The following is a 54,158-nucleotide window of genomic DNA, read 5'->3' on the forward strand; positions in this document are numbered from 1 at the left end:
CGGACCCGGCGATGTCGCCTGCGCCGGTGCCGGACGACGCGCCTGCACCGACGCCAGCCGGCCCGGGCGCGGCCGAGGCGGTCGCCGTCGTCAAGGCCTACTACGACTCGATCAGCGCCGGGAGCTACGGCAGCGCCTACACCCTGTGGTCGGGCAACGGTAGCGCCAGCGGTCAGTCGCCGCAGCAGTTCGCCAACAGTTTTGCCGGGGTTTCGGGCATGTCGGTCGAGATCCTGACGCCGGGGCGGATCGATGCCGCCGCCGGGTCGCGCTACATCGAGGTGCCGGTGGCGGTGCGCACCACCGGCGCCGACGGCAGCGTGCACCGCTACGCCGGCGCGTACACCCTGCGCCGGGCGGTGGTCGATGGCGCCAGCGCAGAGCAGCAGGCTTGGCGGATCGCGTCCGCGGACATCCGCGAGGTGCAGCCGTAAGCGCTGGCACGACGGTGGTTGCCGGCAACCTCAATGCGCCTCGGATCGTGCTCGATACCAACGTCTGGCTGGACCTGCTGGTGTTTGGCGATCCGCGCGTGACCGTCCTGCGCACGGCGCTCGAGGCCGGCGCCGTTGCGGCGATGGTCGATGCCGAGGGACGCGACGAGTGGCTGCGGGTGCTGCGCTACCCGGTACTGCAGCTTGGGACACCGCAGGTCGAGGCGCACGTGGCCGCGTTCGATGCGATCGCTTGCCCGTGGCCCGTGCGCGAGGTGGCGCAGGCATTGCCGCGCTGCGCCGACCCCGACGACCAGAAGTTCCTGCGCCTGGCCTGCGACACCGGCGCCGGCTGGCTGCTCAGCCGCGACCGTGCCGTGCTTGCCCTGGCGAAGCGCTGCCGGCGCGACGGCCTGTTTGAGATCCTGTTGCCCGAGGCGTGGTCGCCGGAGCGGCCCGCCACCTGACCGTCACAGCTCGAACCGGTACGACAGCTTGACCAGCAGCTGCTCGCTGTCGCGCAGCGAGAAGCTGTCGACCAGTTGCTCCCGCGGACCCACCGAGAACTCGTCGAACACGTAGCCGCCGCGCCCGTACACCACGTAGAGGTCCGACAGTGGCGCGAGGATGTAGCGGTAGCGCACCTGGAACCCGAGGTTGCGCAGGCTGAAGTCGCTGACCGGGTCGGCCACCACCACGGCACGGCCATCGGGCTGCACTTCGATCGCTTCGGCCAGTTGCGCGTCCAGCCCGATCGCCTGCAGCTTGACCCGCAGCTCCTGCCGCTGGCCGATGCTCCAGTCCACCCCGGCATTGAATTCGAGCGACTGCTCCTCGAACCGGCCGACCAGGTTGTCGTGCTGCCACACCAGCCAGTCAGGCGTGTATTCGTACTCGACGCCCGCGAAGGCGCTCAAGGCGTCGCTGAAGTAGTAGGTGGGCTCGAACGCCGCGCCATAACCCACCTTGTCGTTGCCGGCCAGGCCGCCACTCTGGGCGAAGGCGTCGAACTCCCAGGCCCACGCGCCCTTGCGCGGCCGCATGCGTTCGAACGACAGGCTGAAGTTGCCGGGGCGATACAACGGGTTGCGCCCGCGCGTCAGCATGTCGTCGTAGGACGGCGCGTTGACGTTGAGCTGCAGGTACTCGCTGCCGCCGTCGCGACGGTCGCTCTGGCGGATCAGGCGCAACTGCCGCTGCAGCCGCAGCCCGTGGTCGTTGTCCATGCCGATGAGGCGGCCGCGGTAGTCGTGCGATGAGTAGGCAGACTCCGCCGGGAGCCCGGTCAGGCGCCGGCTGAGCTGCCAATGCCCATAGTTGAGGTTGTTGCGCCCCAGGTAGCCGAAGTCGTTGACCTCCAGGTCGTCGCCAAAGTGCATCGCCAGCCACTGCTGGCGCCAGCCGTTGCCCATCTCGTAGTCGACCACGGTGGTCGCGCCGCTGCCGCGGGTGGTGGTGCCGGCCTCGTCGATGTGGCTGCCGACCACGTTGCTGGTGATGGTCAGTGCGTCGTTGGGCTGCCAGCGGTGATCGATGCCCAGCACCCGCGCCTCGCGGTCCAGCCAGGGCCGCAACACCTGGGTCGCGAGCACGCCGACGTTCTGCCGCTCGAAGTCGTGGTTCAGCCGCAATGCGCGGAACGACCTGCCCGCCTCGCCGTCCTCCTCGGCCACGAGTACGCCGTAGTTGAGCCCGGCCAGGCTGCCGTTGAGCTTGACCGCCGCCTCGATGTCGCTCGCGCCGCTGCCATCGTCGGCCGCGCCGCCGACCCGGCGCGTGTAGACCAGCTGGCTGTTGTCGATCAACAGGCCGAAATTGAAGATGCCCTGGTTCTCGGTGAAGAACGGTCGCTTGTCGCTGAAGAAGGTTTCCTCGGCGCCGAAGTTGACCACCAGGTCGTCGCTCTCGACCTGGCCGAAGTCGGGGTTGATGGTCGCCGTCAGCTGGGTCTGGCCGTTGGGCTTCCAGAAGATGTCTGCGCCGGCGTCGAACTCGCTCTTGCCCAGGATGTTGTCGTGCACGCCGACGACGTACGGGGTCACTGCCAGCAGCGACTGGCTGTAGGCCGGCAGCTCGACCTTCTCGAAGTCCGACAGGAACCGCGGGCGCAACCAGCTGGCGGTCGGCCACGCGACGCGCTCGCCGGTGGAGCCGACCACGCGGTCCAGGTACAGCCCCACCGTGCGGGTGCCGCCGTCGGCCTTGCCCATCGGCGCGATGTACCACGGGATCAGGAACTCGGCATTCCAGCCCTCCTCGGTCTCCAGCGAGGCGTGCTTCCAGTTGCCGTCCCAGTCGTTGTTGAACTGGCCCTCGTTGGTGACGACCTCGTCGGCGATGCCGCCGGCCAGGGTGATCATGAAGTCGTAGCCGGTGCGGCCGTCGCCGTCGAAGTCGACGACCACGTTGACCCGGTCCAGCTGGCCGCCCTCGTCGCGGCGGGTGCGCGTGCGGGTGCGCGGCACGCCGGCCGGCTGGACGTTGCGGAAGGCCACCGCCAGGCCGTCGGGGGTCGACTTCACCCAGGCCTCGGTCGGGTACGGCGACGCCTCCAGCGACAGCGGCTGGGTCAGGCGGAAGTCCGTGATGTGGCGGGCGCCGGCCCATTCCTCCGGGTCGATGCGGCCGTCGACCTCGATCCGGGGCCCGCCAGACGGACGCGCGGCGGCATCATCGGCGTGGGCCGGGAGCGCGACCGGAAGCAGCAGGGCGAGCGGGAGCAGGGACGGGGCGGGCAGCAGGCGCATGGGGATCCGGCGGTTCGGGGAGTGCGCAGGCTAGGCGCAACCACCGCCCGCGCCGACTGGCACAAGTCATGGCAACCAATCCGCCGGTTGGCGCATCGGCCTACTGCATGTGCCACCCATGGCTGACGATGATGCTCTGCCCGGTGAGCGCCGCGCTGGGGAACTCGCAAAGGAACCGCACTGTCCGGGCGACGTCCTCGACCGTGGTGAAGATGCCGTCGACCGTCTGGCCGAGCATGACGTTCCGGACCACCTCCTCCTCGCTGATCCCCAGCTCCTTCGACTGCTCGGGGATCTGCCGGTCGACCAGTGGGGTACGCACGAAGCCGGGGCAGACCACATGGCTGCGCACCCCGCGGTCGCCACCTTCCTTGGCCAGCGTGCGAGACAGACCCAGCAGGCCGTGCTTGGCGGTCACGTAGGCGGACTTGAGCTTGCTGGCCTGGTGCGAGTGCACCGAGCCCATGTAGATGACCGTACCGCCGCGGGACCGGCCGTCGTCGCCCGGCGCGTACATGCCCGGCAGCACCGCCCGGGTGGTCAGGAAGGCGCCGTCGAGGTGGATCGCCAGCATCTTCTTCCACGCGGCGTAGTCGTAGCTCTCGATCGGGTTGACGATCTGGATGCCGGCGTTGGATATCAGGATGTCGACCGGACCCAGTTCGGCGACCACCTGCGCGGTGCCCGCCTCGACCGCCGCTTCGTCGGTGACGTCCATCGCCACCCCCATGGCCCGGCCGCCGGCCTGCGCGATTTCACCGGCGACGCGGTTGGCGCCTTTCAGGTTGATGTCGGCGACGGCCACCAGCGCGCCCGCGCGTGACAGTTCGAAGGCGATCTCCCGGCCGATGCCGCTGGCCGCGCCAGTGACGACGGCGACCTTTCCGTTGATCGGGGACATGCCGGGGCTCCTTCGGGTGGGATGGAGGCCCATGGTAGCGGCGGCACCCGCGCACACCCCGGCGTCGGCGGTGGGCATTTCGTCCAATGGCCACGCAACAGGACCTGTTGTAGGAGCGACGTAAGTCGCGACCCGCCGAACACCGGACACATGCCGGGATCGCGACTTACGTCGCTCCTACGGGAGCCGGCCGCGCATGACGGCGGCCGGCCCGGTTCCTCAGCCCTTCGGCTTGCGCTTGGGCTGCAGCATCGTGCCGGTGCAATCCCTGGCGCCGCAGCGGCAGGCCCAGATCTTTTTCATCCGTGGCGTGTGCGCCTCGTCGAGGGTGATGCCGTAGTTGTAGGCCAACTCCTCGCCCGGCTTGATGCTGCGGATCGCCTCGATGAACACGCGATCCTTGCGGCGGTCGTCGCCGTCGTGCTCTTCCAGCACCGCCTCGCAGTTGGGCGCGCAACTGTGGTTGATCCAGCGCGCGACGCCGCCTTCGTAGTTGGCGTCGATCACGTACTCGTCGTTGAGGGTGAACAGGAACGTGTGTCCCGAGTCGGCATCGCCGGTGTCGCCGGCATCGACCTGGGCGTGGGTCCGGCGGCGCCCCTTGTACTCGATGATCCGTTCACCCTTGCGGATGGGCTCGACGGCGAACACGCCATTGCCGTGGATGGCGGAGCGACGGGCGACGATCTTGCGCGGCATGCGGGTCTTCCAGCAGACGAAACCCCGATTGTGCCGCAACCGCCGCGCTGGGCCGCACGGTCGGGCCGGTGTGGGGCGCTTGGCCTGCGGCCGGACAATCCGTACAATTCCGGTACGAATTGAGGCCAGGGCCATGCTGCGCGTCACCAAACTCACCGATTACGCCACCGTCGTGCTGACCGCGCTTGCCGCCGATCCGCGGGCGGTGCTGAGCGCGTCGGAGCTGGCCGAGCGTGCCGGGCTGGAGCCGCCGACCGTCAGCAAACTGCTCAAGCCGCTGGCCCAGGCGGGCCTGGTCGAAGGGTTCCGCGGCGCCAACGGCGGCTACCGGCTGGCCCGACCCGCGGTCTCCATCAGCCTCATCGAGGTGGTCGAGGCCATGGAAGGGCCGCTCGGCATGACCGAATGCAGCATCCACACCGGCAACTGCACGATCGAGGACCAATGCGGCGTGCGCGCCAACTGGCGCCGGATCAACGACGTGGTGGTCGACGCACTGCGCAAGGTCACCCTGGCCCAGATGATCGACGGCGTGCCACCACCGGACGCCTCCCCCGAAATCCCCTCTCCCTCCCGGCGCATCGACGTGCGCCTGGCCAACGCCTGATCCGTTCAGGCTCACCGGACAGTAGGCAGCCCCCATGGCCACCGACATCACCGATACCCCCGCGCCGACCCTCTCACCCGGGGCCGGGCCGCGCACCGCGCCCGACCAGAACCGCGAGATCCACGCCCAGCTTGGCCGCAAGTACGACGCGGGCTTCGTCACCGACATCGAGTCCGACAGCCTGCCGGCGGGACTGGACGAGGACACCATCCGCGCGCTCTCGGCCAAGAAGGAAGAGCCCGAGTGGATGACCCAGTGGCGGCTGGAGGCCTACCGCCACTGGCTGACCATGCCAGTGCCGCATTGGGCGAAACTCTCCATCGCACCGATCGACTTCCAGGCCATCAGCTACTACTCCGCGCCCAAGGGGCCGAAGTACAAGTCGCTCGACGAGGTCCCGCAGGAACTGCTGGACACCTACGACAAGCTCGGCGTGCCGCTGCACGAGCGGGCGAAGCTGGCCGGCGTCGCGGTCGACGCGGTGTTCGACTCGGTCTCGGTCGGTACCACGTTCCGCAAGGAGCTGGCCGACAAGGGGATCATCTTCTGCTCCATGTCGGAGGCGATCAAGGACCACCCCGAACTGGTGAAGAAGTACCTGGGTTCGGTGGTGCCGGTCGGTGACAACTACTTCGCCGCGCTCAATTCGGCGGTGTTCTCCGACGGCAGCTTCGTATTCATCCCCGAGGGCGTGCGCTGCCCGATGGAGCTGAGCACCTACTTCCGCATCAACGCGGGCCACACCGGCCAGTTCGAGCGCACGCTGATCATCTGCGAGGACCGCGCCCAGGTGTCCTACCTGGAAGGCTGCACCGCACCGATGCGCGACGAGAACCAGCTGCATGCGGCGGTGGTCGAGCTGGTGGCGCTGGAAGACGCGGACATCAAGTATTCGACGGTGCAGAACTGGTACCCGGGCGACGAGAACGGCGTTGGCGGCATCTACAACTTCGTGACCAAGCGTGGCGAGTGCCGCGGCGCGCGCAGCAGGATCCACTGGACCCAGGTCGAGACCGGTTCGGCGATCACCTGGAAGTACCCGTCCTGCGTGCTGCTGGGCGACGACTCCACCGGCGAGTTCCATTCGGTCGCACTGACCCACCATCGCCAGCAGGCCGACACCGGCACCAAGATGATCCACGTCGGCAAGCGCACCAAGAGCAAGATCATCAGCAAGGGCATCAGCGCCGGCCGCGGCCAGAACACCTACCGCGGGCTGGTCAAGGTGGCACCGGGTGCGGAGGGTGCGCGCAACTACACCCAGTGCGACTCGCTGCTGATCGGCAAGCAGTGCGGCGCGCACACCTTTCCCTACATCGAGGTGAAGAACCCCACCGCCACCGTCGAGCACGAAGCCACCACCTCCAAGATCAGCGACGACCAGATGTTCTATTGCCGCTCGCGCGGCATCGGCCAGGAGGACGCGGTGTCGATGATCGTCGACGGCTTTTGCAAGCAGGTTTTCCGCGAGCTTCCGATGGAGTTCGCGGTCGAGGCCAAGAAGCTGCTGGAAGTGTCGCTGGAAGGCTCCGTCGGCTGATCGCCAATGACCACGACTGTAGGAGCGACGTAAGTCGCGACCTGTCCACCGCCTCACGGGTTCGGCAGGTCGCGACTCACGTCGCTCCTACAAGGAAGAACCAACATTTCGCCCGCTTGCGGGACACGGGAACAACACCATGCTGAAGATCGAAAACCTCCACGCCAGCGTCGCCGGCAAGGAAATCCTCAAGGGCCTGTCGCTGGAGCTGCAGCCGGGCAAGGTGCACGCGATCATGGGCCCCAACGGCGCCGGCAAGTCGACGCTTGGCAACATCATCGCCGGCCGCGAGGGCTACGAGGTCACCGCCGGGTCGGTCACGTTCAACGGCCAGGACCTGCTCGCGCTGGAACCCGAGGAGCGCGCCGCCGCCGGGGTGTTCCTCGCGTTCCAGTACCCGGTCGAGATCCCGGGCGTGAACAACACCTACTTCCTGCGCACCGCACTCAACGCCCAGCGCAAGGCGCGTGGCGAAGGCGAGCTGGACTCGATGCAGTTCCTCAAGCTGGTGCGCGAGAAGCTCGCCGTGCTGCACCTCAAGGACGAACTGCTGCATCGCGGTGTCAACGAAGGGTTCAGCGGCGGCGAGAAGAAGCGCAACGAGATCTTCCAGCTGGCGCTGCTGGAACCACAGCTGGCGATCCTGGACGAAACCGACTCGGGCCTGGACATCGACGCGCTCAAGACCGTCGCCGAGGGCGTCAACGCACTGCGCTCGCCCGAACGCATGTTCCTGGTGATCACCCACTACCAGCGCCTGCTCGACTACATCAAACCGGACGTGGTGCACGTGCTGGCCGACGGCCGCATCGTCGAGAGCGGCGGACCCGAACTGGCACTGCAGCTTGAAGAGCACGGCTACGAGTGGGTGCGCGACCGCATCGCGCCGGAGGCCGCCGCCTGATGAGCGCACTGCTCGACTCGCTGGCTTCCTCGCTCGACGTGATGGCGGTACGCGACGCCGCCGGCCTCGGCCCGGTGCGTCGTGCCGCCCTCGACGACGCGCTGCGCGACGGCCTGCCCCATTCCCGGGTGGAAGCCTGGAAGTACACCCCGTTGCGTGCGCTGGAGCGGCGCAGCTTCCTGCCCGTCGACGCGGTTCCCGCACTCGCCGACACCACGTTCGATGACACCGTGCTCGCGGGCATTCCCGCGCCGCGCGCGGTGTTCGTCAATGGCCGCTTCGACGCCGGCCGCTCCGACCTGTCCGGGTTGCCGGACGGCGTCAGCCTGCGGCCGCTGTCGGAGGTGCTGCGCGGCGACGACACCCGCGCGTCCAACTTCCTCGCCCGCCGGTTCGAGCGTCCCGACGAGGTGTTTGCCAAGGTCAACGCGGCGCTCGCCGACGAGGGCGTGGTGCTGGGCGCGGAAGCGGGGGTACGCGGCGAGACCGCGATCCACCTGGTCTTCGTCGGTGTCCCGGCGGAAGGCGAGCGTGCATGGCACCTGCGCCACCGGATCGAGTTGAAGGCCGGCGCGCAGCTGCGGGTGGTCGAGCACCAGTTGTCCGCGGGGGACCACCGCCATCTGTGCAATTCATTGATGCACGTGCACCTGGGCCGCGACGCGCGCCTGCTGCATGGCCGCGTGCAGGACGAGTCCACCGGCGCCACCCTGCTGCATCGCACCGATGCGGTGCTGGCGCGCGACGCGGAGTACCGCCGGCTCGACCTCGAGCTCGGTGCGGCACTGTCGCGCCACGAGCTCAACGTCACCCTGCAGGGCGACAACGCGCGGCTGCATGCCAACGGCGTGCTGCTGGCCGACGGCCGTCGCCACCTCGACACCCGCCTGGGCATCGACCACGCCGTCCGCGACAGCAGTTGCGAGCTGACCTGGCGCGGGATCGGCGCCGACCGCGGCCGGGCGGTGTTCCACGGCGGCATCCTGATCCGCGAGGGCGCCGACGGCACCAACGCCAAACTCTCCAACAAGAACCTGCTGCTCAGCGAGGGTGCCGAAATCGACACTCAGCCGGTGCTGGTGATCCATGCCGACGAGGTGCAGGCCGCGCACGGCGCGACGGTCGGCCAGCTCGACCCCACCGCCATGTTCTACCTGCGCTCGCGCGGAGTGCCGGCTGAACAGGCACGCGCGCTGCTGACCGCGGCGTTCTGCCGCGAGACGCTGTCGGTGATCGAGGATGCAGCCATGCGCGATGCGATCGGCGTGCGACTGGATGCATCACTGGCGCGGTCGGTCGCCGCGGCGATGGCCGCCGCATGAACCAGGCCGCCGCCCCCGCCGACGCGATCGACTGGGCCCGCATCCGCGAGGACTTCCCGGTCCTCAGGCGCGAGGTCCACGGCAAGCCACTGGTCTACCTGGACTCCGCCAACACCGGCCAGAAGCCGGCGCAGGTGATCGAAGCGGTCGACGACTTCTTCCGCCACCACAACGCCAACGTCAGCCGTGCCGTGCATGCGCTCGGCACCGAGGCGACCGATGCCTACGAGGGTGCGCGCCGCAAACTGGCGAAGTTTCTCAACGTCCGCGGCGACGAACTGGTGCTGTGCAGCGGGACCACGTTCGCGATCAACCTGGTCGCCTACAGCTGGGCACTGCCGCGACTGCAGCCGGGTGATGCGATCGTCGTCACCCGGATGGAGCACCACGCCAACATCGTGCCGTGGCAGCTGGTCGCCGAGCGCACCGGCGCGACGATCAAGGTCGCCGAGATCGACGAACGCGGCGACCTCGACCTCGAGCAGCTGTACGGCCTGCTGACGCCCGAGGTGAAGCTGCTGGCGGTGGCGCACGTGTCAAACGTGCTGGGCACCGTCAATCCGGTGCGCGATATCTGCCGCCAGGCCCGCAAGCGCGGCATCGTGACCGTGGTCGACGGCTCGCAGGCCGCGCCGCACCGGCCGCTGGATGTCGCCGCCATCGGCTGCGACTTCTACGCCATCACCGGCCACAAGATGGCCGGCCCGACCGGCACCGGTGCGCTGTGGGCGCGCCGAGAACACCTGGACGCGATGCCACCGTTCCTTGGCGGCGGCGAGATGATCAAGCAGGTGCGCTTCGAAGGCACCGTATTCAACGACGCGCCGCACAAGTTCGAGGCGGGAACTCCCAACATCGCCGGCTTCATCGGCCTCGGCGCGGCCTGCGACTACCTGTCGGCGATCGGCATGGACAACATCGAAGCGCGCGAGCAGGCGTTGCTGGAGTACGCCACCGGGCGGCTGGACGCGACCGAGGGCGTGCGCATCTTCGGCCGCGCCCGGGAGAAGGCGGCGGTGATCAGCTTCCTGGTCGAGGGCGCCCACGCGCACGACCTGGCCACCCTGCTCGACCTGGAAGGCGTCGCCGTGCGCTCGGGCCACCACTGCGCGCACCCGCTGATGCAACACTTCGGTGTACCGGCCACGTGCCGCGCCTCGTTCGCGTTCTACAACACCTTCGAAGAAGTCGACGCATTCATCGCGGCAATTGCGAAAGTCCGCCAGCTGCTCCTGTAGGAGCGACGCCACTCGCGACCTTCGTCGCTCTTCCCGACGCCGAGCCAACGCCATGCCGACGAACACCTTCCGCGCCGCCACCGCAACCGATGTCCCCGCACTCGTCGAACTGGTCACCTCCGCCTACCGCGGCGAGGCCAGTCGCGCCGGCTGGACCACCGAGGCCGACCTGCTGGACGGCAACCGCATCGTCCCCGAGGTCCTGCTGGCAGACATCGCCAGGACTCGCAGCCGCATCCTCCTGGCCGCCAGCGACGACCGGTTGCACGGGTGCGCCCACGTCGCCGAGGACGAAGGCGCCGGTTACTTCGGCATGTTCGCAGTACGCCCCACCCTGCAGCGCGCCGGGCTGGGCCGCGCGATCCTGGCCGAGGCCGAGCGGATTGCCGGGAAGGAGTGGCGGTTGCCGCTGATGCGCATGACGGTGATCGATCTGCGCGTCGAGCTGATCGAGTGGTACGAACGCCGCGGCTACCGGCGCACCGGGGAGACCCGTCCGTTTCCCGCCACCGACCCGCGCTTCGGCCTGCCACGCCGCAACGACCTGCGCTTTGCCGTGCTGGAGAAAGCCCTGCCATGACCGACTGGACCCGCGTTTGCGCCACCGCCGAACTGCTGCCCGGCGAGTCGACCGTGGCCTGGGACGGCGACACGCCGATCCTGGTGGTCAACTACGACGGCACCTACTACGCGATGGAGGACCGCTGCAGCCACGAGGATTTCGAGCTGTCGGCCGGCCGCTTCGATGCCGAGGAGGCGACGATCGAGTGCGTGCTGCACGGGGCCAAGTTCGACGTGCGCGACGGTCAGGCCCTTTGTGCCCCGGCGTATGAGCCGGTGGTGCGGTTCCCGGTCAAGGTCGAGGACGGCGCGGTCTGGACGCACGACGACCGCTAGCGGGGCGGCGTCAAACAATTCGCATTAGTTATTGCGAATCATTCTTACTTGCGTTTAAGATGAACGGGTTCGCTGCCTTACCGGTCCCGTCGACTCTCTCCGGCGTGGCGTCGGTCCGCGCAGCGGTTTCCCCTCCAGACGACGCCGGCCCCGCCGGACATGACAACAAGGCACATGGAAATGGCCCACATCACGAGCCGCAAGCACCCCCTGCCCCGCACCCCGGCCCACGCATCGCAACGTTCGATCACCACCGCATCGCTGCTCGCCGGCCTGGCACTCGCCGCGCCCCAGGCACTGGCCGCAGATGCCCCCGCCGCCCCTGCCGGCGCGATGCAGGCGACCACCCTCGATGGCGTGCATGTCGAAGGCCAGCGCATCAAGCGCTACTCCGGCCAGGCTGCCTCCCCCAAGTTCCCGCAGCCGCTGGTCGACACCACCCGCACCCTGAGCGTGATCGGCAGCGACCTGTTCAACGAGCAGGGCGCCACCAGCCTGGCTGAGGCACTGCGCAACAGCCCCGGCGTCAGCACCTTCTACGTCGGCGAGAACGGCAACACGACCACCGGCGACGCGGTGTACATGCGCGGGTTCGACTCGTCGGGCAGCATCTTCGTCGACGGTGTCCGCGACCTGGGCTCGGTCACGCGCGACGTGTTCAACGTCGAGCAGGTCGAAGTGGCCAAGGGTCCGGCCGGCAGCGACTACGGCCGCACCTCGCCGACGGGCGCGATCAACCTCGTCACCAAGCGGCCGTTCCTGGCCAACCGCAGCGACGCCTCGGCCGCCTACGGCACCGCCGGCCACCAGCGCGTCACCGCCGACTGGAACCGCGCCCTTGCGCCCGGCGCGGCGCTGCGCCTCAACCTGATGGCGCAGGACAGCGAAGTCGCCGGCCGCGACGTCGCCGAGAACAAGCGCTGGGGCATCGCGCCATCGCTCGGCCTCGGACTCGACGGCGCAACCCGGGTGATCGTCGACCTGCTGCACGTGCAGCACGAGAACATCCCCGACGGTGGCGTGCCGACCATCGGCCTGCCCGGCTATTCGTCGCCCGACCCTGCCCGCCCGGAACTCGGGCTGGCACCCCCGGTCGACCCGGAAAACTTCTACGGCACCCTGCTGGACCACGACGACGTCACCGCCGACATGGCCACGGTGCGCGTCGAGCACGACTTCGGGATCGACGCCCGGCTGACCAACACCACCCGCTGGGGCCGTACCCGCCAGCAGTACATGCTGACCGCCTTCATGGGCTCGGCCGACCGGCTGCTGACACCGGACCTGGCGGACCGCTCCACCTGGACGATCACGCGCAACCTGCCGACGTTCAAGGACCAGCGCAACACGATCCTGACCAACCAGACCCACCTCAACCTCGCGCTCGACGCCGGCGGCCTGCGCCATGACATCAGCACCGGCCTGGAGCTGATCCGCGAGGACCTGCAGACGCTCGGGATGGGCGCGGTGACCGGGACGGCCTGGCCGGACGCCAACCTCTACAACCCCGACCCCACCGCCACCGGCCTGCTGCGCGAGTACACCGGCGCGCGCGGCGACGGCCGCACCGACACCATCGCGGTGTACGCGTTCGACACCCTCACCTTCAACGACCGCTGGCAGGTCAACGGCGGGGTCCGCGTCGACGACTACACCGCGCGCTACAGCAGCCTGGTCCCGTGTGGCGGTCGTCGCGGCCCCGATTGCGGCGCTGCGGCGGAAGGCAGCATCGTCCCGGGCGTCGACGCGGAAGTCTCCGACACGCTGTTCAACTGGAAGCTCGGCGCGCTGTACAAGCCGACCGGGAACGGCAGCGTCTACGCCAACTACGCGATCTCCCAGCAGCCTCCCGGTGGCGCCAGCCTCGAGCTGAGCGACCGCGACAACAACGCCGACAACCCGGCGTTCGACCCTCAGAAGGCACGCACCGCCGAGGTGGGCACCAAATGGCAGTTCGCCAACGATGCACTGCTGTTGACCGCAGCGGTGTACGAGACCGAGCTGACCAACGAGATCGTCCAGGACCCGATCGACCAGCTGTACTACCAGACCGGCCGCAAGCGCGTGCGGGGCGTGGAGCTGGGCGCGGTCGGCCGCATTACCGATGACTGGATGGTGTCGGCCGGCTTCACCACGATGGACACCGAGGTGCTCGACGGCCCCACGGTCTCGGTCGACGGCTCGCGCGACCTGGCCTACACGCCCGACCGGGCGTTCACCGCCTGGACCACCTACACGTTCGGCAACGGGCTGACCCTCGGCGGCGGCGCGCGCTATTCGGGAGAGCTCAAGCGCGGCAACGACGGCGCCGTCGGCACGCCGGCGTACACCGAGGACTACTGGGTGGTCGACGCCGTCGCCAGCTACGCCTTCAACAAGCACTTCGACCTGCGGTTGAACCTCTACAACCTGCTGGACGAGGACTACGTCGCCGCGATCAACAAGAGCGGCTATCGCTACACCCCGGGTGCGCCGCGCACGGCGACGCTGACGGCGAACTTCCACTTCTGACGTGCCTGGCCGGCGGACGCCGCCGGACCAGCCCCCAGGACCAGACCCACATGCTGCTGCACATCCCCGGCGTCCTCGACAACGCGCAACTGGCACGGTTCCGGCAGGTACTGGAGGGTGCCGCCTGGGTTGACGGCCGGCAGACGGTCGGCCCGCAGGGCGCGAAGGTAAAGGACAACCTGCAGCTGCCCGAGGACTCCCCGCTGCGTGCGGAACTCGGGCGCGAGGTGCTGGCGGCATTGGCAGCGCACCCGATGTACTTCCCGGCAACGCTGCCGGCGCGCACGCTGCCGCCGCGCTTCAACCGCTACCAGGGTGGCGGCCAGTACGGGTTCCATGTCGACGGTTCGGTGATGGCGATGGCCGTGGCCGAAGGCGCGCCACCGGTAAACCTGCGTTCGGACGTGTCGTGCACGTTGTTCCTGTGCGGGCCGGACGAGTACGACGGCGGTGAACTGATCATCAGCGACACGTACGGCGAGCACGAGGTCAAGCTGCCGGCCGGCGACCTGATCGTCTATCCCTCCAGCAGCCTGCACCGGGTCGCACCGGTCACGCGCGGTGCCAGGCTCGCTGCGTTCTTCTGGGTGCAGAGCCTGGTCCGCGACGACGGCCAGCGCCGGATGCTGTTCGAACTGGACGGTGCGATCCAGGCGTTGACCGCCACCGGCGCCGATGCGGACGCGGTGCTGCGCCTGATCGGCGTGTACCACAACCTGCTGCGCCGCTGGGCCGAGACCTGAGCCCACCCCGACCTCCTTTCCGCCGCCTGCAGTGCGCCGGCGCGCTCCCGCACTCCCCACCTTGAAGTCCCCATGTCCCCCACGACCCTGCGCCGCTCCCTCCTCGCCACTGCCCTGTCCGCCGCCATCCTGCCCGCCGCCCACGCGAACGGCCCCGTCGCCCCGACCGACCTGGACGCGGTGGTGGTCACCGCCGCCGGCTTCGAGCAGGTGGTGCGCGAAGCGCCGGCCAGCATCACCGTGATCACCCGCGAGGAACTCGAGACCCGGCCGGTGCACGGCCTGTCGGACATCCTGGCCGACGTCGAGGGCGTGGATGTCGGCGTCGGCGTGGACAAGACCGGGGCGCCGCAGGTGAGCCTGCGCGGCATGCCGTCCGAGTACACGCTGCTGCTGATCGACGGCCGTCGCCAGAACACCTCGGGCAACGTGGCGCCGAACAACTTCGGCAACACCGCCAACAACTTCATCCCACCGATGTCGGCGATCGAACGCATCGAAGTGATCCGCGGGCCGATGTCGACCCTGTACGGCTCCGATGCGATGGGCGGCGTGATCAACATCATCACCCGCAAGGTCGGCACCCGCTGGGGTGGCTCGGTCGGCGTGGAAACCACCGTGCAGGAGCACGGCGCGTTCGGCGACCTGCACGGCGCCAACTTCCATCTCGACGGCCCACTGGTGGCGGACCGTCTCGGACTGGCGCTGCGTGGCGGCTGGTTCAGTCGCGACGATGCCACCATCACCTACGACGAGGTCGATGGCGACGCCAGTGCACCGCGCATGGGCGCCAACCCGGTGGCTTACGACGGCCACAGGATCGGCGCCCGGCTCTCGCTGGTCATGGGCGAGGACCACGACCTCTGGCTGGACGTCGCCAGCCACCGCCAGGACTACGACAACGGCGACGGCCAGATGGGCACGCTGGGCAGTGGCGGCTACGCGGAGGAACTGCGCTTCAACCGCGACCAGGCCACGCTCGCCTGGGACGCGCGCTTCGGTTACTCGCTGCTGCAGTCCAGCCTGCAGAAGACCACCACCGAGACCATCGGTCGCCTGTTGCCTGCGGGCACCGCGGACGCCGGCAGCCCGCGCCAGCTCGAGAACGAGAACCGCGTGTTCGACACCAAGCTGGTGACCGACATTGGCCCCAACAAGCTCAGCGTTGGTGGCCAGTACCTGGACGCGTCGCTGGTGGACGGCGCCACCCCGGCACCGTTCACGTTCGAGCAATGGGCGGTGTTCGCCGAGAACGAATGGCGCATCAACGACGCGCTGAACCTCACGCTGGGCGCGCGACACGACGACCACAGCCGGTTCGGCAGCCACCTCAGCCCGCGCGCCTACCTGGTCTGGAACGCGAGCCCCAACTGGGTGGTCAAGGGCGGCTACAGCGAGGGCTACCGCTCGCCCAACGTCGAGGACCTGACCCCGGGCATCCGCGGCTTCGGCGGCCAGGGCACGATCCCGCTGATCGGCACGCCGGGCCTGCAGCCCGAGACCAGCGCCACCACCGAGCTGGGCGTGTACTACGCGGCCGACAACGGCGTCAGCGCCAACCTCACGATGTTCAACAACGACTTCGACGACAAGATCGCCAGCGGCACGCCGGTCGCCAACTGCGCGTACGGCCTCAGCCAGGAGCAGTACGCCGCAGCCGACTTCAGCGGGGTCGACTGTTACGACGCCGGCTGGTTCCCGCGCTCGCCGACCTTCGGCCAGAGCGTCAACATCGACCAGGCGGTGACGCGTGGCGCCGAGTTCGCGGTGCGCGTGCCCGTGGCCGATGCCTGGGACGCATCGCTGAATTACACCCACACCGACAGCGAGATCCGGAGCGGCGACGACGCCGGCGAACCGCTGACGAACACCCCGCGGCATTTGCTCAACGCGAGCCTGGAATGGCGTGCCAGCAACGTGCTCGACCTGTACCTGCGCGGCGAGTACCGCAGCGCGCGCTACCGTGGCCCGGGCGCCGCGCAGGACCAGCTGGGCGACTACAAGCCGTACTCGCAGTACCACCTCGGCGGCCGCTACCGCTTCAGCGATGCGATCAGTCTCAACGCTGCCGTCCACAACCTGTTCGACAAGGACTTCGTCGACTATCTGCCGTACGACAACAACGGCGTCCTCGCCTATGCCAACAGCCGCAGCACCAGCGAAGCCGGTCGGCGCCTGTGGCTGTCGCTCAACGTCGAGTTCTGATTGATGACCACCACGTTCCGCAACGCGGTCTTCCAGGTCCACTGGTTCCTCGGCATTACCGCCGGCGTGGTACTCGCGCTGGTCGGCGTGACCGGTGGCATGCTCAGTTTCGAGGACGAGATCCTCGAGGCACTCAACCCGGGCGTGATGACGGTCGAGCCGGCGGGGCGTGCCGCGTTGTCGCCTTCTGCGCTGATGGAGCGGGTTGCCGCGGCCCGGCCCGGCGAGGCGATCGCGTCGCTGGAGCTTTCGGCGGACCCGCGCGACGCGGCGATGGTCGGCTTCGCACCCAGGGACGGCGGCCGTCGCGGCGAGCGTCGGCATGTCGACCCCTACAGCGGCGCCATCCTCCCCGAGCCCCGCTACCAGGAGTTCTTCCGCACCACGATGCGGCTGCACCGGTGGCTGGCCGTGGACGACGTCGGCAAGCAGATCGTCGGCGCTTCCACCATCATCCTGATCTTCTTCTGCGTCTCGGGGCTGTACCTGCGCTGGCCCCGCCGCTGGGGCAGCCTGCGAACATGGCTGGCGCTGGACTGGAAGCAGAAGGGCCGCAACTTCCTGTGGCACCTGCACTCGGTGGTAGGCACCTGGATGCTGGTGGCCTACCTGGTGATGTCGCTGACCGGGCTGTGGTGGTCCTACGGCTGGTACCGGGATGCGGTCAACGCGTGGGCCGAATCGGGAGCTCCGACCAGGGCGGAGATCGTCCCGACCGCCGATCGCGGCACCCCGCCGGCGCTCGACATCGACGCGGCGTGGCAGGCGTTCGCCGCGACCGCGCCCGCATGGAGCACCGCCAGTTTCAACCTGCCCAAGGACGATGGCGCGTTGTCGTTCCGCTACCTCGACGCCGACCCGGCGCACGAGCGGGCGCGCAATACGCTGAGCCTGGACCGCTGGACCCTGGCGCCCGTCGCGCACGAGCGCTACGATGACGGCAGCCTGCGGCAGAAAATCGGCGGCAGCATGTTCCCGCTGCATCGCGGCAGCTTTTTCGGCACCACCGGCGTGGTGGTGTTCATGCTGGCCAGCCTGCTGATGCCGGTGTTCGCCGTCACCGGCTGGATGCTCTACCTCGACCGGCGGCGCAGGAAGCGCGCCGTCGCCACCACGGCCGGTGCACTCGCCGCCCTGCCAGCGGCGGCGCCCACTCCGGTCGAAAAGCCGATCCTGATCGCGCATGCAAGCCAGACCGGTACCGCGGAGCAACTCGCCCTGCAGACCGCGGCAACCCTGCGCGACAGCGGCTGCGCGGTCGAGGTGAAGACGCTCGGCGCGCTCAGGCCGGCGGAGCTGGACGGACGACGGCTGCTGCTGGTCGCGTCCACCTTTGGCGAGGGCGAGGCGCCCGACAGCGCGCGGGCCTTCCTCAGGCAATTGCAGGATCGGCCGCCGAGGCTTGCCCGCCTGCGCTACGGCCTGCTCGCCCTCGGCGACCGCGGCTACCGCGACAGTTATTGCGGCTTCGGCCGTGAGCTCGACCAGCGGCTGCACCACGCCGGCGCCCAGCCGCTGTTCGACAGGGTCGAGGTGGACGACAACGACCCGGCCGCGCTGCGGCACTGGCAGCACCACCTGGGCCAGCTCAGCGGCAACACCGACGCCCCCGACTGGCGCGCGCCCGACTACCGTCGGTGGCGCCTGGTCGAGCGCCGCTTGCTCAACCCCGGCAGCGTTGGCGGCCCGGCGTTCCACCTGGCACTCCAACCCGAGGACGCGGCCGACCTGCAGTGGCAGGCGGGCGACGTCGCCGAGATCGGCCCGCGGCATTCCGCGGCGCGGGTCGATGCGTGGCTGGCCGAGGCGCGGCTCGACCCGGGCGAAATGGTCACCTTCGGCGATGTCCGCGAACCGCTGGCCGACGTGCTGGCCCGCTCGCACTTGCCGCCCGCGGTCCCCGGCACATCGGCGCAGGCAGTTGCGGATGCCCTCCGGCCGCTGCCCCACCGCGAATATTCAATAGCCTCACTGCCGGCCGACGGCAGCCTGCAGTTGCTGGTCAGGCGGATGGCCCGGCCCGATGGCCAGCCCGGCATCGGCAGTGGCTGGCTGACCGATGGCGCCCGCATCGGCGAGTCGATCGCCCTGCGCATCCGCTCGAACCCGGGGTTCCACCCACCCGCCGACGACCGTCCGCTGATGCTGGTCGGCAACGGCACCGGGCTGGCGGGTCTGCGTGCGCTGTTGAAAGCGCGGATCGCCGCCGGGCACAGCCGCAACTGGCTCGTGTTCGGCGAGCGCAACGCGGCCCACGATGGTTTCCACGCGGACGAGTTGATGGCGTGGCAGCGGGACGGCCACTTGCAGCGCCTCGACCGGGTGTTCTCCCGCGACCAACCGCAGCGCCGCTACGTCCAGCACGTCCTGGGCGAATCGGCAGAGAAAGTCCGGCACTGGATCGAGGCCGGTGGCGCGGTATACGTCTGCGGCAGCCTGGAAGGCATGGCACCGGCAGTGGACGCGGTGCTGGCGGACATCGTCGGGCGCGACGCGCTGGAGGGCCTGGCGGCCGAGGGCCGCTACCGCCGGGACGTCTACTGAAATCCGATCGCGGGATCTGGTCGGCGGCGGCGATCAGCGGGCCGAAGCGATCTTCTCGCCAATGCCGGCCCCGGCACCCGTCAGCCGGATCAACAGCGCTTCCCCACCGCCGTCGATGACATGGCGCAACCGGGCGGTACCGGCCGCGAACAGCGCGGTGTCACCGGCCGCCAGCGCCGGCAGCCCCGAGTCGTCGGCAAAGCGTGCCTGGCCGGCGAGCAGGTGCACGACCCAGGTCGAGTGCGGCTCGGCGAAGATCACCATCGGCCCGACCAGCGGCCGGTGCCACAGATCGGCCTCGACCCGGCCGCGCCGCCACATCAGGTTGAAATCGTGGGTGGGGCCGTCGACCAGCTCGCCGGTCACGCCCCGCTCCCCGGCGAACCGGTGGCGCTCGTGCGGCGGCTGCAGGTCGATGCACTCCCCATCGTCGAAGCGAAGCCGCAGGCCGTTGCCGGCCAACAGCACCAATTCCCGGTCGATGCCGGGGAAGCAAGAGAACGCCGCGTCCTGTTCGATCTCGGCGATGGACAACCGCCAGTCCCACGCGTCGCCATCGCCGTTGCGGCAGATCTCGCGCGTCCACCCCAGCTGGTTGCGCCAGCGCTCGCGGCGGTACTCGTTGGCGGGGATGACACGGGATGTGGCGGGCATTTGGCGGCGCGTGCGGTTCGGTCGGGCCAACAGTCTAGCCATCCGCCGGCGTCACCCCGGCGGTACACCACGCAGGTTGCCACCCGCCCCGGTTCCTTCCGGGGGCGGGTGGCGCACGTCCTTGTCCGGAGTCTCTCCCCCGTTTTCCTGCGGGCGTCCTGCCCGCTAAACCGTCAGACCGCAGCGGCGACTCAGCGCGCGGCCGACGCCTTGCCGCCGCTCTTGGCAGAACCGCCGACGACGATGCGATCGCGGTTCTTCTCGACCGTTGCCAAACCAATCCCCTTCACCAGCGCCAGCTGCTCGGCGCTGCGGAAGGCACCGTTGGCCTTGCGGTGGTCGACGATCGCCTGCGCCTTCGACGGCCCGACGTTGAGCAGCACCTCGTCGAGGGTCGCGGCGTCGGCGGTGTTGATGTCCACCTTTTCGGCGGCGAAGGCCGCGCCGGCGAAGAGCAGCGGCAGCAGCAGGGACATGGCGGCGAGTCGGAAGGTGGATTTCATGGCGAGCTCCTTGCTTGGTGGGTGGCCGGCCCTGTCCGCCGGTGAGAACAGTCTCCGCGGGCGGCCGGCACCCGCCCATCGTCGAAAACGCCTCGCGCCGGCCGGCCGATGCCGCCACACCGTGTAGGAAAAGCCCCACCGCGACGGGCGCTACAATTGGCCTCTTTGCAATCCGGGACTCCGCCATGGCTGCCAGCACGATCGACCACGCCCGCATCCAGCGCTTCGTAGACGCCAAGTGGGACGAGCAGATTGTTCCCCAGCTCGTCGAGTACATCCGCATCCCCAACAAGTCGCCGATGTTCGACGCCCAGTGGGTCGAGCACGGCTACATGGACCAGGCGGTCGCGCTGATGGAAGGCTGGGCGAAGTCGCAGGCCATCGAGGGCATGCAGGTCGAGGTGGTCCGACTGGAGGGACGCACCCCGCTGATCTTCCTCGACATCCCGCCGGCCAACGGCGGCAGCGCCGAGGACTGCGTGCTGCTGTACGGCCACCTCGACAAACAGCCCGAGATGACCGGCTGGGACGACGACCTCGGCCCGTGGAAGCCGGTGATCAAGGGTGACCGGCTGTACGGCCGCGGCGGCGCCGACGACGGCTACGCGATCTACGGCTCGCTGACGGCGGTGATGGCACTGCGCGAGCAGGGTTTGCCGCACGCACGTTGCGTGGTGCTGATCGAGGCCTGCGAGGAATCCGGCAGCTACGACCTGCCCGCCTACGTCGACCACCTCGCCGACCGCATCGGCAAGCCGTCGCTGGTGGTCTGCCTCGACTCGGGCTGCGGCAACTACGACCAGCTCTGGTGCACCACCTCGCTGCGCGGCCTGGCCGGCGGCAACTTCACCGTGAAGGTCCTCGACGAAGGCGTGCACTCGGGCGATGCCTCCGGCGTGGTGCCATCGAGCTTCCGACTGCTGCGCCAGTTGCTGTCGCGGCTGGAGGACGAGACCACCGGCCGGATCCTGATCGAAGGCCTGCACGTGGAAGTGCCGGCCGAGCGGCTGGAGCAGGCACGTCGCGCGGCCGAAGTGCTGGGCACTGCGGTATTCGACAAGTTCCCGCTGCTGGACGGGATGACCCCGATGGACGACACGCTTGCCGAACTGGTGCTCAACCGCACGTGGCGACCGGCCCTGTCGGTGACAGGCATCGACGGCATGCCGTCGCTGGACTCGGCCGGCAACGTGCTGCGTCCCCACACCGCGGTGAAGCTGTCGCTGCGCCTGCCGCCGACCCTGGACGGCCGCAAGGCCGGCGAGCTTCTCAAGGACGTGCTGCTGAGCAACCCGCCCAATGGCGCCCATGTCGAGCTCGAACTGGAGAAGTCGTCCAGCGGCTGGAACGCCCCGGCGCAGTCGCCGTGGCTCAACCAGGCGATCGACGACGCCAGCCAGGCGTTCTTCGGCAAGCCGGCGATGTACATGGGCGAAGGCGGCTCGATCCCCTTCATGGGCATGCTCGGCGAGAAGTTCCCGGGCGCGCAGTTCATGATCACCGGCGTGCTCGGCCCGCATTCCAACGCGCATGGGCCCAACGAGTTCCTGCACATCCCGATGGGCAAGCGGGTTACCGCCAGCGTCGCCCGCGTGATCGCCGACCACCACCAGGCCGGCCAGCGGGGCGAGACCACCGGCGTGGCGGCCGCGGCGAGCACCCAGGAGCGCGGCGAGCACGGCTGCTGCTGACGTAGCCGGGCGGGTGCGGCGCCGGTGCTACGATCGGGCGTGGTATCCACCCACTGCTGAGGAGCAACGCAATGTTCGATGGCATCCTGGGGTACATCATCGGCGGCGCCGTGATTGGCGTGCTGGCGCGTTTCCTGAAACCCGGCTCGGATCCGATGGGCTGGATCATGACGATCCTGCTCGGCATCGTCGGCGCGGTGGTCGGTGGGTATGTCGCCGACGCGATGGGCGTGGACAACCGCCTGCTGGTCTGGGCCATCGCGATCCTCGCCGCGATCGTGCTGCTCTTCATCTACCAGATGGCGACGCGTCGCAAGACGGTCCGTCCTCCGCGCTGAACCCATTGATGTTGAGCGCCCAGGCACCCCGGTTCGCCGGGGTGTCTGCATTTCAGGCGTCCGTCGGCCGTTCCCCCGGCGCAGGCGCACCAGTACCCTGTGCAGTCGCGGCCCCCGCCGCGCCGGAGCCTGCATGACCCTGCCCCCCGACGACTCCCACGACCGCGCCGCCGAGCGCCTGGCCTGGGCCCGCGCCGCCACCGGCAATGCCGGGTTGGAACTCGTGCGCGCGTCCACCGATGCCGGCTTCCGCAGCTACTGGCGCGCCGCGACGGCCCTCGACGGCCGCACCAGCGTGATCGTGATGGACTCGCCGCCGGACAAGGAGGACGTTCGCCCGTGGCTGGCGATCGGCGAACTGCTCGAGGGCGGCGGCGTGCGGGTGCCTCGGGTGCTCGCGCGCGATACCGATGCCGGCTTCCTGCTGCTGGAGGACCTGGGCGCCGACACCTACCTGCACGTCATCCACGCCGGCAATGCCGACGCGCTGTTCGACGCGGCCATCGACCAGTTGCTCAGGCTGCAGGCAATCCCCTGCCCGCCGGCGCTGCCGGCCTACGACCATGCGCTGCTGGCCCGCGAGCTTGGCCTGTTCGACACCTGGTATCTGGGCCGCCACCTGGGCGCGACGCTGGGGTGCGCCGAACTCGAGCAGCTGGAGGCGGTCTACCGGTTCCTGGTCGACGCCGCGCTGGCGCAGCCCCAGGTGCTGGTGCACCGCGACTACATGCCGCGCAACCTGATGCCGGTCGACGATGGCCCTGCGGTGCTGGATTTCCAGGACGCTGTGTGCGGTCCGATCGCCTACGACGCGCTGAGCCTGTTCAAGGACGCGTTCGTGAGCTGGCCCGAGTCCCGTGTTTCGGACTGGCTCGACCAGTACCACGCGCGCGCCGCCGCGGCCGGCCTGCCGGTGCCGTCGCTGGCGCACTTCCGGCGCGACGCCGACCTGATCGGCGTGCAGCGCCACCTCAAGGTCATCGGCATCTTCGCCCGGCTGCACCACCGCGACGGCAAGCCGAAGTACCTGGCCGACGTGCCGCGGTTCGTCGGCTACCTCGACGAAGTGGTTCCGCGTTACCCGGAGCTGGCGCCACTGGGGTCGATCATCGACCGCCACGTGCGCCCGGCGCTTGCCACCAGCAGCCCATCGCAATGAAAGCCCTGGTCCTGGCCGCCGGCCTCGGCGAGCGGATGCGCCCGCTGACCGCGCGCACGCCCAAGCCGCTGCTCGAGGCGGGCGGCAAGCCGTTGATCGGCTGGCACCTGGAGAAGCTGGCCGCAGCCGGTGTCGACGAGGTTGTCATCAACACCAGCTGGCTGGCCGACCAGTTCCCGCAGGCGCTCGGTGACGGAGCCCGCTGGGGGATGCGCATCCGCTACTCGTACGAGGGCCCCGACCCGCTGGAGACCGGCGGCGGCATGTGGCGGGCGCTGGACCTGCTGGGGCGCGACGATGCCTTCATCGCGGTCAACGGCGACATCTGGAGCGACGTCGACTATGCGCGCCTGCCGTCCGCTCCCGCGGGCGATGCGCACCTGGTGATGGTCGACAACCCCGCTCACAACCCGTCCGGTGACTTCGCGCTCGACGGTGACCGGCTTACATCCGACGGGCCGCGGCGCCTCACGTTCTCCGGCATCGGTGTCTACCGTGCGTCCCTGTTCGAGCGCTGGCGCGAGGTGATCGGCACGGCCGACGGCGCCGAGCGCGACCCGCCGCGTTTCAAGCTTGCACCGCTGCTGCGTGCGGCGATGGCGCGCAACGCCGTCAGCGGCGAACACCACCGCGGCCGCTGGACCGATGTGGGCACGCCACAGCGCCTGGCAGACCTCGACGCCGTCCTGGAAGACGAAGCACGCAACCGCTGATCAACAGGTGCCGGCGCGGTGGCCGGGCTACCAGAGCCCTCTCAGGCGCCCAGCACCTGCCGCAGGAACGGCACGGTGATCCGGCGCTGCGCCGCCAGCGAAGCGCGGTCCAGCCGGTCCAGCAACGCGGTCAGGCCCCCGAGGTCGCGCCCGACCCGTCGCAGCAACCACTCCAGCGCCGGCTCCTCCAGCGCCCAGCCGCGGCGCCGCGCGCGTTGGCGGAGCACCTCGCGGCGGCCTTCGTCGTCGAGCGGCTGGAGCACGACCCGGGTGCATTGCGATAGCCGCGAACGCAGGTCGGGTAGGGCCAACTCAAGCGCTTCCGGATTGGCGCGGGCCGAATAGACCATCCGGGTCCCGGCTGCCCGGGAGCGGTTGTGGGCATGGAACAGCGCGACCTCGTCGTCACGCGCGCCGGCGATGGCCTCCAGCCCGTCCAGCGCGATCAGGTCATGCCCTTCCAGTGCTTCCAGCGCCTCGCCCAACCGGCCCGCGGCTGCGGCAAGCGGCAGGTAGGCCGCCCGCCGGCCGGCCGCGTGCGCCTCCGCGCAGGCGCCCAGCAGCAGATGGGTCTTGCCGGTGCCCAGCGGCCCGCACAACAGCAGCCAGTCCCCACTGCCGCCACTGGCCAGCGCACGCAGTTGCTCCACCACGCCGGGCGGCGGTGCTACGAAGGTGTCCAGGCGCTGGTCGGGCGGCGCGCGCAACGCGAGCGGCAACTGCGGAACGGCCGACGCCGACTGCACCGGCGGCTCCGGCCCGGAACGCGGGGAGTTCACTCGGCCTCCGGCTCCCGCGGGTACTGGATCACCGGCGCGTCATGGGCCTCACCCAGCACGATCGCCGGGTGGTCGCCGGCGTACAGCCGGCTGTGCGTGTAGCGCTCCTGCGCGTAGCGCAGCAGCACGTTGGCCACCGCCGCCACCGGCAGCGCCAGCAGCATGCCGAGGAAACCGAACAGCTGGCCGCCCGCGAGCACCGCGAAGATGACCGCCACCGGATGGAGGCCGATCCGGTCACCCACGAGTTTCGGCGTCAGCCAGTAGCTCTCGATCACCTGGCCGATGCCGAACACCGCCAGCACCCCGGCGACGTGCTGCCAGTCGCCGTATTGCACCAGTGCCGCGATGCAGCCCAGGATGATGCCGCTGGCCGGCCCGAGGTACGGCACGAAGGTCAGCAGGCCCGCGATGATGCCGATCAGTATCCCCAGGTCGAGGCCGACCGCCCACAGTCCGACGCCGTACATCACGCCGAGGATCAGCATCACCAGGAACTGTCCGCGCAGGAAGCCACCGAGCACGTCACTGGACTCGCTGGCCAGGCGCCCGACCGTCGCGGTGTGGTCGCGCGGAACCAGCGCGGCGATCTTCGCCACAAGCAGGTCCCAGTCGCGCAGGAAGAAGAACGTGATCACCGGCAGCAGCACGATGTTGGCCACCATCGCCAGCAACGCGAAGCCCGAGCGCGACATGTAGCCCAGCAGCGTGGTCGCGAAACCGCCGGCGCGCTCCCAGTTGCTGCGCAGCAACTCGATCAGCCGGTTGAAATCGAGCCAGCCGGTGATGTCGAGCCCCGACCGGGCTTCCAGCCACGGCAGCGCGGTGCCGATGAACCACTCCCGGTAGGTCGGCATCGACGTGATCAGGGTCGCGATCTGGCTCTCGATCGTTGGCACCAGCAGCACCAGTCCGAGCAGCACCACCAGCGCCATCGCGGTAAACACCAGCGTCACCGCGACGTTGCGGCGGCGCCCGGCCCGCTCCAGGCGGTCGACCAGCGGGTCGCCGAGCCATGCCAGCAGCGCCGCCAGCACGAACGGGGTCAGGATCGGCGCCAGCAACCACAGCAGCCAGCACACGAACAGGCCGACCGCGGCCCATTGCAGCCGCCGGAGGAACCGGGCGATGTCGTCCAGCGGGTTGGGATGGTCCATCAGCGCAGCCGGTACACCGGCTCCCCGCCCTCGACCGAGGCATCCACCAGCACGTCGCCGCCGTCGACCAGGCGGTTGAACCCGGACACGCCCGAGATCAACTCGACGTCGAAGGCGACCGAGTCGGGCGATGCGGTCAGCGGCGTCAGACCACGGACCACCGCCAGCCGCTGCAGGTAACCCGACAGCCGCACGTAATCGTCAGCGCTATCGAGGCCGGTAAAGGAGATCCGGTAGGTACCGGCCGGGCCGGTTTCCGGCGCCTTGGCGTAACGCTTCATCAGGGCGTCGGCGGCGCCGTCGGCACCGGTGGCCATCACCTTCAGCGCATTACCGCCCTCTTCGGACCAGCGCGACAGCACGCGGCCATCGTCGACGAAGGTCCAGTCGGCTTTCCATCCGCCGTCGTGGCGGTAGAGCTTGCCGATCAACTGCATCGGCGGGCTGTAGCGGCGTGAAGCGCGCGCCACGGCGGCGGTGTCGCCACGCCAGATCGCGCCCACCAGCGCCTGCTCGGCGGCGCTGCCGTTGGGCAGGCCGAGGCGGAAACCGCGCTGTTCGGCGCGCTGCAGCGTGGTGCGGGCGGCGGCCGCTTTCGGCAGGCCGACCAGCTTCGGTCCGCTGCCGTCATCGATCGCCAGCCACAGCACCGGCTTGGGCCGCGGCTGCGGCCAGACGGGCAGGCCCAGCGCCGCAGCCAACGAATCGATCTGTTCACGGTCGAAGCGCACCACCAGGGTGGTCTTGAAACTCGGCGCACCGCTGGCCGACACGCCCTCGTCCTGCCGGTAGTCATACCCGCTGACGTAGCGCTCGGCCTGTCGCAGCTCCTGCCCGACGCCGGGCCGGGAGGCGGTCCCGCGGTCACCCGACAACTTGCCCAGGACCTGCGCCAGCGCGCGCGCGAACGCGGCATTGCGCTCGCCGGCGCCCTGCCCGTTGACTTCGACCTCGGCCGAGTACACGCCCTGCGCCGCGGCACGATCGCCCTCTACCCGCTGCGCTCCGGCGGTAAACGTGGCCAGCAGCAGGGCCATGCCCAGCGCCCAGGCACCGGCCGCACGCGCGAACCCGCGTCGCATCGGTCGCCGGGTCTCCGGGTGGGCTGCCGCGTCGATTGCCACGCCTGTTGTGCGCACCATCGTTGTCCTGCCGCTGGGGGAATCCCGAAATGGTGCCGCACGGGCGCCGGCACGTCCATTGGAAGGCCCGTGACGGCGCCGCACGCACGCGCCGCCACGGGCCGCTCCAACACGCGCGCTCCACCGGCGCGCTTGGCGGGCGTGCTTTGCAGGCGCGCTGGTAGAATTGCGCCTCCCTGCGCCATCGAGCCCGCCGTGACCGCTCCCAACCCGCCCCGCCCGACGCCCATGACCTACCGCGACGCGGGGGTCGACATCGACGCCGGCAACGAGCTGGTGGAGCGGATCAAGCCGCTGGTGAAGCGCAGTTTCCGTCCCGAGGTCATGGGTGGCCTGGGTGGATTCGGCGCGTTGTTCGACCTGTCCGGCAAGTACCGCGAGCCCGTCCTGGTCTCGGGTACCGACGGCGTCGGCACCAAGCTCAAGCTGGCCCAGCAGCTGGGCCGCCACGACACCATCGGCATCGACCTGGTCGGCATGTGCGTCAACGACGTGCTGGTGCAGGGCGCCGAGCCGCTGTTCTTCCTGGATTACTTCGCCACCGGCAAGCTCGACATCGAGACCACGGTGGCGGTGGTCGGCGGCATCGCCCGCGGCTGCGAGGAAGCCGGTTGCGCCCTCATCGGTGGCGAAACCGCCGAAATGCCGGACATGTACGGCCCCGGCGAGTACGACCTGGCCGGTTTTACGGTCGGCGCGGTCGAGAAGTCCCAGCTGCGCGACGGCGCGCGGGTCGAGGCCGGCGACGTCCTGATCGGCATCGCCTCTTCCGGCCCGCACTCCAATGGCTACTCGCTGATCCGTCGGATCTACGAGCGCGCCGGACGCCCCACCGACGTCGAGGTCGGCGGCGTGCCCCTCCTGGACGCGCTGATGGCCCCCACTCGCCTGTACGTGAAGCCGGTGCTGGAACTCCTGCGCGGCGAGCACGGCGGCTCGGTCCACGCGATGGCGCACATCACCGGTGGCGGCCTGTCCGAGAACATCATCCGGGTGGTGCCCGACGGCCTGGGTCTGGATATCGACGCCGCGGCCATCGTGCTGCCGCCGGTGTTCGAGTGGCTGCAGCGAGAGGGTGCGGTGGAGGACGCCGAGATGTGGCGCACCTTCAACTGCGGCATCGGGTTCGTGCTGGTGGTCCCGCCCGCCGGCGCGGCGGCCATCGAGGCCGAGCTCGACCGCATGGACCTGCCCAACCGCCGCATCGGCACGGTGGTGGCCGCCGGTGGTGGCGAGCGCGTACGGATCGCCTGACCCGCCCATAGGCCTGGCCGACGCCATGGACAGCGCGCCATTCCGCATCGCGGTGCTGGCCTCCGGCACCGGCAGCAACCTGCAGGCCGTCATCGACGCGATCGCCGCGGGGCGGGTGCCGGCACGCCTGGTCGGCGTGTTTTCCGACCGGCCCAAGGCGCCGGCGCTGGATCGCGCCCGGGATGCCGGTATCCCCGCGCTTGCGGTCCGGCCACGCGATTTTGCGACCCGGCTGGCATTCGATGAACACCTGTTCAGTCAGGTCGACGCCGTTCATCCCGATCTCATCGTCTGTGCGGGATACATGCGCCTGGTCAGCGAGTTCGCGGTGACCGCGCGGCTGGGCCGGATCGTCAACATCCATCCGTCCCTGCTGCCGGCGTTCAAGGGCCTGCACACCCACCAGCAGGCGCTCGACGCCGGGGTGGAAGAGCACGGGGCCAGCGTCCATTTCGTGTCGCCCGAGCTGGACGGCGGCCCGGTGATCGCGCAGGCCCGGGTGCCGGTACTGCCCGGCGACGACGCCGCCGGGCTTGCCGGCCGCGTGCTGGCCCGGGAGCACCCACTGCTGGTTGCGACCCTGCGACTGCTCGCCCAGCGGCGGCTGTCGACGGGAAGCGACATGCAGGTGCGCCTGGATGGCCAGCCGCTCGACCAACCGCTGCAACTGCTCGACGNTGCGACCCTGCGACTGCTCGCCCAGCGGCGGCTGTCGACGGGAAGCGACATGCAGGTGCGCCTGGATGGCCAGCCGCTCGACCAACCGCTGCAACTGCTCGACGACGACACGTTCCAGATCGACCCCATCAACCCATCGGCCTACTGACACATGCGCAACCGCCTGCTTGCCCTCGCCCTCGTCCTGGCACCGTTCGCGACCACCGCGCAACAGGCGCAGCCGGTCGCGGTGCCCGACACCGGCGCCATCCTTGAAACCCCCGCACCGGAGCTGGAACCGTTCGTGGCCAGCTACCTGGTCTACCGCGGCGGCAAGCCGTTGGGCGAGGCCACCATGCAACTGGTGCGGCAGCAGCCACCGCGCTGGCGCGTCGACCTGGTGATGCGTGGCACCCGCGGCCTGATCGGGCTGGCGGGGATCAATGCCGAGCAGAGCACCGTGTTCTACGAATCCGGCGAAACTTACCGCCCGCTGAGCCAGGCGACAGTCAACAAGACCGTGTTCACCCGCAAGCAAACCATCGGTGTCTACGATTGGTCGTCCCGTAGCGCGACCTGGAGTGGCGAAGTCAAGGAACATCGCCGCGGCCCGATCGCCCTGCAGGATGGCGACATGACCGGCCTGCTGATCAACCTCGCGGTGATCCGCGATGCGGAGCCGGGCAAGACGTTGAACTACCGTTTCGTCGATGACGGCCGCACGCGCGAACACGTGTACGTCGTCGCCGACCAGCCCGACAGCCTGAGTGTCGGGGGCCTGGGCTACAAGGCGCTGAAAGCCACCCGGGCGAAGGATGCAAACGAGGAGACCGTCATCTGGGTGGCCAAGAACGTGCCCACCCCGATCCGCATCCTCCAGCGAGAAGATGGCGAGGACACCTATGACCTGCGCCTGGTCGAATACAAGGGAGTCGAATAGATGTCGATCAACACGACCAACACGTTCCGCCCGCGTCGCTGGCTGACCGGGCTCGCCGCATCGGCCGTACTGGTCGCCGCGAGCGCCCCCGCGTTCGCCATCGAGCCGTTCACCGCCGACTACCAGGCGACCTACATGGGCATGCAGGCGAACGGCCGGATGACCCTGTCGTCCGCCGGCGCGAACCGCTGGCGCTACAGCTTGGACATCAGCAACTCGCTGGCATCGCTGAGCCAGAAGACCGTGTTCGAAGAGCACGGTGGCAAGTGGCGTCCGATCAGCAGCAGCGACTCGTCCAAGGTGCTGGTCAAGAAATCCGACAAGCAGGCCGAGTACGACTGGGCCGAGGGCGTGGCCCGCTGGAGCGGCGACGTGAAAGAGGAGCGCTCGGCGCCGATCAAGCTGCAGCCCGGCGACATGGACGCTCTGATGATCAACCTGGCACTGGTCCGCGATGTCGAAGCCGGCAAGCCGCTGAAGTACCGGATGGTGGACGACGGCCGGATCAAGCAGATGAGCTACAAGGTCGCCGGCACCGAGCAGATCAGCGTCAGCGGGCAGAAGAAGCAGGCCACCAAGCTGGTCAACACCGATGGCGACAAGCAGACGATCGCCTGGGTGGTCGACGGCATGCCGGTCCCCGCGCGGATCCTGCAGCGCAAGGACGGCAAGGATACGATCGACCTGAAGGTGACGTCGGTCGACTGACCTGCCCTGTCCGCACGCCAAATGAAAAGCCCCGCATGACGCGGGGCTTTTTTTGGCAACGTCCGCGGCGGCGTCAGTCGATCCGGCGGATCTTCGCGCCGAGCCCGGAGAGCTTCTCTTCGATGTTCTCGTAGCCGCGGTCCAGGTGGTAGATGCGGTCGATCGTGGTCTGTCCTTCCGCGACCAGTCCGGCGAGGATCAGCGACGCCGACGCGCGCAGGTCGGTGGCCATGACCGGCGCACCGCTGAGGCGCTCCACCCCGCGCACGACCGCGGTGTGGCCGTCCACCCGGATGTCCGCGCCAAGGCGCAGCAGCTCGTTGACGTGCATGAAGCGGTTTTCGAAGATCGTCTCGTTGATCACGCCGACGCCGCTGGCCACGCAGTTCATCGCCATGAACTGCGCCTGCATGTCGGTCGGGAACGCCGGGTGCGGGGCGGTGGTGATGTTGACCGCTTTCGGCCGGCGTCCCTGCATGTCGAGCGTAATGCGGTCGCCTTCGCACTCCAGCTCGGCGCCGGCCTCGGCCAGCTTGGCCAACACCGCCTTCATCGTGTCCGGCCGGGTCCGGCGTGCGGTGATGCGGCCGCCGGTCATGGCCGCAGCGACCAGGAAGGTCCCGGCCTCGATGCGGTCCGGGACCACCGAGTGCGCGCCGCCGTGCAGGCGCTCCACGCCCTCCACCACGATCCGTCCCGTGCCCGCGCCCTCGATACGCGCACCCAGCGCGATCAGGCATTCGGCCAGGTCGACGATCTCCGGCTCCATCGCTGCGTTCTCGAGGATGGTGGTGCCCTCGGCCAGCGTCGCGGCCATCAGCACGTTCTCGGTGGCGCCGACGCTGACCAGCTCGAATACGTGGCGCCCGCCGCGCAGCCGGTCGGCACGCGCCTTGATGAAGCCGTTCTCGACGGTGACCGTCGCGCCGAGTGTCTGCAGCCCCTTGATGTGCAGGTCGACCGGGCGCGAGCCGATCGCGCAGCCGCCCGGCAGGGACACTTCGGCGTGGCCGTAGCGGGCGAGCAGCGGACCGAGCACCAGCACCGAGGCACGCATTGTCCGGACCAGTTCGTACGGCGCGACCTGGCTGTGCACGGTAGTAGGATCGACGGTGATCCCGTATCGCTCGTCGATGCTGATGCCGGCACCGATCTCGGCCAGCAGCTTGGCGGTCGTGACCACGTCATGCAGGTGGGGCACGTTGCTGATCTCGACCGCTCCGTCGGCCAGCAGCGTCGCGCACAGGATCGGCAGCACCGCGTTCTTGGCGCCGGAGATCTGGACCTCGCCCGACAGGGGGATGCCACCTTCGACCACGATCTTCTGCATGGCGATCAGCCGCGGCCGGCTTCGGCGGGCGTCAGCGTCTTCAGCGCCAGCGCGTGGATCTCGCCGCCCATGCGCTCGCCGAGCGTGGCGTACACCATGCGGTGGCGCGCCAGCGGCAGCTTGCCGGCGAAAGCATCGCAGACCACGGTCGCCTCGAAATGCACCCCGTCGTCGCCCTGCACTTGCGCCGTGGCGCCTGGAAGGCCTTGCTCGATCAGGGTCTGGATGGTCTGGGGATTCACGGACGGGTCGCTCACGGGGGACGGGGCAGCGCGCGATTGCGCTTACACTAGCCAGTCAGCCTAGCGGAAAGCCCCTGCCCGGAAAATGGCACATCCCGAAACGGCACTCCCCACCCACGATTCGGCCGCCCTGGCTACCAGCGGTCGCCGCGTGTTCCAGCTCGAGGCCGAGGCACTGGCCGCGGTCGGCAACCGACTCGACGGCGACTTCAGCCAGGCTTGCCGGCTGATGCTGGCGGCGCGCGGCCGCGTGGTCTGCACGGGCATGGGCAAGTCCGGCCATGTCGCCCGCAAGATCGCCGCCACGATGGCCTCCACCGGCACCCCGGCGTTCTACGTGCACCCCGGCGAGGCCGGCCACGGGGACCTGGGCATGATCACCGATGCCGACGTCGTCCTCGCCCTTTCATACTCGGGCGAGAGCGACGAAGTGCTGATGCTGCTGCCGGTGCTGAAGCGCCAGGGCAACCCGCTGATCACGATGACCGGCCGGCCGGCGTCGAGCCTGGCGCGTGCGGCCGATGTCCACCTGGACGTGAGCGTGCCGGCCGAAGCCTGCCCGATCGACCTGGCCCCGACCTCCAGCACCACCGCCTCGCTGGCGATGGGCGATGCACTGGCGGTGGCGCTGATGGAGGCGCGCGGGTTCACCGCCGACGACTTCGCGCGGTCCCACCCCGCCGGCGCGCTCGGCCGCAAGCTGTTGCTGCACATTGCCGATGTCATGCATGGCGGCGACGACGTGCCGCGCGTGGGTGCCGACGCCACGGTCAGCGAAGCGCTGGTCGAGATGAGCCACAAGCGCCTGGGCATGACCGCGATCGTCGACGACGACGGGCGCCTGCTCGGCCTCTACACGGACGGCGACCTGCGCCGGAGCCTGGACGACGAGCACGTCGACCTGCGTACCACCCGGATCGCCGAGGTCATGACCCGTGCGCCGCGGACGATCGGCCAGGACGCGCTGGCCGTAGAGGCCGCGCAGCTGATGGAAGCGCACAAGATCAGTGGCCTGCTGGTGGTCGACGACACACAGTGCGTGGTCGGTGCGCTCAACATTCACGACCTGTTGCGCGCACGGGTGGTTTAACGGGCGGCCCGGCAACGCCACGCCTCCACACAGACAAGCGATCCAGGACGCCGTGCCCTACGACCATCACAATGACTACCCCGCCCCGGTCCGCGAGCGCGCGGCGCGCGTGCGCCTCGCGTGCTTCGACGTCGACGGCACGCTGACCGACGGCCGGCTGCTGTTCGACACCGATGGGCGCGAGCTCAAGGCGTTCCACGTGCATGACGGGCTTGGCATGGTGCTGCTGCGCCAGGCGGGCATCGAAGTCGCCTTCATCACCGCGCGCACCAGCTCGATTGCCGAGCAGCGCGCTGCCGAACTTGGCATCACCGAAGTGCACACGGCGGTGAAGGACAAGCTGGCGCGCGTCGGCGAGATCGCCGAGCGCCTGGGGATCTCTATGGACGAAGTGGCCTTCATGGGCGACGACTTGCCCGACCTGCGCGTGATGCTGCAGGTGGGCCTGTCGGCCGCGCCGGCCAGCGCGCATCCCTGGGTGCGTGAACGCGTGCGCTGGCGCACCTCGGCTTCGGCCGGGCTTGGCGCGGTGCGGGAGTTCTGTGACCTGCTGCTGGCCGCGCAGGGCCGGGTCGAGGCGCTGCTGGACGAGGTGACGCGGGTCGAGGGCATGCGCGTGGAAGGCACCGCATGAGCTGGCGGACGATCGTGTCGGCCGTCCTGCTGGTCATTGCACTGGCCAGTGGCTGGGCGCTGTGGTCGGACCGCGAGGAGCAGGTCGAGCGGACCGTCGCCGCCGGTGGCCGCTCCGACTACGTGCTTCACGACTTCGAAATGGTCGCGCTGGATGCGAACGGCAACGAGTCGTTCACCCTGCGCGCGCCCAAGCTGGAGCGCGATCCCGCGGACGAGACCATGGAGATCGTCACCCCGCTGTTTCTGATCCCGCCGCGCGAGGGTTCGGGCGATGCCTGGCAGGTTACCGCCGAGCACGGCTGGGTAAGTGCCAACGGCGACGAATTGCGGCTGCGCGACGCGGTCAAGGCCGAAAGCGATGGCAGCACCGGCGCGCCGGTGGTGGTGCGCACCGAGCAGCTGAACGTATTCCCCGAAGCCGACCGCGTGGCCTCGCCCGTGGCGGTCTCCATTGACAGGCCCGGCTCTATACTCCGCGGCGTCGGTCTCGAAGTGAGCCTGGCCAGCAAGCAGTACACGCTCCAATCCGAGGTCACCTCCCGCTATGTCCCATAACATCCCGCCGAGGGTCACCCTCACGTCGCTGCTGGTCGCCCTCGCGGTGCTGGCCAGTCCGGTGGTCGACGCACGCAAATCCGACCGGTCCAAGGCCATGGAGATCGAGTCCGGCATGCAGCAGGGCACGCTGGACGACAGCACCCCGACCGTGCTGTCGGGTGGCGTCACCATCGATCAGGGCACCCTGCACGCGGAAGCCGCGCGCGCCGAGATCAGCACGCGCAGCGGCAACATCTCGCGGGTGCTGCTGACCGGCAGCCCGGCACGGCTCCGGCAGGAGCTGGACGACGGCACGCCGATGAGCGCGGTGGCCAGCCGCATCGACTACAACGTCTCCAACGAAACCGTGGTGTTCACCGGCAACGTCGATATCCAGCAGCCCCGCGGATCGCTGGCGGGCGAGCGGGTGGTCTACAACATGTCCACCGGCCAGGTCACCAGCGGCGGCCAAGGCAACGGCCGGGTCAAGATGCGGATCCTGCCCAAGACGGGCGCCGGCGCGGAGACCCCGCCCGACGACGCCGCCGACGCCGACAACCCGGCGGAGGGTGGCTGATGCTGGTCGCGCAGGGCCTGCGCAAGACCTACCGCTCGCGCGAGGTGGTCCGTGATTTCGGGCTGACCCTGGACGCGGGCGAAGTCGTCGGCCTGCTTGGCCCCAACGGTGCCGGCAAGACCACATGCTTCTACATGATCGTCGGGCTGGTCCCGGCCGATGCCGGCCAGATCACGCTCGATGGCAAGGACATCACCGGCGACCCGATGTATGTGCGCTCCAAGTACGGCGTCGGCTACCTGCCGCAGGAACCATCGGTGTTCCGCAAGCTCAGCGTCGCCGACAACATCATGACCGTGCTGGAACTGCGCGACGACCTCGACAAGGCGGGGCGCGAGCGCGAACTGGCTTCGTTGATGGACGAACTTCAGGTCACCCACGTCGCCGACCAGCAGGGCGCGAGCCTGTCGGGTGGCGAGCGCCGCCGGGTCGAGATCGCCCGCGCGCTTGCCGGCAAACCACGCCTGATGCTGCTCGACGAACCGTTTGCCGGCGTCGACCCGATTTCTGTCGGCGAGATCCAGCGAATCGTGAGCCACCTCAAGAACCGCGGCATCGGCGTGCTGATCACAGACCACAACGTCCGCGAAACCTTGGGAATCTGCGACCGCGCGTATATCCTCAACGAGGGCAGCGTGCTTGCGCAGGGGGCTCCGGACGCACTGCTGGCCAACCCCGACGTACGTCGCGTCTATCTGGGCGAAACCTTCCGCCTGTAGCCCCAAGGGCAAGTCCGGTGCGCGCACCGGCATGATGCAGCGCAGCGGCCGTCGCCCACCCCCGCTCGCGTTTGTCCCACATCATGAAGCCCCGCCTCCAAGCCTCCCTCGGTCAACACCTCGTCATGACGCCGCAGTTGCAGCAGGCCATCCGCCTGTTGCAGTTGTCGGCCGCCGAGCTGGAAGCCGAACTGGCCACCGCGGTGGAATCCAATCCGCTGCTGGACTGGACGGAATCGGCGATCAGTGCCGGTGACACGGCCGCCTCCGCCGATGATGGTGCCGCGGACGCAAACGACACCTCGCTCGACACTCCCGCGCCACCCGAGGCTGACTGGACCGGCAGCGACGGCGACACGTGGTACCAGCGCACAGGCCCGGCCGACCCCGACGACGACGGCCTGCAGGCCGAACAGGTGGCCGAATCGGAAACCCTGCACGACCACCTGTTGTGGCAGTTGCACCTGAGCCCGCTGTCGCCGCGCGACCGGCAGATTGCAGTGGCGCTGATCGAGTCGATCGACGACGACGGCTACCTGCGCGAGTCGCTCGATTCCATCGCCAGCACCCTGGGCGAAGAACTGCACGCCAGCGACGACGAGATCAAGACCGCGCTGTGCCAGATCCAGCGCTTCGATCCCGCCGGTGTCGGTGCGCGCGACCTGGGCGAATGCCTGCGCCTGCAGCTGCGCACGCTCGACGAGGACACCCCGGGCCGGGAGCTCGCCTGCACGCTGGCCGACGGCCCGCTGGAACGGCTGCCGAAGATCGGCGCGACCGGTATCGCGAGCGAAATGAAACTCCCGTTGGAGGAGGTCGAGACGGCGGTGCAACTGCTGCGCTCGCTCGATCCGCGCCCGGGCGCGCAGATGGGCGCCATCTCGACCGATACCTACGTCACCCCGGATGTCGTGATCTGGCGCCAGCACGGCATCTGGCGGGTCGCACTGTCGGACAGCATGCGGCCGCGCGTCAGCATCCACCGTGGCTACGAGGGGATGATCCAGCACGCCAGCGCGGCCGATGCCAGCTACCTCAAGGGCCACCTGCAGGAGGCGCGCTGGCTGCTCAAGAGCCTGGAAGCCCGCGGCGAGACCCTCCTCAAGGTCACCCGCTGCCTGCTGCGGCAACAGGCCGGCTTCCTCGAGTTTGGCGAGGGCGCGCTGCGCCCACTGACGCTGCGCGAGGTCGCCGCCGACATCGGCCTGCATGAGTCCACGGTTTCACGCGCAATCGCACGCAAGTACGCGCGCACCCCACGCGGCACCATTCCGTTGCGTGCGTTCTTCGCCTCCGGCATCGGCACCGGCGGAGGCGGGGAGGCGTCCAGCACCGCGATCCAGATGATGATCCGGCGCCTGATCGAAGCCGAGAACCCGCGCAAACCGCTGTCGGACGCGCGCCTGGCCGAGACGCTCAAAGCCACCGGCGTGCCGGTGGCGCGGCGCACGGTGGCCAAGTACCGCGAGGCGATGAGCATCCCGTCTTCACAGGACCGCGTGCGCATGGCCTGAAACGGGGAACCGGCCATCCACTGCGATATGCTGAGGCCCCAGTCGCGACGTAGGAGGAGTCCCCCGATGCGTATCGAAATCCACGGCCAGGAGATCGAGGTCACCGCCGCCCTCCGCGACTACGTTGAAACCCGGCTGGCGCGCCTGCAACGCCACTTCGACCAGCCCTTCGAGGTCCGCACGCTGTTGCGCCTCGACAAGCCCGACCACCGCGCGGAAGCCACCATCATCCTGGCCGGCAAGACGCTGCACGCCGACGCCGCGGCGGTGGACATGTACGCCGCGATCGACCTGTTGGCCGACAAGCTGGACCGGTTGCTCGTCAAGCACAAGGAACGCCAGGTCGACCACCGCCGTGGCGAGGGCCTGGCCCGCAGCGGCGAGTTCGGCTGACCATGCCATTGCACGACTGGCTCAGTCCGGGGCGCGTTGCGATCGTCGACGTGCCCACGGACCGGGCTGGAGTCATCGATGCGGCCGCGCGCCTGCTGGGCGGCGTCGACCATGAGTCGGCCATCCGCGACAGCCTGCATGCGCGCGAGCGGCTTGCCAGCACGGCGATCGGCCACGGCGTGGCGTTCCCGCACGGTCGTGTGCAGGGTCTGGAGCACAGCCGAGGTGCATTCCTGCGGGTGACCCCGGCGGTGGACTTCAATGCCACGGATGGCGAGCCGATCGATCTCGTGCTGGCAATGGCCGTCCCCGAACACGCACTGCAGGAACACCTGCAGCAACTGGCTGAGCTGGCCGAACGCTTCGGCGACCCGGCGTTCCGCAAGGCGCTGCGCCAGGCGGCCGATGTCGACGCGCTGCGCGACTGCCTGCTGGCACCGGCCGAGCCTTCGCGCCGGGCCGCCAACGGGGAACGCTGAGATGCCGATGTCCAACGCCCGCATCAGCGCCGGCGAACTGTTCGAACGGCAGCGCGAGCGCCTCGACCTGCGCTGGTTCGCGGGGCTGGCCGGGGCCGACCGCTACCTCGAGGCGGTCGAGACGGTCGCCCGCCGCCCGTCCCTCGCCGGCTACCTCAACGCGATCTACCCCAACAAGGTGCAGATCCTCGGGACCGAGGAGCTTGCGTGGCTCGACTCGCTCGACTCGCGCCACCGCTGGGAAACGATCGAGAAGATCATGCAGTTCCGGCCGCTCGCGCTGGTCATCAGCAAGGGCCAGACCTGCCCGGCCGACCTGATGGAGGCGGCCGAGGAATCGCTGACACCGTTGTGGGGTTCCACCCGCCGCGGACACGAGCTGCTCAATTACCTGCAATACCACCTGGCACGGACGCTGGCACCCCGCGTGACGGTGCACGGCGTGTTCATGGAGATCTACTCGATCGGCGTGCTGATCACCGGCGACTCCGGTGCCGGCAAGAGCGAGCTCGCGCTGGAGCTGATCAGCCGCGGCCACCGGCTTGTCGCCGACGACGCGCCGGAGTTCACCCAGATCGCGCCCGACGTGCTGGATGGCACCTGTCCCGAGATGATCCAGGACCTGCTGGAGGTCCGCGGGCTGGGCGTGCTCAACATCCGCGAGATGTTCGGCGACACGGCGGTCAAGGCAAACAAGTACCTGCGCCTGATCATCCACCTGACCCGTCCGGGCCACGAGCGCACCGATGCCGCCGAGCCGACCGGGCTGGAGCGGCTGACCGGCGAGAACAGCGTCCGCCGGGTGCTCGACCTCGATGTGCCGATGACCAACCTGCCGGTCATGCCCGGCCGCAACCTGGCGGTGCTGGCCGAGGCTGCGACCCGGCTGCACAGCCTGCGGATGAAAGGCATGGACCCGGCGGCGGCGTTCATCGCGCGGCACAGCAACTTCCTCGAACGCGGCGACTTCTGACATGGCCATCGTCCCCGGTAACGCCACCCTGGTGATCGTCAGCGGCATGTCCGGCTCGGGCAAGTCGGTTGCGCTCAAGACCTTCGAGGACCTGGGCTACTACTGCGTCGACAACCTGCCGGCCGAGTTGCTGCCGCAGTTCGTGCGCAGTGCCACTGGCGATGGCGCCACGTCCGCCAAGCTCGCCGTCGGCATCGACGTGCGCAACAGCCACAGCGACCTCAGCAACCTGCCCGCGTGGCTGTCGGCAGTGGGCGAAATGGGGCTGGACCCACGCCTGATCTATTTCGAGAGCCGCGACGAAGTGCTGCTCAAGCGCTACGCCGATACCCGCCGGCGCCACCCGCTGAGCAATCTCGGCCTGGCGCTGGCCGACGCCATCGCGCTGGAGCGGCAGGTGCTCAAGCCGATGCGGCAGCTGGCCGACATCGTGCTCGATACCAGCGACCTCAATGTGCACCAGATGCGCCGCCGGGTGATCACCGAGTTCGGCCTGGGCGACGACAGCACCGTCTCGCTGTTGTTCGAATCGTTCGCCTACCGCCGCGGGGTACCCGCCGACGCAGACTTCGTCTTCGACGCCCGCTGCCTGCCCAATCCCCACTGGGACCCGGTGCTGCGCCCGTTGTCGGGCCGCGACGCCGCCGTTGCGGAACACCTGGATGCCCAGCCGGAAGCGGACGCGTACGCGACCGAGGTCACCCGTTTCCTGGATACCTGGCTGCCGCGTATGCGGGCCGACTCCACCCGCAGCTACATCACCGTCGCATTCGGATGCACCGGGGGCCGTCACCGCTCGGTCTATCTCGCCGAACGCCTGGCCGCCCACGCGCGCGAACACGGCTGGGACGAAGTGGCTGTCCACCACCGCGAACTGGACTGAGAATACGTGGCGGGCCGGGCTCCCCGCTTCCCGCCTCCGACAGCTGTCTGTTAACTTCCTGCAATGGCCATCGGCGTCCTCCTCATCACCCATCCGGGCATCGGCAGCGCGACCCTCGCGGTCGCCACCCGACTGCTGAGGTCGCTGCCGCTGCGTTGCGAGGCGCTCGAGGTGTCGTTCGACGGCGACCCCGACGCGCTGCTGCCGCAGGCCAGCGCGGCACTGCGGCGAGTGGACAGCGGCGATGGCGTGCTGGTCCTGACGGACCTGTACGGCGCGACGCCCAGCAACCTGGCGGCCAAGGTGGCCCGGCTCGGCACACCGGTCAAACGCGTTTCGGCGTTGAGCCTGCCCATGCTGCTGAGAGTCATGAACTACGCCGAGCTCACGCTCGACGAACTGCCGGCGGTTGCGGCCGCCGGCGCACGCAACGGCGTGCTGATGGACGACGCCTGACAGGGAGCGTCTTCAGCGGCGTTGACGGAACCTGATCCGCCTCCCCCGGGGTGGCAGGAAGCCAGGCCATAGCCCGAGGCCAAAGGAACAACGCCATGATCGAACGAGAACTGACCGTAACCAACCGCCTGGGGCTGCATGCCCGGGCCACCGCGAAGCTGGTGCAATTGCTGTCGCCGTACCGCTGCAACGTCACGCTGATCGCCAAGGGCCGCGAGGTCAATGCCAAGAGCATCATGGGCGTGATGCTGCTGGCCGCCGGCCAGGGCACGCCGGTAAAGCTGCGGGTCGACGGCGAGGACGAAGCGGTGGCGGCCGACGCCGTCACGGCTCTGTTCGAGCGCCGCTTCGACGAAGACCAGTAACCGCGCGTGCGGCAGGAATTCACCGGTCTGGGAGCATCGCGCGGCAGCGCTCTCGGGCGGGCGCGTGTGCGCCTGCCGCATGTGCTGGACGTGGTGGAGGAGCGCATCCCCACCGAGGCGGTCGAGCCCGAGCTGGCGCGCCTGCACGAGGCCATCGCCAAGGTCCGCGCGGAGATGCACGCGCTGCGCGAACGCCTGCACGGCGCCCTGATGCACGAGGTCGGCGAGTTCCTCGACCTGCACGCCCTGCTGCTCGACGACCCGGAACTGCTGCACGGCCTGGACGGCCTGATCCGCAACGGCCGTTACAGCGCCGACTACGCGCTACGCAAGCAACGCGACCGCATCGCCGCGGTGTTCGAGTCGATGGACGACCCCTACTTCCAGAGCCGGGTCGACGACGTCGACCAGGTCATCGGCCGCATCCACGCGGCGCTGCACCGGCGCGACAACGTCATGGCGGGCATGGCCGGCGAGATCCTGGTCACCGACAACGTCGCCCCGGCCGAACTCGCCCAACTGCAGGCGCAGGGCGTGGTGGCGATCGTCACCAGCGCCGGCAGCATGCTCTCGCACAGCGCCATCCTGGCGCGCAGCCTGCACCTGCCGCTGGTCGTCGGCGCGGCGGGGATCCTGCAGCGGGTCAACGATGGCGATGCGCTGGTGGTGGACGGAGGCACCGGCTGGGTAGTGCTCGAACCGGCCCCGGACGACCTGCGCCGGCACCGCGACCGCGAACGCGTCTACGCCCGCGAGCTGCGCGAGCTCAACCGGATGCGGCGCGAGCCCAACCAGACCCGCGACGGCACCGAAATCGACCTGTTCGCCAACGCCGAGTCGCGCGAGGACGTGGCCGAGGCGCACGCGCTGGGCGCCACCGGCATCGGCCTGTACCGCACCGAATTCCTGTTCCTGCAGCGCATGGAGCTGCCCGACGAGAACGAGCAGTTCCACGCGTACCGTGACGTGATCCTGGGCATGAGCGGGCGTCCGGTGACGATCCGGATGCTGGACCTGGGCGCCGACAAGGCCGACCGGACCGGCTTGGCGCTGCGCGACGAACCCAACCCGGCGCTGGGCCTGCGCGGCGTGCGGCTGTCGCTGGCCCGCCCCGCCCTGCTCGAAACCCAACTGCGCGCCCTGCTGCGCGCCTCCGGCTACGGGCCGCTGCGGATCCTGCTGCCGATGATCAGCGGCCGCGAGGAGGTCCGCACGATGCGCGCACACATGATGCGCATCGCCCGCGACCTGCGCAGCGAGGGTCACGAGATCGCCGACTATGTCGCGCTCGGGGCGATGATCGAAATCCCGGCCGCCGCGCTCGCACTGCCAACCTTCATCGGCGGGGTCGATTTCCTGTCGATCGGCACCAACGACCTGATCCAGTACCTGCTCGCGGCCGACCGCAACAACGACGCACTCGGCGAGCTCTACACGCCGCTGCACCCGGCGGTCATCCGGATGCTGCGCGACCTGATCCGGATGGCCAAGTCGCGCAACCGCCCGATTGCGGTGTGCGGGGAAATCGCCGGCGATGCGCGGCTGGCGCCGATGCTGCTGGCGCTCGGGCTGGAGCAGTTCAGCCTGCATCCGACCACCCTGCTGGAGGTGCGCCGGACCATCCGCAACTGCGACCTGGACCGCCTGCGCGCCAATGCCCCGGCGTTGCTGCGCGCACGCGAGCGGGTCGAGATCGAACGCTGGATCGACGCCCAGCGCGGACATTGACCCACCCCGCGCTGTGCACGGCACGCGGCAATGGCGATAATGCCGCGATGAACACCTGACGCCGGTCGCATCCGTCACCACGGCTGCGGCCCTACCGCCCGACCCGACCCGGAGTCCGCATGGCCGAGGCCGTCCGCCACGACAAGACCGCGCGCCAGCTGCGACTGCTCTCCGACGCGCTCGACAGCGGGCGGCTGGGGCCGGTAAAGCGGCTGGTCAACACCCTTTCGCCGGCCGAGATCGGCAACCTGCTGGAGTCGCTGCCCCACGGCAAGCGCGTGGTGGTGTGGGGTCTCGTGGACCCCGAGGATGACGGCGAGGTGCTGGTGCACGTCGGCGACGAGGTCCGCGAGAGCTTGCTGGCGGACATGGACCCCGACGAGATCGTCGCCGCGGTCGAAGACCTCGACATCGACGACCTCGCCGACCTGGTCGAGGACCTGCCCGACACCGTCATCGACGAAGTGCTCAAGTCGATGGACCGGGACAACCGCGAGCGGCTGGAGCAGGTGCTGTCCTACCCCGAGGACACCGCCGGGCGCCTGATGAACCCCGACGTGGTGACCGTGCGCGCCGACACCACCGTCGACGTCGTACTGCGCTACCTGCGCCTGCGCGGCGAGCTGCCCGAGCACACCGACTACCTGTATGTCGTCAGCCGCCGGCACCAGTACCTGGGCCGCATCGGCCTGGCGCAGCTGCTGACCCACGAGGCCGGCACCCCGATCAACCAGCTGGTGGACAGCGAGCAGACCGCGTTCGACGTGGACGAGTCCGCCGCGGAGGTTGCCCGGCAGTTCTCCGACCATGACTGGCTCAGCGCCCCCGTGGTGGACGACAACCACGTGCTGCTTGGCCGCATCACGGTCGACGACGTGGTCGACATCATCCGCGAGCAGGCCGAACACCAGGCCCTGAGCGCCGCCGGCCTGGACGAGGACGAGGACCTCTTCAGCCCCGCGCGCCGCGCTTTCCGGCGCCGGCTGGTGTGGCTGGGCATCAACCTGGGGACCGCCTTCATCGCGGCCGGGGTGATCGGCCGGTTCGAGGCCGCGATCGAGGAGATCGTCGCCCTGGCGATCCTGATGCCGATCGTCGCCGGCATGGGTGGCAACGCCGGCACCCAGGTGCTGGCGCTGATGATCCGTGGCCTGGCGCTCGGCCAGATCGGCGGGTCCAACGTGGAGATCCTGCTGCGCAAGGAGCTCGGCGTGGCCCTGATCAATGGCCTGGTGCTCGGCGTAGGCCTGGGCCTGATCGTGCTGCTGTGGTTCCGCGACCCGATGCTGTCGCTGGTGATCGGCACCGCGCTCACCATCAACCTGCTCACGGCCGCCGCCGGCGGCGTGCTGGTGCCGCTGACGCTCAAGCGGCTGGGCTTCGACCCCGCCCTGGCCGGCGGCGTGGTGCTGACCACCCTCACCGACGTGATGGGCTTCCTCGGCTTCCTCGGGCTGGCCACGCTGATCCTGCTGCGTTAGCCGCATCCGCGGCCCGGCGGACGCGCGCTACCGGTCGAGCGGGCTGAGCACGCCACCCGCCCCGCGTCCCAGCACGTGCGTGTAGAGCTGGGTGGTCGCCACGTCCTTGTGGCCGAGCAGCTCCTGCACCGTCCGGATGTCGTGCCCCGCCTCGAGCAGGTGGGTGGCGAAGGAGTGCCGCAGCGTGTGGCAGGTCGCCGGCTTGTGGATCCCGGCGCGCACGCGGGCAGCCTTGACCGCCCGCTGCAGGGTTGCTTCGTCGAGATGGTGGCGGCGACTGGCCCCGCTGCGCGGGTCCACCGAGTGCCGCGGTGACGGAAACACGTACTGCCACCCGAGCTCCCGCGCCGCGTTGGGATACTTGCGCGACAGCGCATGCGGCAGATACACCTCCCCGCGCCCCGCGAGCAGGTCGGCCTGGTGCTGCAACCCGACACGGTCGACCTGCTCCCGGAGCCGTTCGTGCAGACGCTGCGGCAACGGCACACGGCGATCCTTCCCGCCCTTTCCGTTCCGCACCAGGATCTCGCGGCGGCCAAAATCGACGTCCTGCACCCGCAGCCGCACGCACTCCATCAACCGGATGCCTGCGCCATAAAGCAGCGCCGCCATCAGCCAAGGCTGCCCATCGAGCATGGCCAACAACCGCGCCACCTCGTCGTGCGAAAGCACCACCGGCACCTTCTGCGGGCGCTTGGCACGCACCACCGACTCCATCCACGGCAGCTCCATACCAAGTACCTCCCGGTACAGAAACAGCAACGCCGACAGCGCCTGGTTCTGCGTGCTGGCCGCCACGTCGTCCCGCGTCGCCAGCGTGGACAAAAACGCCTCCACCTCCGCCACGCCCATGTCGCGTGGATGGCGCCGGCCGTTGGCAAGGATGAATCGGCGCGCCCAACTCACGTAGGCACGCTCGGTCCTGATGCTGTAGTGCCGCAGCCGGCACCGCGCCCGTATCTGGTCCAGCAGCCGCGGCTCCTTGCCGGAACGCTCGGTTACCGCCGCATCTTTGCCGTGATATGACATACGCCCCAACATCGTCGTGTATCCGGTAACGATGGGCGTGACCAGGCGGGGGCGAAAGCGGGCAAGACATTGATATGCCGTAGGATTTATCCGGTTGACGCTCGCGTTTGGCTCAGCGACGATCCGTTACCGCCCCATTTTTGGGGTCGACTAAGTGTTAGGTGTCACTGTGAGCCTATCGAAACTCTCAGCAGAGGAAATCGCAGAGCACCAATTGCTCGCGGCCATCAGGCTCTGGCAAGAAGGCGACTACTTATCCTCGCTTACCTTAGCGGGAGCGGCAGAGGAAATCTTGGGCAAGCGCCTACGCAAATTGGGTCGAGAGCCTTCCTTCAACCAGTTGCGTGACCTTATCGTTGCCCTCGCCCAGTCGGAAGGCGATACCGATCCAAAACTGGAAAAAACGATTGGCGAAAGGCTCAACGACACTCGTAATGAGCTCAAACACTACGGTGGGGATAAGTCGCTTACATTTGACCTTCGTTCTGACTGCCTTGAGATGCTGGAGCGCGCCATAGCCAACTATCAAGCGCTCACAGGCACACTACTGGCCGAAGCAATGTACGTGTGGGGGGACGAGAGTGACACCTAACATTGCGTTCAAGCCGAAATTGCATCGCTACTCCGCCAACATGGCAGAAAGAGCTTGCCATGTTGCCAGCTACGCGCTGCAATTCGGCTTAACTTGAGTGTTAGGTGCGCGTGGACACACTCCGTAGGCTCAAATGTTTTTTAAGGCGGCAAGCCCCGGCACCATCGCAACCGATCGAGCTGCATGGCTCTGGCTTTTCGGTAGGAAGTGCCAATGTCACCTGGTCCGACGTGTCTGAGATCTCCGCGTACAAGCTCGACCGGCTGACAACCGACGAGGCTATCTTGGAATTCGCATTTGGCTCTGGAGAGCGCATTGCAGTTAGTGAGGAGCAGCCCGGGTTCGGTGCCCTAGAAGCCGCAATAACAAGCGAATTTCCAGCTACAGCAACTCGGCGCAACCTCGTCCTGCAGCCGGCTTTTGCTCGCAATTACACGGTGCTGTACCGTCGCACCTAACAATTCGTTCAAGCCGAACTTGCTTCGTTACACCACAGCCATGGCAGAAAAAGCTTGCCATGGCTGTGGCTCCACTACGCAAGTCGGCTTAACTCAGGTGTTAGGTGCGCGTGGACACACTCCGTAGGCTCAAATGTTTTTTAAGGCGGCAAGCCCCGGCACCATCGCAACCGATCGAGCTGCATGGCTCTGGCTTTTCGGTAGGAAGTGCCAATGTCACTTGGCCCGACGTGTCTGAGATCTCCGCGTACAAGCTCGATCGGCTGACAACCGACGAGGCTATCTTGGAATTCGCGTTTGGCTCTGGAGAGCGCATTGCAGTTGGTGAGGAGCAGCCCGGGTTCGCTGCCCTAGAAGCCGCAATAACAAGTGAATTTCCAGCTACAGCCACTTGGCGCAACCTCGTCCTGCAGCCGGCTTTTGCTCGCAATTACACGGTGCTGTACCGTCGCACCTAACAATTCGTTAAAGCCGAACTTGCTTCGTTACACCAAAGCCATGGCAGAAAAAGCTTGCCATGGCTTTGGCTCCACTACGCAAGTCGGCTTAACTCAGGCGTTAGGCGCCATGAAAAGGATCATCGCTGCTGTAGCAATCTTTCTCAGCGCCGCGCTGGCCGTCGCTGGCGAGCCGCCCGCCTATAAGCCCTTTCCGTTGGCGCAGGTTTCGCCGGCCCAATGGGAAACGTACCGGAAGCAGGTTCACGCTGCCTACGGTGTGTCGTTGCGTCGCTTCCCGGACGAGCACCTCGAAGTGCTACACAGCTCTGACAATGTCATGCACTTTGCGTTCACCACCGAGGGACACCCGGCCCATCCGGCGTGGATCACGAGATCCGCACAGAACGGATCTGTCGACCAAATCGGGTACTTCGCAGGAAAAGAAGAGCCTTTCGCTAAGCTGTTCCGGTCGTATCTGGAGCTCACCAAACGTTCCATCGAGTCCGTGCCAGATGAGCCTGCAGAACTTGGCTCGGAATCGGGCGCTGGCACTAACGGGCCTGGCGCCTAACAATTCGTCCAAGCCGACGCCGCTTCGCGGCGCGGCTTAACTCAGGTGTTAGGCCTCTCAGGACACATGCCAGCATTCCCGTCAGAGCCAGAACTTATCGCTGCCCTTGATCGCAGCGATGAACTCGTGCGCCTTTGTGCTTCTGGGCAGCTCTCGTTCTCTGACTTCTGTGGCAGTTACGACAACTTCTTCTGGTCGTACGCTCTGGACGGCCATGAGGCTGGCCCAGCCGGTGAGGCAGTGCTAGCCAAGTACTCCCAACGCATTGCTCCGCACCGGACAGTGGCGGAGGACATCCTCGCCAAGGTCTGCTCTGACGCTGACGCAGCGACTGAGGCCTACCGCAGTTCGGGTCGCTTTGGTTCCGCTGAAGCCGTCGCAAAGCTTAAGCTAGTGGCAGTAGGCCTTCCGGGTGGAGAGGCCTAACAATTCGTTCAAGCCGAACTTGCTTCGTTACACCAAAGCCATGGCGGGAAAAGCTTGCCATGGCTTTGGCTCCACTACGCAAGTCGGCTTAACTCAGGCGTTAGGGGCCTGGCCAGACAATGCAGCAGTCGAAGCAGAATCTGTGGCGCCGGTTCGGCTTCACCTGGGCCGCATCGTTCGGCGTTCTATTCGCAGTGCTAGCCCACTACGCCATTAAGTGGTCGGGGCTAGACCCTTCAATGGCCGTCCGTGGCCAAGGCGTGGCTGTTAGCGCAGCGGTGCTGGCGGCTGGGGCAGCCATCGCTGTCGTATCCTGCATCGGGGCAATCGCCGTCAGTGACGCGGTTCATGCGGTCTGGCGGTGGCTTGGCCGTCAGTTCGGCAGGCGTGTCTAACAGCACGGCCCCTAACAATTCGTCCAAGCCGACGCCGCTTCGCGGCGCGGCTTAACTCAGGTGTTAGGGCCCACTGATGCAGAGTCGCAATTGGTCAAAGACGTTTCTCGTCGCTTCCTGGGCTCCCAGCGCGCTCCTGGTTGCCTACATTCTTTGGTACATGCTCATTTTCCGCCCGTCAGGCCAAGAGGTTTGGGGCGACGGTGCAACCATTTTCTACCTCGGTGTACTTGCGTACCCGTTGGCGCTTCTGCTTCTGGCAATTGGCACATACATGAGCTTTCGCTGGCATCGCCGGCATCCCGGTCAACGCACCACAGACCCGGCGTTGTTTGCGGTCTCAGTTGTGCTTCTCGTAGTGCCGTTTGTGGCACTCTTCGCCGGGACCGCTCTGGGCGGGCCCTAACAATGCGTTCAAGCCGAAGCCGCTTCGTTCCGCAAAGCACATGGCAGATACAGCTTGCCATGTGCTTCGCTCCACTACGCGTCTCGGCTTAACTTGGGTGTTAGGCACCTTTTGGGGAGAAATCGGCGTATGAAATACCTACTGGTCGTGATCCTGATGCTTTGCCCCGTAGCTCATGCGCAAACGGAGCCAGAAAACGCGGAGGATCCACAATTCCAGACAGCCATGGGGTCAACTGACACGCTGCCATCACAAGGAATTCCAGCCATCTATCCCGGCGCCGCATCCGAGGAGGCGGTTGCTGCGACCATCACAACAGCACCTGTTGTCACTCCTTCCCGTCAACGAGAGTGGAGCGACATTGAGGTCTATTTAACCTTTGCCATTCTGGCGTTCACACTTGTCGCCTGGGGCATGCTGGCCTATCTGGCCCGCAACGCTCAAAAGGCTTGGTCGCCTCAGTCAATTCTTCGCGTGTTTGGCATAACGCTCATCATTCCCATGGCTGTCTTGTTGATCGTTGCGGGCTACAGTGAAAAGCAGATCGCCTCAGTTGTAGGTTTGCTCGGCGTCATCGCGGGCTACCTTTTGGGCAACGGGGACCGCCCGCGGGCAGGTGCCTAACAATTCGTTCAAGCCGAAACCGCTTCGTTACACCAAAGGCATGGCAGGAAAAGCTTGCCATGCCTTTGGCTCCACTACGCGGTTCGGCTTAACTCAGGCGTTAGGCTGCAGGGCACATTCATGAGACTCAAACTTATTGTCTTTGCCTTGGTTGCCCTTACCGGCTGCACGTCGCAGCAGGACATGACCATCTACTTGCGGCCACGCTTCTGACAGTGGAGCGTGGCGGCTCAATTGAGACAATCGCTCTGCCCCCCTCGCTCACGCCAGAGGCACGAGAGGCGGCCAAAAATCTTCGCAAAGTCGTTGAGCAATCGGAGGTTGTGCCGGCTAACGGCTACGAACTCCCTAGTGGCTACTTCGTACTTAAAGCCATCACCATTTCAGGCGGCACTGCTCATGTCATAGGCACCGCCGGCCCCATTCCGTCTGGTGCTACTTTGGCTTGCGGCTCAACTTACGACATATCTTTCATCCGGCCCGGCGGTCGCTGGGAGCAGGGAGAGATGGAGACTAGAGTGTGTCAGCACATGGGCTTTGCAGCCTAACAATTCGTTCAAGCCGAACTTGCTTCGTTACACCAAACCCATGGCAGAAAAAGCTTGCCATGGCTTTGCCTCCACTACGCAAGTCGGCTTAACTCAGGTGTTAGAGCCCATGAGATACATCACCGCAATCGCTGCTCTCTTAGCTGCCCTCATGACCCCTTCTCCAGTCGCCGCTGGCACTTGGGGACACGGCCAGTTTGACAGCGATCACGCGCTGGACTTTGCGGCGGACTGGGCAGAAGCCGGCACTGTCGAAAGCATTCGCGACGCTCTTACGTTCGCAACTGATCAGGCTTATCTGGAAGCGCCAGATGCTGAGAAGGCGCTTGTAGCAGCTGAGGTCGTTGCCGCTTCGATGGGAAAGCCCAATAAAAAGCTACCTGCTGAACTAGCAGCTTGGATCTCAAAACAGTCCGCTCAAGAGCTGCGATCTATGGCCCCTCTCGCATTGTCAGCCATCGAGCGGGTGCGTAGTCCGTCGGGCTCGGAGCTATACGAGCTATGGTCAGAGCAGGACGCAACACAATGGCTCACTCATGTAAATGAGCTCGTCATCCGGCTCAAGAGCTGACGATGTGCGGCATGGGCTCTAACAATCCATTCAAGCCGAACCCGCTTCGCGGGTCGGCTTAATTCAGGTGTTAGGCGGCGCATGAAGCTCCTACTCGTTTTGGCGATTCTCGGATTGACTGGCTGCGCGTCAATCGGCGAGAGGTGCGAGAGCTTAGCTCCCGCCTCAAAGGGCTGGTCACCCGTCCCTACACCGCCAGAGGCTGCCGCCATGCTCGCCTCGATTTCTGAGTCACCAGGCACACTGCTCCGCTGGTATCAGGGAGTGTCAGGCCAGTACCGTGCGGTAAGCTGCGCGCCATGCTCGGGCGTCGCTTATCAATTCGTGCAAGTCAACGGGCGGTGGGAAAGCGACGTCGATGCTTTGTCGTACTGCCACTAGCAGCACCGCCTAACAAATCATTCAAGCCGAACCCGCTTCGCGGGTCGGCTTAATTCTGGTGTTAGCCGTCATGGACACATCGATCCGACCCATAGAGTTTGACTCGGCCGCCGAGGCTCTGCTCAGTTCCTGCCATTTGCCCACAAGCGACCTGTCCGGATCGTCCAAGGTGTTGTTGTTCGGCTATGCGCCTGATGGCACTTTGACCGGGATGGTCGGTCTGGAGATACACGGAGCAAATGCGCTACTTCGCTCACTTGCCGTTACAGAGTCACACCGCAGCACAGGACTTGGTGCCAAACTTGCTTCTTGCGCAGAGCAGCAAGCTGCGGTGCTGGGTGCACATGCCGTGTACTTGCTTACCACCACCGCAGACAAATTTTTTGAGCGTCGCGGATACGTCCATGCCAGTCGCAATGAGGCCCCGGCATCCATCGCCAGCACCAGCCAATTCTCGGAGTTGTGCCCGTCGTCATCGGCTTTCATGGTCAAGCGGCTTAACGGCTAACAATTCGTCCAAGCCGACGCCGCTTCGCGGCGCGGCTTAACTCAGGCGTTAGGCGGCATGGAAAGCATCGAAGCGACAGTAATGAAATTAGAGTACGAACTGCTCGAGCCGGCTGTGCGCTCAGATGTCCGGCGACTTGATGCTTTGATTGCGGATGACTTTGTTGAGGTAGGAGCCGCGGGTCGACCTTTCGGAAAAGCGGAGGTCGTTGATCGGCTTCCGGGCGAGACCGGCGTTGCCTTTCGTGCTCGAGCGATGCAAGCCCATGCCCTAGCACCGAGCGTTGTACTCGTCACCTACGCTGCGGAACGCTCTCACCAAGGGCACACTACTTGCTCACTTCGCAGCTCAGTGTGGGTCAAAAACGCTGGTGGCTGGCAGATGCGGTATCACCAGGGCACCACTGCCGCCTAACAGGTCATTCAAGCCGAACCCACTTCGTCCCATTTGCAGGCATAGTCGCTGCTGGGCTTTGACTCAACTTCCGGCTCACGCGTTGTGGGTCGGCTTAATTCCGGTGTTAGCTGTCACAGGAGGGAGCGTGGACGCCGAACTATCTCAGATCAAGATCCTGCTATGGGTCATTCTCGGCCTCCAGCTTTTGTTCGTTGTCAGCAACATCTTGTGCCGCATTCTCGGCTGCGGAGAGCAAGAGAAGACCAGCTTCAGAGATCTTATGGATCAAGGGAAGATTCAAGAGGTCCTGGATCTGACCAAGAAGCGACTTGAGACTCACCCGCGAGACGTCGATGCACTCTACTTTCGCACCAAGGCACTTATCGCCAGCGGGCTCACGGAAAGTGCGCGCCGCCACATTTCTCAGTTAATGATCGCAGAGCCTTCTCTTATATCTGTGTGCAAAGATTGGCTAGAAGCGCTCGATGCAGAGCAAGCCGGTGACAGCTAACATTGCGTTCAAGCCGAAATTGCATCGCTACGCCGTCAACATGGCAGAAAAAGCTTGCCATGTTGCCAGCTACGCGCTGCAATTCGGCTTAACTTGAGTGTTAGGCCTCATGGAAAACATATCGGACTTTCAAGTATTTAGGGAGTCGCTGGTCGCGGCAGCACGCGGTCCGTTCTTCCCGGACTGGGAGTTCCACGCGCTGTTTGGCCTAGAGCGCGCCGAGGTGGAGTTCATTGCAGACTCGCTAACGCCATCCACTCCGCTCACCGGGGACGTTGCTCTCGCGCTCAACAACGCCATGGTCAACCTGCTTGGCTACCCTCACGGTCAAGACGCAGCTTGGCCACAGTGGCTATCTGCTACACCGGCGGAGCTGGAGGCGATCTTTTCGCGGTGGCAGGCATCCGGCAATGAGGCCTAACAATGCGTTCAAGCCGAAGCCGCTTCGTTCCGCCAAGCACATGGCAGATACAGCTTGCCATGTGCTTGGCTCCACTACGCGTCTCGGCTTAACTTAGGTGTTAGGCCTCTCGAGAGCGCATGGCTACTTACCCTTCAGAGTCAGAGCTAGTCGCTGCCATAGATCACCACGATGAATTGGTGTCGCAGTGCGCTGACGGGCACTTGTCGTTCTGGGACTTCTGCGCGGCATACGACAACTTCTATTGGGCGTATGCCCTTGACGGCCATGAGTCTGATCCTGCTGGTCAAGCGGTGCTGGACAAGCTCGCCGCGCGCATTGCTCCACACCAACAATTGGCCCAGACCGTCCTGGCCCATGTCTGCTCTGACACCGACGCTGCTAAGGGTAGCTACGGTAAGGCGGGTCGTTTTGGCCCCGAGGAGGCTATGGTTCGGCTTAAGCTTGTCGCCGCTGGCCTCCCGCGTGGAGAGGCCTAACAATTCATTCAAGCCGAAGCCGCTTCGCGGCTCGGCTTAATTCTGGTGTTAGGCCTTTACGAGAGCGCGCCATGAAACGTCGAATCCCTTGGAGTAGTACAGCTCTAGCTTTCGTCATTCTAGCGTTCTTCTCGTGGACCACGTACCTGCGGACAACCCAAGGTCGCGGCATCTTCTACTACATCTCCAGAGACGGATTTAGTACTCTCGCTGCTTTTTCTATCGCGGTTGCATTGGCTATCGTCGTGGCCACGCACTTGTACAAGAAAGGTCGGTAGAGTGGTGGTAGGCCGGCCTAACAATTCGTTCAAGCCGAAACTGCTTCGTTACACCAAAGGCATGGCAGGTAAAGCTTGCCATGCCTTTGGCTCCACTACGCAGTTCGGCTTAACTCAGGTGTTAGCCGCACGCGGGCAGATCTCGGAATGCTAATAGCCATCGCACTGCTGCACACCATCGCTGGCTACCTGCTGTTTGCTCTGGCTTCGGACGAGGACACCCAGGGAACGTGCTTCTACACGGGGCGTAACCGCTTTGTCGGTGACATCCACAAGTACACGGTGTACGCAGCATGCTGGTCTTTGATCGCATGTGCCCCAATGCTTGCGCTTGCTCCAGAACTGGCACTTACCGCTGCCTGGCTCTCCATCTTCCTATACTTATTCACCGGAGCCTTGGACCCAATTGCGGAGCGGCGCTGGCCAACATTCTGCAGAGGTTGTGCTATCTCGATCGGCGTTAGAGTCTTGGCTGCTTTAATCTTCACTTGGCTGGCCCTCCGTTAGGCGGGCGGCTAACAATTCGTTCAAGCCGAACCTGCTTCGCTCCACCAACAACATGGCAGAGAAAGCTTGCCATGTTGTCGGCTCCGCTACGCAGGTCGGCTTAACTCAGGCGTTAGGCCCCGTAAAAGACTATGCAGCTGACCCCAGAAGAACTTCGAGTCGCCTCCCTCTTTGCCGCCATGCCTCCCGAGGCAAAGGTTCGCTTCCCAACATGGTTCGTGGAGCTC

Annotated in this window: 53 protein-coding genes and 1 pseudogene; 43 read left to right on the top strand and 11 right to left on the bottom strand. The window is 67.4% G+C overall.

The genetic code is table 11. From position 1 onward, the window contains the following. On the top strand, window positions 1-434 hold a 434-nt coding region (locus ACKVMH_RS02930; protein WP_412699167.1), incomplete at its 5' end, for a hypothetical protein. Window positions 435-448: 14 nt separating this feature from the next. Continuing rightward, a complete protein-coding gene (locus ACKVMH_RS02935) occupies window positions 449-901 on the top strand; it encodes a PIN domain-containing protein (protein ID WP_412699168.1) in 453 nt (150 codons plus the stop codon). A 3-nt stretch (window positions 902-904) separates the two neighbouring features. On the opposite strand, the gene ACKVMH_RS02940 is transcribed toward ACKVMH_RS02935, so the two are convergent. From ACKVMH_RS02940 to ACKVMH_RS02950, 3 genes are all read right to left on the bottom strand, one after another. Further along, complete coding sequence (locus tag ACKVMH_RS02940) at window positions 905-3,181, bottom strand: DUF5916 domain-containing protein (RefSeq protein WP_412699169.1); 2,277 nt, start codon at window positions 3,179-3,181, stop codon at window positions 905-907. 100 nt (window positions 3,182-3,281) lie between these two features. Further along, window positions 3,282-4,082, bottom strand: coding sequence for a 3-hydroxybutyrate dehydrogenase (locus ACKVMH_RS02945; protein WP_412699170.1), 801 nt, complete (start codon window positions 4,080-4,082; stop codon window positions 3,282-3,284). A 219-nt stretch (window positions 4,083-4,301) separates the two neighbouring features. After that, window positions 4,302-4,781, bottom strand: a complete 480-nt coding sequence (locus tag ACKVMH_RS02950) for an SET domain-containing protein (protein WP_412699171.1) — start codon at window positions 4,779-4,781, stop codon at window positions 4,302-4,304. 133 nt (window positions 4,782-4,914) lie between these two features. On the opposite strand from ACKVMH_RS02950, the gene ACKVMH_RS02955 reads away from it, so the two are divergent. The 11 genes from ACKVMH_RS02955 (at window position 4,915) to ACKVMH_RS03005 (ending at window position 19,292) form a co-directional block, all read left to right on the top strand. After that, complete coding sequence (locus tag ACKVMH_RS02955) at window positions 4,915-5,388, top strand: SUF system Fe-S cluster assembly regulator (protein ID WP_215219805.1); 474 nt, start codon at window positions 4,915-4,917, stop codon at window positions 5,386-5,388. 34 nt (window positions 5,389-5,422) lie between these two features. Continuing rightward, window positions 5,423-6,928: a Fe-S cluster assembly protein SufB gene (sufB, locus tag ACKVMH_RS02960; protein ID WP_412699172.1), complete on the top strand. Its 1,506-nt coding sequence runs from the start codon at window positions 5,423-5,425 to the stop codon at window positions 6,926-6,928. Between the two features lie 139 nt (window positions 6,929-7,067). Then, entirely contained in the window at window positions 7,068-7,832 is a 765-nt protein-coding gene (gene sufC, locus ACKVMH_RS02965; protein ID WP_215219803.1) for a Fe-S cluster assembly ATPase SufC, read from the top strand. Further along, window positions 7,832-9,154, top strand: a complete 1,323-nt coding sequence (gene sufD / locus ACKVMH_RS02970; protein ID WP_412699173.1) for a Fe-S cluster assembly protein SufD — start codon at window positions 7,832-7,834, stop codon at window positions 9,152-9,154. Before sufC ends, sufD begins: the two co-directional genes overlap by 1 nt. Next, window positions 9,151-10,392: a cysteine desulfurase gene (locus tag ACKVMH_RS02975; protein WP_412699174.1), complete on the top strand. Its 1,242-nt coding sequence runs from the start codon at window positions 9,151-9,153 to the stop codon at window positions 10,390-10,392. Before sufD ends, ACKVMH_RS02975 begins: the two co-directional genes overlap by 4 nt. 52 nt (window positions 10,393-10,444) lie before the next feature. Continuing rightward, window positions 10,445-10,972: a GNAT family N-acetyltransferase gene (locus tag ACKVMH_RS02980; RefSeq protein ID WP_412699175.1), complete on the top strand. Its 528-nt coding sequence runs from the start codon at window positions 10,445-10,447 to the stop codon at window positions 10,970-10,972. Next, window positions 10,969-11,289, top strand: coding sequence for a non-heme iron oxygenase ferredoxin subunit (locus tag ACKVMH_RS02985; protein WP_412699176.1), 321 nt, complete (start codon window positions 10,969-10,971; stop codon window positions 11,287-11,289). The genes ACKVMH_RS02980 and ACKVMH_RS02985 overlap by 4 nt, the downstream gene beginning before the upstream one ends. 180 nt (window positions 11,290-11,469) lie before the next feature. Then, window positions 11,470-13,800, top strand: coding sequence for a catecholate siderophore receptor Fiu (locus ACKVMH_RS02990; RefSeq protein WP_412699177.1), 2,331 nt, complete (start codon window positions 11,470-11,472; stop codon window positions 13,798-13,800). A 50-nt stretch (window positions 13,801-13,850) separates the two neighbouring features. Beyond that, window positions 13,851-14,543: a Fe2+-dependent dioxygenase gene (locus ACKVMH_RS02995; RefSeq protein ID WP_412699178.1), complete on the top strand. Its 693-nt coding sequence runs from the start codon at window positions 13,851-13,853 to the stop codon at window positions 14,541-14,543. Between the two features lie 72 nt (window positions 14,544-14,615). After that, window positions 14,616-16,748: a TonB-dependent receptor domain-containing protein gene (locus ACKVMH_RS03000; RefSeq protein WP_412699179.1), complete on the top strand. Its 2,133-nt coding sequence runs from the start codon at window positions 14,616-14,618 to the stop codon at window positions 16,746-16,748. Between the two features lie 3 nt (window positions 16,749-16,751). Beyond that, window positions 16,752-19,292, top strand: a complete 2,541-nt coding sequence (locus ACKVMH_RS03005; protein ID WP_412699180.1) for a PepSY domain-containing protein — start codon at window positions 16,752-16,754, stop codon at window positions 19,290-19,292. Window positions 19,293-19,325: 33 nt separating this feature from the next. Here the strand turns inward: ACKVMH_RS03005 and ACKVMH_RS03010 are convergent, their stop codons facing one another. After that, a complete protein-coding gene (locus tag ACKVMH_RS03010; protein WP_412699181.1) occupies window positions 19,326-19,946 on the bottom strand; it encodes a HutD/Ves family protein in 621 nt (206 codons plus the stop codon). A 191-nt stretch (window positions 19,947-20,137) separates the two neighbouring features. Further along, a complete protein-coding gene (locus ACKVMH_RS03015; protein ID WP_215219793.1) occupies window positions 20,138-20,449 on the bottom strand; it encodes a ComEA family DNA-binding protein in 312 nt (103 codons plus the stop codon). Window positions 20,450-20,649: 200 nt separating this feature from the next. Between ACKVMH_RS03015 and ACKVMH_RS03020 the strand changes: the two genes are divergently transcribed. The 4 genes from ACKVMH_RS03020 to murU all read left to right on the top strand — a co-directional run bounded on the left by ACKVMH_RS03020 (window position 20,650) and on the right by murU (window position 24,350). Then, a complete protein-coding gene (locus ACKVMH_RS03020) occupies window positions 20,650-22,140 on the top strand; it encodes a M20 family metallopeptidase (RefSeq protein ID WP_215220281.1) in 1,491 nt (496 codons plus the stop codon). Window positions 22,141-22,211: 71 nt separating this feature from the next. After that, on the top strand, window positions 22,212-22,478 hold the full coding sequence (locus tag ACKVMH_RS03025) for a GlsB/YeaQ/YmgE family stress response membrane protein (protein ID WP_215219792.1): 267 nt from the start codon (window positions 22,212-22,214) through the stop codon (window positions 22,476-22,478). Between the two features lie 133 nt (window positions 22,479-22,611). Then, a complete protein-coding gene (locus ACKVMH_RS03030; protein WP_412699182.1) occupies window positions 22,612-23,637 on the top strand; it encodes an aminoglycoside phosphotransferase family protein in 1,026 nt (341 codons plus the stop codon). Next, entirely contained in the window at window positions 23,634-24,350 is a 717-nt protein-coding gene (gene murU, locus ACKVMH_RS03035) for an N-acetylmuramate alpha-1-phosphate uridylyltransferase MurU (protein ID WP_412699183.1), read from the top strand. Before ACKVMH_RS03030 ends, murU begins: the two co-directional genes overlap by 4 nt. Before the next feature lie 41 nt (window positions 24,351-24,391). Here murU and hda read toward each other — a convergent pair whose 3' ends face one another. From hda to ACKVMH_RS03050, 3 genes are read right to left on the bottom strand one after another with little or no spacing between them, the layout of a single operon-like run. Then, complete coding sequence (gene hda / locus ACKVMH_RS03040) at window positions 24,392-25,129, bottom strand: DnaA regulatory inactivator Hda (RefSeq protein ID WP_412699184.1); 738 nt, start codon at window positions 25,127-25,129, stop codon at window positions 24,392-24,394. Further along, window positions 25,126-26,286, bottom strand: coding sequence for an AI-2E family transporter (locus ACKVMH_RS03045; RefSeq protein WP_412699185.1), 1,161 nt, complete (start codon window positions 26,284-26,286; stop codon window positions 25,126-25,128). Before ACKVMH_RS03045 ends, hda begins: the two co-directional genes overlap by 4 nt. Continuing rightward, window positions 26,286-27,368, bottom strand: coding sequence for a DUF2066 domain-containing protein (locus ACKVMH_RS03050; protein WP_412699186.1), 1,083 nt, complete (start codon window positions 27,366-27,368; stop codon window positions 26,286-26,288). The genes ACKVMH_RS03045 and ACKVMH_RS03050 overlap by 1 nt, the downstream gene beginning before the upstream one ends. A gap of 288 nt (window positions 27,369-27,656) precedes the next feature. On the opposite strand from ACKVMH_RS03050, the gene purM reads away from it, so the two are divergent. The 4 genes and pseudogenes from purM (at window position 27,657) to ACKVMH_RS03070 (ending at window position 30,987) form a co-directional block, all read left to right on the top strand. Further along, a complete protein-coding gene (purM, locus tag ACKVMH_RS03055; RefSeq protein ID WP_215220278.1) occupies window positions 27,657-28,682 on the top strand; it encodes a phosphoribosylformylglycinamidine cyclo-ligase in 1,026 nt (341 codons plus the stop codon). A 25-nt stretch (window positions 28,683-28,707) separates the two neighbouring features. Beyond that, window positions 28,708-29,352 (top strand): annotated as a pseudogene (purN, locus tag ACKVMH_RS03060) (phosphoribosylglycinamide formyltransferase); the annotation flags it as partial. A gap of 159 nt (window positions 29,353-29,511) precedes the next feature. Then, complete coding sequence (locus ACKVMH_RS03065; RefSeq protein WP_215219787.1) at window positions 29,512-30,279, top strand: DUF3108 domain-containing protein; 768 nt, start codon at window positions 29,512-29,514, stop codon at window positions 30,277-30,279. Continuing rightward, complete coding sequence (locus ACKVMH_RS03070) at window positions 30,280-30,987, top strand: DUF3108 domain-containing protein (RefSeq protein WP_412699187.1); 708 nt, start codon at window positions 30,280-30,282, stop codon at window positions 30,985-30,987. It begins immediately after the preceding gene. A 73-nt stretch (window positions 30,988-31,060) separates the two neighbouring features. Here ACKVMH_RS03070 and murA read toward each other — a convergent pair whose 3' ends face one another. After that, a complete protein-coding gene (gene murA / locus ACKVMH_RS03075) occupies window positions 31,061-32,317 on the bottom strand; it encodes a UDP-N-acetylglucosamine 1-carboxyvinyltransferase (RefSeq protein WP_412699188.1) in 1,257 nt (418 codons plus the stop codon). Window positions 32,318-32,322: 5 nt separating this feature from the next. Further along, window positions 32,323-32,559, bottom strand: coding sequence for a BolA family protein (locus ACKVMH_RS03080; RefSeq protein ID WP_412699189.1), 237 nt, complete (start codon window positions 32,557-32,559; stop codon window positions 32,323-32,325). Window positions 32,560-32,644: 85 nt separating this feature from the next. Here ACKVMH_RS03080 and ACKVMH_RS03085 point away from each other — a divergent pair, with 85 nt between their 5' ends. The 14 genes from ACKVMH_RS03085 (at window position 32,645) to mgtE (ending at window position 44,390) form a co-directional block, all read left to right on the top strand. Next, entirely contained in the window at window positions 32,645-33,649 is a 1,005-nt protein-coding gene (locus tag ACKVMH_RS03085; RefSeq protein ID WP_412699190.1) for a KpsF/GutQ family sugar-phosphate isomerase, read from the top strand. Between the two features lie 52 nt (window positions 33,650-33,701). Continuing rightward, window positions 33,702-34,283, top strand: coding sequence for a KdsC family phosphatase (locus tag ACKVMH_RS03090; RefSeq protein WP_215219782.1), 582 nt, complete (start codon window positions 33,702-33,704; stop codon window positions 34,281-34,283). Next, entirely contained in the window at window positions 34,280-34,840 is a 561-nt protein-coding gene (lptC, locus tag ACKVMH_RS03095) for an LPS export ABC transporter periplasmic protein LptC (RefSeq protein WP_215219781.1), read from the top strand. Before ACKVMH_RS03090 ends, lptC begins: the two co-directional genes overlap by 4 nt. After that, complete coding sequence (lptA, locus tag ACKVMH_RS03100) at window positions 34,830-35,399, top strand: lipopolysaccharide transport periplasmic protein LptA (protein WP_412699191.1); 570 nt, start codon at window positions 34,830-34,832, stop codon at window positions 35,397-35,399. The genes lptC and lptA overlap by 11 nt, the downstream gene beginning before the upstream one ends. Then, window positions 35,399-36,118: an LPS export ABC transporter ATP-binding protein gene (lptB, locus tag ACKVMH_RS03105; RefSeq protein ID WP_215219779.1), complete on the top strand. Its 720-nt coding sequence runs from the start codon at window positions 35,399-35,401 to the stop codon at window positions 36,116-36,118. Before lptA ends, lptB begins: the two co-directional genes overlap by 1 nt. An 83-nt stretch (window positions 36,119-36,201) precedes the next feature. After that, a complete protein-coding gene (locus ACKVMH_RS03110; protein ID WP_412699192.1) occupies window positions 36,202-37,632 on the top strand; it encodes an RNA polymerase factor sigma-54 in 1,431 nt (476 codons plus the stop codon). A 66-nt stretch (window positions 37,633-37,698) separates the two neighbouring features. After that, entirely contained in the window at window positions 37,699-38,025 is a 327-nt protein-coding gene (hpf, locus tag ACKVMH_RS03115) for a ribosome hibernation-promoting factor, HPF/YfiA family (protein ID WP_215219777.1), read from the top strand. A gap of 2 nt (window positions 38,026-38,027) precedes the next feature. After that, the gene (locus ACKVMH_RS03120; protein WP_412699193.1) at window positions 38,028-38,504 is read left to right on the top strand and encodes a PTS sugar transporter subunit IIA; all 477 of its coding nucleotides are present in this window, start codon (window positions 38,028-38,030) and stop codon (window positions 38,502-38,504) included. Between the two features lie 7 nt (window positions 38,505-38,511). After that, a complete protein-coding gene (hprK, locus tag ACKVMH_RS03125) occupies window positions 38,512-39,477 on the top strand; it encodes an HPr(Ser) kinase/phosphatase (protein WP_215219775.1) in 966 nt (321 codons plus the stop codon). A 1-nt stretch (window position 39,478) separates the two neighbouring features. Continuing rightward, window positions 39,479-40,360: an RNase adapter RapZ gene (rapZ, locus tag ACKVMH_RS03130; protein WP_215219774.1), complete on the top strand. Its 882-nt coding sequence runs from the start codon at window positions 39,479-39,481 to the stop codon at window positions 40,358-40,360. Window positions 40,361-40,423: 63 nt separating this feature from the next. After that, entirely contained in the window at window positions 40,424-40,816 is a 393-nt protein-coding gene (locus ACKVMH_RS03135; protein WP_215219773.1) for a PTS sugar transporter subunit IIA, read from the top strand. A gap of 95 nt (window positions 40,817-40,911) precedes the next feature. Further along, window positions 40,912-41,181 carry an HPr family phosphocarrier protein gene (locus tag ACKVMH_RS03140; protein WP_215219772.1) on the top strand — a complete coding sequence of 90 codons (270 nt, stop codon included), beginning with the start codon at window positions 40,912-40,914 and terminating at the stop codon, window positions 41,179-41,181. Window positions 41,182-41,187: 6 nt separating this feature from the next. Next, complete coding sequence (gene ptsP / locus ACKVMH_RS03145; RefSeq protein WP_412699194.1) at window positions 41,188-42,909, top strand: phosphoenolpyruvate--protein phosphotransferase; 1,722 nt, start codon at window positions 41,188-41,190, stop codon at window positions 42,907-42,909. A 119-nt stretch (window positions 42,910-43,028) separates the two neighbouring features. After that, window positions 43,029-44,390 (top strand): magnesium transporter, encoded by a 1,362-nt coding sequence (gene mgtE / locus ACKVMH_RS03150; protein ID WP_215219770.1) that lies wholly within the window; start codon window positions 43,029-43,031, stop codon window positions 44,388-44,390. A gap of 27 nt (window positions 44,391-44,417) precedes the next feature. On the opposite strand, the gene ACKVMH_RS03155 is transcribed toward mgtE, so the two are convergent. Then, window positions 44,418-45,419: an integron integrase gene (locus tag ACKVMH_RS03155; RefSeq protein ID WP_412699201.1), complete on the bottom strand. Its 1,002-nt coding sequence runs from the start codon at window positions 45,417-45,419 to the stop codon at window positions 44,418-44,420. A gap of 169 nt (window positions 45,420-45,588) precedes the next feature. Here ACKVMH_RS03155 and ACKVMH_RS03160 point away from each other — a divergent pair, with 169 nt between their 5' ends. From ACKVMH_RS03160 to ACKVMH_RS03195, 8 genes are all read left to right on the top strand, one after another. Then, window positions 45,589-46,011 carry a hypothetical protein gene (locus ACKVMH_RS03160; protein ID WP_412699195.1) on the top strand — a complete coding sequence of 141 codons (423 nt, stop codon included), beginning with the start codon at window positions 45,589-45,591 and terminating at the stop codon, window positions 46,009-46,011. Window positions 46,012-46,967: 956 nt separating this feature from the next. Further along, complete coding sequence (locus ACKVMH_RS03165) at window positions 46,968-47,480, top strand: hypothetical protein (protein WP_412699196.1); 513 nt, start codon at window positions 46,968-46,970, stop codon at window positions 47,478-47,480. A 1,356-nt stretch (window positions 47,481-48,836) separates the two neighbouring features. Next, the gene (locus ACKVMH_RS03170; protein ID WP_412699197.1) at window positions 48,837-49,331 is read left to right on the top strand and encodes a hypothetical protein; all 495 of its coding nucleotides are present in this window, start codon (window positions 48,837-48,839) and stop codon (window positions 49,329-49,331) included. A 657-nt stretch (window positions 49,332-49,988) separates the two neighbouring features. Then, the gene (locus ACKVMH_RS03175) at window positions 49,989-50,450 is read left to right on the top strand and encodes a DUF4259 domain-containing protein (protein WP_412699198.1); all 462 of its coding nucleotides are present in this window, start codon (window positions 49,989-49,991) and stop codon (window positions 50,448-50,450) included. Between the two features lie 451 nt (window positions 50,451-50,901). Further along, window positions 50,902-51,339, top strand: coding sequence for an arsenic resistance N-acetyltransferase ArsN2 (gene arsN2, locus ACKVMH_RS03180; protein ID WP_412699199.1), 438 nt, complete (start codon window positions 50,902-50,904; stop codon window positions 51,337-51,339). 81 nt (window positions 51,340-51,420) lie between these two features. After that, the gene (locus ACKVMH_RS03185; protein ID WP_412699202.1) at window positions 51,421-51,753 is read left to right on the top strand and encodes a nuclear transport factor 2 family protein; all 333 of its coding nucleotides are present in this window, start codon (window positions 51,421-51,423) and stop codon (window positions 51,751-51,753) included. Between the two features lie 127 nt (window positions 51,754-51,880). Further along, window positions 51,881-52,246, top strand: a complete 366-nt coding sequence (locus ACKVMH_RS03190) for a tetratricopeptide repeat protein (RefSeq protein WP_057640213.1) — start codon at window positions 51,881-51,883, stop codon at window positions 52,244-52,246. Between the two features lie 109 nt (window positions 52,247-52,355). Beyond that, complete coding sequence (locus ACKVMH_RS03195) at window positions 52,356-52,667, top strand: hypothetical protein (protein WP_412699200.1); 312 nt, start codon at window positions 52,356-52,358, stop codon at window positions 52,665-52,667. Window positions 52,668-54,158 lie beyond the last annotated feature (1,491 nt).

The sequence above is a fragment of the Lysobacter zhanggongensis genome (genome assembly GCF_046638635.1).
GTDB classification, from domain to species: domain Bacteria; phylum Pseudomonadota; class Gammaproteobacteria; order Xanthomonadales; family Xanthomonadaceae; genus Novilysobacter; species Novilysobacter luteus.

Coding starts and splice junctions, on each gene's coding strand:
- ACKVMH_RS02940 (WP_412699169.1), bottom strand. CDS start 3,181: ATGCGCCTGCTGCCCGCCCCGTCCCTGCTCCCGCTCGCCCTGCTGCTT.
- ACKVMH_RS02945 (WP_412699170.1), bottom strand. CDS start 4,082: ATGTCCCCGATCAACGGAAAGGTCGCCGTCGTCACTGGCGCGGCCAGC.
- ACKVMH_RS02950 (WP_412699171.1), bottom strand. CDS start 4,781: ATGCCGCGCAAGATCGTCGCCCGTCGCTCCGCCATCCACGGCAATGGC.
- ACKVMH_RS02955 (WP_215219805.1), top strand. CDS start 4,915: ATGCTGCGCGTCACCAAACTCACCGATTACGCCACCGTCGTGCTGACC.
- sufB (WP_412699172.1), top strand. CDS start 5,423: ATGGCCACCGACATCACCGATACCCCCGCGCCGACCCTCTCACCCGGG.
- sufC (WP_215219803.1), top strand. CDS start 7,068: ATGCTGAAGATCGAAAACCTCCACGCCAGCGTCGCCGGCAAGGAAATC.
- sufD (WP_412699173.1), top strand. CDS start 7,832: ATGAGCGCACTGCTCGACTCGCTGGCTTCCTCGCTCGACGTGATGGCG.
- ACKVMH_RS02975 (WP_412699174.1), top strand. CDS start 9,151: ATGAACCAGGCCGCCGCCCCCGCCGACGCGATCGACTGGGCCCGCATC.
- ACKVMH_RS02980 (WP_412699175.1), top strand. CDS start 10,445: ATGCCGACGAACACCTTCCGCGCCGCCACCGCAACCGATGTCCCCGCA.
- ACKVMH_RS02985 (WP_412699176.1), top strand. CDS start 10,969: ATGACCGACTGGACCCGCGTTTGCGCCACCGCCGAACTGCTGCCCGGC.
- ACKVMH_RS02990 (WP_412699177.1), top strand. CDS start 11,470: ATGGCCCACATCACGAGCCGCAAGCACCCCCTGCCCCGCACCCCGGCC.
- ACKVMH_RS02995 (WP_412699178.1), top strand. CDS start 13,851: ATGCTGCTGCACATCCCCGGCGTCCTCGACAACGCGCAACTGGCACGG.
- ACKVMH_RS03000 (WP_412699179.1), top strand. CDS start 14,616: ATGTCCCCCACGACCCTGCGCCGCTCCCTCCTCGCCACTGCCCTGTCC.
- ACKVMH_RS03005 (WP_412699180.1), top strand. CDS start 16,752: ATGACCACCACGTTCCGCAACGCGGTCTTCCAGGTCCACTGGTTCCTC.
- ACKVMH_RS03010 (WP_412699181.1), bottom strand. CDS start 19,946: ATGCCCGCCACATCCCGTGTCATCCCCGCCAACGAGTACCGCCGCGAG.
- ACKVMH_RS03015 (WP_215219793.1), bottom strand. CDS start 20,449: ATGAAATCCACCTTCCGACTCGCCGCCATGTCCCTGCTGCTGCCGCTG.
- ACKVMH_RS03025 (WP_215219792.1), top strand. CDS start 22,212: ATGTTCGATGGCATCCTGGGGTACATCATCGGCGGCGCCGTGATTGGC.
- ACKVMH_RS03030 (WP_412699182.1), top strand. CDS start 22,612: ATGACCCTGCCCCCCGACGACTCCCACGACCGCGCCGCCGAGCGCCTG.
- murU (WP_412699183.1), top strand. CDS start 23,634: ATGAAAGCCCTGGTCCTGGCCGCCGGCCTCGGCGAGCGGATGCGCCCG.
- ACKVMH_RS03045 (WP_412699185.1), bottom strand. CDS start 26,286: ATGGACCATCCCAACCCGCTGGACGACATCGCCCGGTTCCTCCGGCGG.
- ACKVMH_RS03050 (WP_412699186.1), bottom strand. CDS start 27,368: ATGCGACGCGGGTTCGCGCGTGCGGCCGGTGCCTGGGCGCTGGGCATG.
- purM (WP_215220278.1), top strand. CDS start 27,657: ATGACCTACCGCGACGCGGGGGTCGACATCGACGCCGGCAACGAGCTG.
- ACKVMH_RS03065 (WP_215219787.1), top strand. CDS start 29,512: ATGCGCAACCGCCTGCTTGCCCTCGCCCTCGTCCTGGCACCGTTCGCG.
- ACKVMH_RS03070 (WP_412699187.1), top strand. CDS start 30,280: ATGTCGATCAACACGACCAACACGTTCCGCCCGCGTCGCTGGCTGACC.
- murA (WP_412699188.1), bottom strand. CDS start 32,317: ATGCAGAAGATCGTGGTCGAAGGTGGCATCCCCCTGTCGGGCGAGGTC.
- ACKVMH_RS03085 (WP_412699190.1), top strand. CDS start 32,645: ATGGCACATCCCGAAACGGCACTCCCCACCCACGATTCGGCCGCCCTG.
- lptC (WP_215219781.1), top strand. CDS start 34,280: ATGAGCTGGCGGACGATCGTGTCGGCCGTCCTGCTGGTCATTGCACTG.
- lptA (WP_412699191.1), top strand. CDS start 34,830: ATGTCCCATAACATCCCGCCGAGGGTCACCCTCACGTCGCTGCTGGTC.
- lptB (WP_215219779.1), top strand. CDS start 35,399: ATGCTGGTCGCGCAGGGCCTGCGCAAGACCTACCGCTCGCGCGAGGTG.
- ACKVMH_RS03110 (WP_412699192.1), top strand. CDS start 36,202: ATGAAGCCCCGCCTCCAAGCCTCCCTCGGTCAACACCTCGTCATGACG.
- hpf (WP_215219777.1), top strand. CDS start 37,699: ATGCGTATCGAAATCCACGGCCAGGAGATCGAGGTCACCGCCGCCCTC.
- ACKVMH_RS03120 (WP_412699193.1), top strand. CDS start 38,028: ATGCCATTGCACGACTGGCTCAGTCCGGGGCGCGTTGCGATCGTCGAC.
- hprK (WP_215219775.1), top strand. CDS start 38,512: ATGTCCAACGCCCGCATCAGCGCCGGCGAACTGTTCGAACGGCAGCGC.
- rapZ (WP_215219774.1), top strand. CDS start 39,479: ATGGCCATCGTCCCCGGTAACGCCACCCTGGTGATCGTCAGCGGCATG.
- ACKVMH_RS03135 (WP_215219773.1), top strand. CDS start 40,424: ATGGCCATCGGCGTCCTCCTCATCACCCATCCGGGCATCGGCAGCGCG.
- ACKVMH_RS03140 (WP_215219772.1), top strand. CDS start 40,912: ATGATCGAACGAGAACTGACCGTAACCAACCGCCTGGGGCTGCATGCC.
- mgtE (WP_215219770.1), top strand. CDS start 43,029: ATGGCCGAGGCCGTCCGCCACGACAAGACCGCGCGCCAGCTGCGACTG.
- ACKVMH_RS03155 (WP_412699201.1), bottom strand. CDS start 45,419: ATGTCATATCACGGCAAAGATGCGGCGGTAACCGAGCGTTCCGGCAAG.
- ACKVMH_RS03165 (WP_412699196.1), top strand. CDS start 46,968: ATGGCAGAAAAAGCTTGCCATGGCTTTGGCTCCACTACGCAAGTCGGC.
- ACKVMH_RS03170 (WP_412699197.1), top strand. CDS start 48,837: ATGAAATACCTACTGGTCGTGATCCTGATGCTTTGCCCCGTAGCTCAT.
- ACKVMH_RS03175 (WP_412699198.1), top strand. CDS start 49,989: ATGAGATACATCACCGCAATCGCTGCTCTCTTAGCTGCCCTCATGACC.
- arsN2 (WP_412699199.1), top strand. CDS start 50,902: ATGGACACATCGATCCGACCCATAGAGTTTGACTCGGCCGCCGAGGCT.
- ACKVMH_RS03185 (WP_412699202.1), top strand. CDS start 51,421: ATGAAATTAGAGTACGAACTGCTCGAGCCGGCTGTGCGCTCAGATGTC.
- ACKVMH_RS03195 (WP_412699200.1), top strand. CDS start 52,356: ATGGAAAACATATCGGACTTTCAAGTATTTAGGGAGTCGCTGGTCGCG.